Origin of the sequence: Mycobacterium sp. 1081908.1, assembly GCF_001673535.1 — a bacterium.
In the GTDB taxonomy this organism is placed as follows: domain Bacteria; phylum Actinomycetota; class Actinomycetes; order Mycobacteriales; family Mycobacteriaceae; genus Mycobacterium.
Genome location: NZ_LZLY01000143.1, coordinates 55,729 through 100,924, shown reverse-complemented (window position 1 = coordinate 100,924; position 45,196 = coordinate 55,729). Strand labels below are relative to the sequence as shown.

Below are 45,196 nucleotides of genomic sequence, written 5' to 3'. Positions count from 1 at the left end.
GCCGGACCGCCAACATGTACCGGCGCAACGACCCCACCGCATATCGGTCGGTCGGCCCGCTGTCCCCCGTCGACGTGCTCGCCGGGGAATTGAAACCCAGCGATGCGACCGACGCCGGTGGCGGGCCCCTGCTGATGTTCAGCAACGACGACTGCCGAATCCTGTTGAGCCGCCGCCACGAGGAGATGCCGTTCTACACCCGTCACGTCGACGGGGGACAGCGGGCCGACCGACCGATATGCGGTGGGGTCGTTGCGCCGGTACATGTTGGCGGTCCGGCCGGTGAACCCGCCCCGGCCCAGCTCGTCGTCCTTGAGCCCGCCGAGATCGGCATGAAGCCGGCGCGGCGTCCTGCCTTTTCGCAAGTGAACGAAGGATTCCATGGGCGACTCCCGGGCTCCGGCGAACGGCAGAAACTGAAAGTGACATTACTTTTTGTTTTGGCACCGCACAAGGGTGGGCTTCGCGAGACTTAATCCGCTGCGCACCGCTCCGGCGCGTCTTCGCCGACGTTTATGTGTCGCGCGAGAACGGGGCGACGTTAGTCGCGGACGCGCACCACAACTTTGCCTTTGGCGGTGCGGTTTTCGAGCGACGCGACCGCCGCGGCCGCCTGCTCCAGCGGGTAGACCTCGGGCGTCGGGGCGGCCAGCCGGCCCGAGCTGAGCAGCGCCTCCAGCCCGGCCCACTGCTCGGCCAGCGCGTCGGGGTGCGTCGCGGTCCACGCTCCCCAGCCCACGCCGACGACGTCAATGTTGTTGAGCAGCAGCCGGTTCACCTTGACCGTCGGGATGTCCCCGCCGGTGAACCCGATCACCAGCAGCCGCCCGCCGGGGGCGAGCGAGCGCAGCGAATCGGTGAACCGGTCGCCGCCGACCGGGTCCACCACCACATCGACGCCGCGGCCGCCGGTGAGTTCCTTGACCGCGTCCTTGAAGCCCTCGGCCAGCACCACATCGGTGGCGCCGGCGGCCGTCGCGACGTCGGCCTTGTCTTCGGTGCTGACGACCGCGATGGTGCGGGTTGCCCCGAGCAGCGATGCCAGCCGCAGCGTCGACGTCCCGATCCCGCCGGCGGCGCCGTGCACCAGCACGGTCTCGCCGTGGGCCAGGCGCCCGCGCACGGTCAGCGCGAAGTACACCGTCAGGTCGTTGAAGAGCAGGCCGGCGCCCGCCTCGAAGCTCACGTTGTCCGGCAGCTTGAACACCCGGTCGGGCTGCACGACGGCCACCTCGGCCATGCCGCCGGACAGCATCGTCAATGCGACGACCCGGTCGCCGGCTTTCACATGGGTGCCGTCCGGCGCCGACCGCACCACGCCGGCGATCTCGGCTCCGAGCACGAACGGCGGCTCGGGCCGGTACTGATACAGACCGCGGGTCAGCAGCGCGTCGGGGAACGCGGCGCCGGCGGCGTGCACCTCCACGACCACCCCGTCGCCGGAGGGTTCGTCGACCTCCGCCACCTCGATCGCGTCCGGACCATCCAGCCGAGTCACCCGTGCCGCCCGCATGGTCGGACAGCCTAACGCCGACTCAGAATCCGCCGGCGACCCGCACCACCGCCCGGCCGGTGAAGGCGCCGGCGCGCAGCTGGTCGAGGACGCCGACCACGTCCTTGACGTCCACGTCGCTGGTGAGCGAATCGAGGTGACGCGGCCGCAACGAATCGCCCAGCAGCGCCCACAGCTTCCGGCGCGGGCCGATCGGCAGCAGCACCGAATCCATCCCGAGCAGCGCGATGCCGCGCAGGATGAACGGCATCACCGTGGTGTGCAGCGCCGGGCCACCCGTGAGGCCGCTGCAGGCGACCGCCCCGCCGTAGTCCACCGCGCTGAGCACATCGGCCAGCGTCGCGCCGCCCACACAATCCACCCCCGCCGCCCAGCGCGCCTTGGCCAGCGGCCGCGGCTTGGCATCGGGATCTTCCGGCAGCCGTCCGATAACCTCCGCGGCGCCAAGCTCTTTCAGCAAATCGGCCGCGCTTTCCTTGCCGCTCGACGCCACCACCCGGTACCCGGCGGCCGCCAGCAGGTCCACGCTGACCGAGCCGACGCCGCCGGAGGCGCCGGTGACGACGACCGACCCGGCGCCGGGTTGGACACCCCAGTCGATCAACGCCTGCACGCTCATGGCGGCGGTAAAGCCGGCGGTGCCGATCGCCGCGCCCTCATACGGGCTCAAGCCGCCCAGGGCCACCACCTGGTCGGCCGGCAACCGGGCGTATTCGGCGTAGCCGCCGTGGTGGCCGGTGCCGATCGCATAGCCGTGGGCCAGCACCTTGTCGCCGACGGCGAAGTCGGGGGAGTGCGACTCGACGACCTCGCCGGTCAGGTCGATGCCCGGCACGACGGGATAGTTGCGCACCACGCCGCCTCCGGGCGTGACCGCCAGCGCGTCCTTGAAGTTGACGCTCGAATACTCCACGCGGATCGTCACCTCGCCGGGAGGCAGGTCGGAGGCGCTCAGCGTCTCGACCGACGCGGTTATCCGGTCACCGTCCTGACGCGCCACCAGCGCTTGAAACGTTTCCATACCGACGACGCTAACCTCACCCCATGGAATCCTTTCCACTCGGTGGCTTTTCCGTCGCCCGCATCGGCTTCGGCGCAATGCAACTGCCCGGTCCGAATGTGTTCGGGCCGCCGCGGGACCGCGACGAAGCGCTGGCGGTGCTGCGGCGGGCGGTCGAACTCGGGGTCGATCACATCGACACCGCGCAGTTCTACGGCCCCGACGTGGCCAACGAGCTCATCCGCGAGGCGCTGCATCCGTATCCGCAGAACCTGGCGTTGGTGAGCAAGGTCGGCGGGCGCCGCGACGAAACCGGCGCCTGGCTGCCGGTCGAGGAGCCGGCCGACCTGCGCCGCGACATCGAGACCAACCTGAGCGCCCTCGGCGTCGATCGGCTGGCCGCGGTCAACCTGAGGCTCTTCGAGAGCGACGGGCCGGACGAACTGTTCGACGAGCAGCTTTCGGTCATGATCGCCGCGCGCGACGAGGGGCTGATCGGTGGCATCGGGCTGAGCAGCATCAACCGTGAGCACCTGCTGCACGCCCTCGAACGGACCGAGATCGCCTGCGTGCAAAACGCTTTCAATCTCGTTGCGCGAGAGTCGGCCTCGGTGCTGGAGGAGTGCACCAGGCGCGGGATTGCATTCGTTCCGTTCTTCCCGCTCGGCGCGGCCTTCGCGCGGCCCAACCCGGTGCTGACCCACCCGCTGGTCGTCGACGCCGCGCAGCGGCTCGGCCGCACGCCGGCGCAGGTCGCGCTGGCCTGGACGCTGAGCGTGGCGCCCAACGTGCTGCTGATCCCGGGCACCTCGTCGGTGCGGCACCTGGAGGAGAACATGGACGTCGCGTCCGTCGAGCTGGACGAGGACACCCGCGAGCAGCTGGACGCCGTCGCTACTTGATGCCGTCCCGTGTCCGACCCGCCACCGCCGCCGATGCCGCGGCGTGTGTCGAGGTTTACCGTCCTTACGTGCTCGATACCGCAATCACGTTCGAGACGGAAGAGCCGACGATCGAGAAAATGGCGGAGCGCATCGTTGGTGCCCACGAATGGCTGGTGCTCGAGGTCGACGGAGCGGTCGCAGGTTATGCGTATGCGCACCAGTTCAATTCGCGCGCCGCGTACCAGTGGTCGGTCGAAACGAGCGTCTACGTCGCGCAGGACCACCGAGGTACCGGCTGCGGCCGGATGCTCTATGCGGAACTACTGCAGCGCCTCGCCCAACGCGGCTTCCGGCGCGCGTTCGCGGGGATCGCGCAACCCAACGATGCCAGCAATGCGCTCCATCGAGCGAATGGCTTTCGGCCGGTGGGCCGTTACCGCCGTGTCGGGTGGAAAAGCGGCGCCTGGCACGACGTCGAGTGGTGGCAGCTGGACCTGCTCGGGCCGGACGACGAGGTGGACCCTCCGCTCCCGGTCGCTACTTGAGCTGCGCCGACGACAGGCCGAGCAGGCGGCGGGCGACCACCAGCTGCTGAATCTGCTGGGTGCCCTCGAAGATGTCCAGGATCTTGGAATCGCGCGCCCACTTCTCCAGCAGTGACTGCTCGGAATACCCTGCGGTGCCAGCCAATTCGACGGACTTGAGGGTGACGTCGCTGGCCATCCGCCCGGCCTTGGCCTTGCTCATCGACGCTTCTTTGGAGTTGGGGATCTTGTTGTCGGCCTGCCACGCCGCGCGCAGCGACAGCAGGTAGCTGGCCTCCCAGTCGGCCTCCATCCGCAGGAACTCGGCGGCGGCCGCGCTTTGGGCGTGCGACGGCCGGTCGTAGCAGATCTCGACCCCCGCCTCGGTGAGGATCTTGCGGATTTCCTCCAGCGCGGCACGGCCGACGCCGATGGCCATGGCGGCGACGATCGGGCGCGTGTTGTCGAAGGTCTCCATCACCCCCGAAAAGCCCTTGCCGACCTCGATTTCGGGATTGCCCAGCAGGTTGTCCTTGGGAATGCGGACGTTGTCGAACCGGATCGCGGCGGTGTCCGAACCCTTGATGCCCAGCTTGTGCTCGAGGCGTTCGACGGTGACGCCGGGATGTTCGCGCGGCACGATGAAGGACTTGATCGCGGCGCGGCCCGCTGACTTGTCCAGCGTCGCCCACACCACGATGTGGGTGGCGCGCGAGCCCGCGGTGACGAAGATCTTCTCGCCGTTGATGACGTACTCGTCGCCGTCGAGCTTGGCGGTGGTCGACACCGCCGCCGAGTCGGATCCAAAGCCGGGTTCGGTGATGGCCATCGCCGCCCATACCTTGCCCAGGCGTTCCAGCTGTTCGTCGGTGGCGACCGCGGAGATGGCGGCGTTACCCAGCCCCTGATAGGGGACCGACAGCATCATCGCGACGTCGCCCCAGCAGGCCTCCATGGTCTGCAGCAGCGCGGCCATGTTGGCGCCGTTGTGGTTTCGGTCCCGGTCCTCGTCCTCGTCCCGCAGCGCGTCGGCCCCGGCGAATTGGATTGACTCGGAAGCCCCCTCGAAAAGGCTGATCAGGGTGTCCAGCTCGACGGGGTAGGCGTGCTCCTTGAGGTCGTACTTGCGCGCGATCGGCCGCATCATCTCGGCGGCGCCCTGATGGGTCTTGACGATCACCGACTGCAGCTTGCGGGGCAGTTCCAAATTGATTGCCATGATTGGTCTTTCGGCTCGAGTTAGATGACGACCTAGATGACGACGACGCCCTCGGCGACGCCGATGGCCCGCAGGTCGCGGTACCAGCGCTCGACCGGGTGCTCCTTGGTGAAGCCGTGGCCGCCGAGCAGTTGCACGCCGTCCAGGCCGATCTGCATGCCCTTGTCGGCGCCGAGCCGCTTGGCCAGCGCCGCCTCCCGGGTGAACGGCAGGCCCTGCTCGGCGCGGGCGGCGCCGCGCCAGGTGATCAGCCGCAGCCCGTCCAACTCGATGGCGATATTGGCGCACATGAAGGCGACAGCCTGGCGATGCGCGATCGGCTCGCCAAAGGCCTCGCGATCCTTGACGTAGGGGACGACGTAATCGAGCACCGCGTGCGAGGTGCCGACCGCGAGCGCCGCCCAACCGAGCCGGGACAGCGCGATCGCCTCGGAGTAGTCCTCGTCCGAGGCCTCGTCCTCGCCGAGCCGGGCGCTCAGCGGCACCGACACCCCCGACAGTTCGACCTGGCCCAGGGCCGCGGCGCGGATCCCCATGCTCGGATCCGCTTTGACGGCAAGGCCTTTGGCGGACGACTCGACGATGAACAGTGCGGGCTTGCCATCCAGCTGGGCGCCGACGACGAACAGCTCGACGTCGGCCGCGGCCGGAACCAGCGACTTCACGCCGTCGAGCCGGTAGCCGCTCGGGGTGCGCACGGCGGTGGTCTTCAACCGGGTGGGATCGAACAGCGGTTGCGGCTCGGCGATCGCCACGCAGGCCTGCGGGACCTTCTCGCCGGCGAACTCGTGAAGGTAGGTGGCCTGCTGGTCGGCGCTGCCCCAATGGGTCAGCGCCGCGGCGACGCCGCCGGGCGCCAGGATCGGCAGCGCCAGGCCCATGTCGCCGTAGGCGAGCGCCTCGGCCGCCAACACGTTGGTCACGCTGGAGCGGTGCGCGGCGATGCCGTCGAAATCCTCGGGGATGTTGATCGCGGTGATGCCCAGCTCGGCGGCCTTCGCGATCAGGTCGGGCGGGTAGGTCGCGGCCTCGTCGGCGTCGTGCGCCGCCGGACGCAGCACCTCCGCGGCGAACTCGTCGAGGGTCTCGACGATCATCTTCTGCTCGTCGTCGGGCGTCAGGTCGAAGTAGTCCTTGCCGCTGGACTTCAACCGGGTCGGTCCGCCGCGCAGGTTCTGGACCCGCTTGAACTGGCGGGATGTGGCGGCGGCGGTGGAGAAGATCGTCTTCGTGCCGTAGCGCAGACCCCGGTTGAGCGGGTCACGCAGGTGGTATTTGTCCAGAAATTCCTGGCCGACCAGCGGGGTGAGCAGCGCCAGGGTGATGTCGATGCCGGTCCGCTTGTGCGGTTGCAGCCCGACGCCGGTCTTGCGGCCGCGCCGCTTGAAGCGTGAGCGGGTGTTCTCTGAAGTCTGTCGTGAACCGGAACGGGTGTCGGTCATTTCGGCCTCTGTCGATGGGCGTCGCGGATAAAACCTATCTTACTCCGGAGTAAGATAGATGCGAAAGCGTGTTAACTAATTCACAAAGACTAGGCCCGCAGGCGCGAAAGCACCTGCTCATGGAGCAGGCCGTTGGTCGCGACGGCGCTGCCGGCGTGCGGGCCGGCGGTCCCGTCCAGGCCGGTGAACGTCCCGCCCGCCTCGCGCACCAGGATGTCGAGCGCCGCCAGATCCCACACCGACACCTCCGGCTCGGCGGCGATGTCGACGGCGCCCTCGGCGACCAGGCAGTAGGACAGGAAGTCGCCGTAGGCGCGCACCCGCCACACCGCATCCGTCAGTTCGACGAAGCGATCGCGCAGGCCGCGTTGCGCCCATCCGGACAGGCTGGAGAACGACAGGCTGGCCGAATCCAGTTGTCCCACTGAGGAAACCGATAGCGGTCGCGGGGCGCCGCCGTCGATCGCCGCGAACGCGCCGCGGCCGCGCGCCGCCCACCAGCGACGGTGCAGCGCCGGCGCGCTCACGACGCCGACCGACGAAACGCCGTCCGCGAGCAGCGCGATCAAGCTGGCCCACACCGGCACCCCGCGCACAAAGTTCTTGGTGCCGTCGATCGGATCGATGATCCATTGGCGCCCGCTGAAGGTGGCGGTGCCGCCGAACTCCTCGCCGACGATGCTGTCCTGGGGCCGCTCACGCCCCAGCACGTCGCGCAGCTCGGTCTCGACGGCTTGATCGGCGTCCGTGACCGGCGTCAGATCCGGTTTGGTGTCGATGCGCAGGTCAAGCGCGCCGAACCGCGCGGAGGTCAGCACATCGGCGCGGTCGGCCAGCGCGAGCGCCAGCGCCAGATCGTCGCGACTCATGGGAGCAGTCCTACCATGGCCGGGTGTGGGAATACGGTGTGCTGATTCTGCTCGTGGCGGTGCTGGGGGTGGCCCTTGCCCAGCGGTTCGTCCCGCGCGGCCCCCGCGGTGAGCTCGCGAGCGGCACCCTGCTGGTGACCGGTGTCAGCCCGCGGCCGGACGCGGCCGGCGAGCAGTACGTCACCGTCGCCGGCGTCATCAACGGCCCAACGGTCAGCGAGTACGAGGTGTATCAGCGGATGGCGGTCGACGTGGACCACTGGCCGACCGTGGGTCAGCTGCTCCCGGTGGTGTATTCGCCGAAGAACCCGGACAACTGGAGGTTCGCGCCGGCTGCCTAGCCTCCCGCGGGCGGGCGAGTCATCACCGTCAGCCGGGTCCCGTAGCGCGGCAGGACGCCCGAGGCCCGGGCCAGCGTCCCCGCCGGCATGCCGGGAACGCCCGGATAGCCCGAACCGGCCAACTCGTCGGTGCCCGGAAGGGTGGTCAGGCCGGCGGGTTGCAGCGCCGAGACGCGGCTGGCGGACGGCGCCGACCAGCTGGCCGGCACCGACATCGGGCCGATCGCATTCGCCCGGGCCATGCTCACCGTGACCGCGTTGGGCAGACCGCCGACACCCGTCGCCCCGGCGGCGCCCTGCAATTGCCCGAGCCCTATCGGCCCGAGCGCGGGCGCGGGCCCGGCCGCGCCGGCCAGATAGGTCAGGTTGCTTTGGGCGCCGATCAGCGAAACCGGAATGCCCTCGATGTTGGCCAGCGAGCTCGTTGCCGTGTTCGTGGCGAGGATGCCGTCGAGCACGTTGAGGCTGTCCAGCCCGTTGGCGGTAATGGGAATGGGGCTGAGCTTCAGCAAGGCGTCCAGGTTGTCGTAGATCTGATCGCTCCACCCCTTGAGCGTTGAGTACAGGTCGCCGAGCGGGTTGTTGGCCGCCTGGTTGGCCGCGGCGGACTGCTCGTTAACGCCATCCGGGTTGGTGGTCTGTTGCGGCGACGCAAAGGACGCCAGCCGGGAAGCGGCCGCCGAGCTGACCGCGTAGCCGTTCATCGCGGTGGCGTCCTGGGCCCACATCTCGGCGTACTGGGCCTCGGTCGCCGCGATCGCCGCGGTGTTCTGGCCGAAGAAGTTCGTCGCGATCAGCGCCTGCAGCTGCGCGCGGTTGATCGCTATCACCGGCGGGGGAACCGTCATGGCGAAGGCCTGGTCGAACGCCGCCGCCGCGGCCCTGGCTTGCATGGCCGTCTGTCTCGTCTGCTGGGCGGTTGTGCTCAGCCACTCCACATAGGGGGTCGCCGCGGCGGTCATCGCCGCCGACGCCGGGCCGTGCCAGTGCAGGGTGGTCAGGGCCGAGAGCACAGAACCATAGGTCTCGGCCGTGGTGCCCAGTTCGGCGGATAGCGAGTCCCAGCTTCCCGCCGCGGCCATGAGCGACCCGGAACCGGGGCCGCTGTACATCCTGGCGGAATTGATTTCGGGCGGAAAAAGGGCGTAATCCATTGTCAGTTCTCCCTTAGGGGTGTGACTGGTGAACCGTGCCGAGCCCGAATCGGCACCTTTCCTCCGCCGACCCGTTGGCGGTGGTCATCAAAATGTAGGCGCCGATGCGCGTTTGTACTGGAGTTTTAGGGCCAAAAGGCAAGTGGGTCAGACGATGCCGGCCGCCTCGATTGACGCGATGGCTGAAAACGGCCAAATTCGTTCCTGGGTCCCGGGGCCGCGAAAGCGGAATCCGGACAGCCGACGGCCATCGCCAAGCGACACGGCCAAGCGACGAAGGCGACGGTCGGATAGGGACCAATGGCCCCCATTTGTGGACCGAATGCCCTGGGCCGTCTCGGCTGCCCGTCAATAACGTGGCGGGATGGCCGATTCAGCCCCGACGGTCGTCGTCGGTGTCGACGGGTCGAAAGCGGCCACCGACGCGGCGCGCTGGGCGGTCGACGAAGCGGTCAGTCGGGACATCCCGCTGCGACTGGTGTACGTCGTCGCGCCGCCGGATTCTCAGCCGCGCTGGGTCCACGACGGCCGATTGGCCGCCGCCCGCGCCGTGTTGCACGACGCCCGTCGGGCGGTCGAGGCGACCGGGGAACAGGTGAAGATCGAAGGCGAAATCCTTTGGGGCAGCCCACTTGTCAAGCTGATGGAAGAGTCGAGGTCGGCGGCGATGATCTGCGTCGGCTCCATCGGGCTCAACCATGCCGCGCGCGGTGTCGGCTCCCTTTCGGCGAACCTGGCCGCGTCGGCGCTGTGTCCGGTGGCCGTCATCCGCCGCCCGGCGGGCAGGCCGGCGACCGCCGAGCTCGGTCGCGTCATCGTGCCGGCGGACAACGCGATCCTGGCCGGCGCCGGCGGCTATGTCGTCAAAGACGTCAAGGGGATGGAATTGTCCTGCGCCATCAAGGATGTGGCCGCCGGACGGTCGCTGCTCGACACCCAGGCCGCGGCGGCAACGATGGCCCGGTTGTGGTGGATCATCGAGAACAGCGACGAGCTGTCGGCCTTCGACGACCGGGAACGAACGTTGTTGGGATTGCTCGGCGACGGCCTGACCAACCGGCAAATCGCCGACCGGACGTTGCTTGGCGAGGACGTCGTGTAGAACCACGTGTCGCGCCTGCTAGTCAAATTGGGCGTGTCCCGCCAGCCCAATCGCACCTACCGCCAATGGTTTTGATGCGCCCGGTCAGCCGTGGCTGATTCGTAGCATCTCGGCCACGCTCGGCAGCTTGACGCGGGGCCGCCCGTGCGGCTCGCCGGCCGCTCGCTCGTGGCGATCGATGACCTCCCAGTGCGCCGACGTCACCACTTTCGGCTGCCGGGACACCAGCCAATCGGCCAGCGAGTCGGCGTGGTCCGCCGGGAACTCCGCGAGCGCCTCGGCGCCGGCCAGGTCGTTCAGCAGCGTGTCGACGGTGTCCTGGGAGTCCTTCTTGTTGGTGCCGATCACACCCGTCGGCCCGCGCTTGATCCATCCGACGACGTACTCGTTGCGGCTGCCGTGCACGCGGCCGTCGGTGTTGGGGATCGTTGCGCTCTTGTCGTCGAAAGGCAGTCCCGCCGTGGGCATGCCGCGGTATCCGACGGACCGCACGACCAGCTGGGCAGGCAGCTCCTCCCGCTCGCCGGTGTCCTTGGCCGCGACCCGCCCGCTCTCGTCGCTGACCAGTTCGTTGCGGCCCAGCACGATGCTCTCGACCTTGCCGTCGCCCTTGATCTCTATCGGCGAAGTCAGGAAGCGGAAGACTATGCGACGGTGACCGGGTCGCGGCTCGCGCGCGGCGTAGTCGCGCATCACCTTGATGTTCTGCTTGGTCGTCTTGCCCGCCGCCGCCGCGTCCTCGTCGGTGATGCCCTCCAGATCCGCCGGGTCGATGATCACGTCGACACCTTCGAGGTCCGCCAGCTCGCGCAACTCCAGCGTGGTGAACGCCGTCTGCAGCGGCCCCCGCCGGCCGATCACCACCACCTCGGCGACGCCGCAGGGGCGCAGCGACTCCAGGGCGTGGTCGGCGATGTCGGTGCGGGCGAGCTCGTCGGGGTCGGTGACCAGGATGCGGGCGACGTCCAGCGCCACGTTGCCGTTGCCGATGACCACGGCCCGGGCGCCCGACAGGTCCGGGGTCGCCTGCTCGAAGTGCGGGTGCGCGTTGTACCAACCCACGAATTCGACGGCGGCCATGCTGCCCGGCAGGTCCTCGCCGGGGATCTTCAACGACCGATCCGATTGCGCCCCGATGGCGTAGATCACCGCGTGGTAGCGCTCGGCGAGTTCGGCGGCGCTCACGTGCTCACCGACCACGACGTTGCCGAAGAAGCGCAGCCTGGGGTCTTCGGCGGTCTTCTCGAATTGTTTGCTGATCGACTTGATCTTCGGGTGGTCGGGCGCGACGCCGGAGCGGACCAGCCCCCAGGGCGTCGGCAGCATCTCGATTATGTCGACGGCCACGTCGATGTCCTCCGACGCGTCGGCCGCCTTGAGCAAGGACGCCGCTGCGAAGAAACCCGACGGCCCGGAGCCGACGATCGCGACGTGATATGGGCGCATACTCCAGCCTTCTGGTCGTGCCTGGCCGCGCGCGATGGGGGCTGAGCGTCGCGGTCCGGGCTGCACGTACTGGTCACCTGATGCTAAACGCTGCGGCCCGGTCGGCGACCTGTGCGTTCGTCGCCGGTAACGTGGGCGCCTGTGGAACCCGACCGTCAAGCCGATATCGCCGCCCTGGACTCCACCCTGACCACGGTGGAGCGGGTGCTCGATGTGGAGGGTCTGCGCAGCCGCATCGAAAAGCTGGAGCACGAGGCGTCCGATCCCAAACTGTGGGATGACCAGGGCAACGCGCAGCGGGTGACCAGCCAGTTGTCGCACGCCCAGGGGGAGCTGCGCCGCGTCGAGGAGCTGCGGCAGCGCCTCGAGGATCTTCCGGTCATGTACGAGCTGGCGGCCGAGGAGGATGCGGCGGACGCCCTGGCCGAGGCCGACGCCGAACTCAAGGCGCTGCGCGCCGATATAGAGGCCGCCGAGGTGCGCACGCTGCTGTCGGGCGAGTACGACGAGCGCGAGGCCCTGGTCACCATCCGCTCCGGCGCCGGCGGGGTGGACGCCGCCGACTGGGCCGAGATGCTGATGCGGATGTACATCCGCTGGGCCGAGCAACACAAGTACGGCGTCGAGGTGTTCGACACCTCCTACGCCGAAGAAGCCGGGATCAAGAGCGCGACGTTCGCGGTGCACGCGCCGTACGCCTACGGCACGCTGTCCGTCGAGCAGGGCACGCACCGGCTGGTCCGGATCAGCCCGTTCGACAACCAGAGCCGGCGGCAGACTTCCTTCGCCGAAGTCGAGGTGCTGCCGGTGGTGGAGACCACCGACCACATCGACATTCCCGACGGCGACGTGCGCGTGGACGTCTACCGTTCCAGCGGCCCGGGCGGTCAGTCGGTGAACACCACCGACTCGGCGGTTCGTTTAACCCACATCCCAACGGGTATCGTCGTGACTTGCCAGAACGAAAAATCGCAACTGCAGAACAAGATCTCGGCAATGCGAGTGCTTCAGGCAAAGTTGTTGGAGCGCAAGCGATCAGAAGAACGCGCTGAGCTGGACGCGTTGAAGGGTGAGGGCGGCAGCTCCTGGGGTAACCAGATGCGCTCCTACGTACTGCACCCGTATCAGATGGTCAAGGATTTGCGAACCGACTACGAGGTGGGCAATCCGGCCGCCGTCCTGGACGGAGACATCGACGGGTTCCTGGAAGCGGGAATCCGGTGGCGCAACCGAAAAGATGACGACTAACACGACTGTTCTTGCATCGACCGCTTCGATAAAGGCGCTGGGCTGGCACGACTTCTGGCGCGGCGAAGCCGGGCAATGGATCATCACCCGCGGCCTGCGCATCGTCATGGTGCTGATCGCGGCGGTCCTGATGGCCCGGTTCGTCAACTGGGTGGCGCAACAGGTGACCCGTCAGCTCACCGAGGGCTTCGCCGAAAGCGACGCGCTGGTGCGCTCGGAGACGTCCAAGCACCGTCAGGCGCTGGCGTCGGTGATCTCCTGGGTGTCCATCGTCATCATCGGCATCTGGGTGATGATGCAGATCGCCGGCATCCTGCAGTTTTCGGTGGGCGGACTGGTCGCGCCCGCCACCGTGGTCGGCGCCGCGCTGGGTTTCGGCGCCCAGCAGTTGGTGCGGGATCTGCTGTCCGGGTTCTTCATCCTGGTGGAGAAGCAGTATGGGTTCGGTGACCTGGTCACCCTGACCGTCGTTTCCGCGACGGAAGCCACCGGCACCGTCGAGAACGTGACATTGAGGGTGACCCGACTGCGTTCGCCGGATGGCGAGGTGCTGACCATTCCCAACGGGCAGATCGTCAAGGTGGTCAACCTGTCCAAGGATTGGGCGCGCGCGGTGGTGGATATCCCGGTGTCGACCAACGCCGACCTGAACCGGGTCAACGACGTCTTGCACCAGGAGTGCGACCGCGCGATGGAAAACCCGGTGCTCGGGGAATTGCTGTTGGACCCGCCGACCGTGATGGGCGTGGAAAGCATCGAGGTCGACACCGTCACCCTGCGTGTGGTGGCCCGCACCCTGCCCGGCAAACAGTTCGAGGTCGGGCGGCAGTTGCGTGTCCTGGTCATTCGGGCGCTGGCCCGGGTGGGCATCGTGACCGCGGCGGACGCGACGATAGGCCTGGTTGAGGACGATCCTTCCGTGCCGGCCGCCCAGGCCGCCGAGAAGTCGGCTGACGGCAAAGCCGAAGACGCGGTGCAGCGGCGGTGAAGTTCACCGTGAGCATCCTCGAGAGGCGGAGCGAGGACAAGCAACGACGACGCTGGAGCCACCTCTTCGGCGGCCGCATGCGCACGTCCACGCTGGTCCTGATCGTCGCCTTCCTGGCGGTGTGGTGGACCTACGACACCTACCGTCCGGAAACGGCGCCCAAGCCGCCGGCCCCGCAGGTGGTGCCGCCGGGATTCGTGCCCGATCCGAACTACACCTGGGTGCCCCGCACCCGCGTGCAGCAGCCGCCCGCCACCGTCACCTTCACGCCGACGCCGACGACGACGGCGCCGCCGAGCACCACCACGCCGCCGCCCGTCACCACGACCACCACGCCGCCGCCGTTCCAGCTGCCTACGCCGCCGTGCCTGCTGCCGCCGCCCTTCTGCCCGCCCAGCACCAGCCCGACGCCGTCGCCGCCGCAGCTACCCCAGCCGGGGCCGGGTCCGGTGCCGAGTTCCCCGCCACCGGCCAGCTGACTTGGCTTACCAGCGAAATCCACGGCTACACTGGCGTGCCGTGATGATCACCCTTGACAACGTCAGCAAGAAGTACAAAGCGTCGGCTCGCCCGGCGCTGGACGACATCAACGTCAAAATCGACAAGGGTGAATTCGTCTTCCTGATCGGCCCGTCGGGCTCCGGAAAGTCGACGTTCATGCGGCTGCTGCTGGCCGAGGAGAGCCCGAACACCGGCGACATTCGGGTCTCGAAGTTTCACGTCAACAAGCTCCCCGGACGCCACGTCCCGAAGCTGCGCCAGGTCATCGGCTGCGTGTTCCAGGATTTCCGGCTGCTGCAGCAGAAGACCGTGTATGAAAACGTCGCTTTCGCGCTGGAGGTCATCGGCAAGCGCCGGGACGCGATCAACCGGACCGTGCCCGAGGTGCTGGAAACGGTCGGCCTGTCCGGAAAGGCCAACCGACTGCCCGGCGAGTTGTCCGGTGGCGAGCAGCAACGGGTCGCCATCGCCCGCGCGTTCGTCAACCGCCCGCTGGTGCTGTTGGCCGACGAGCCGACCGGCAACCTCGACCCGGACACCAGTAAGGACATCATGGATTTGTTGGAGCGGATCAACCGCACGGGCACCACGGTGCTGATGGCGACGCACGACCACCACATCGTCGACTCCATGCGGCAGCGGGTCGTCGAGCTGTCGCTCGGCCGGCTGGTTCGCGACGAGCAGCGCGGCATCTACGGGATGGATCGCTAAGTGCGCTTCGGCTTCCTTCTCAACGAGGTCCTGACCGGCCTTCGTCGCAACGTCACCATGACGGCCGCGATGATCCTGACGACCGCGATCTCGATCGGCCTGTTCGGCGGCGGCCTGCTGGTGGTCCTGCTGGCCGACCATTCCCGCGCCATCTACCTCGACCGTGTCGAGACGCAGGTCTTCCTCACCGAGGACGTCTCCGCGAACGACCCGTCGTGCGGCACCAACCCGTGCAAGGCGCTGCGGGAAAAGATCGAAGCCCGACAAGACGTCAAATCGGTGCGGTTCCTCAACCGTCAGGACGCCTACGACGACGCCATCCGGAAGTTCCCGCAGTACAAGGACGTTGCCGGAAAGGATTCTTTCCCAGCATCGTTCATCGTCAAGCTGGAGAATCCCGAGCAGCACAAGGACTTTGACTCCGCGATGCAGGGACAGCCCGGGGTGCTTTCCGTGCTCAACCAGAAGGACCTGATCGACCGCCTCTTCGCGGTCCTGGACGGCCTGAGCAAGGCCGCGTTCGCCGTCGCCCTGGTGCAGGCCGTCGGCGCGATCCTGTTGATTGCCAACATGGTCCAGGTGGCGGCGTATACGCGCCGCACGGAGATCGGGATCATGCGCCTGGTCGGCGCCAGCCGCTGGTATACCCAGTTGCCGTTCCTGGTCGAGGCAATGGTCGCCGCGGCCGTCGGCGTGTCCATCGCGGTCGCCGGCTTAATCCTGGTGCGGGCAACCTTTTTGGATAACGCGCTGAACCAGTTCTACCAAGCCAACCTGATCGCCCGGGTCGACTACGCCGACATCATCTACATCTCGCCATGGCTGTTCCTGCTCGGCGTGTCGATGGCCGCGTTGACCGCCTACGTGACGTTGCGCCTGTACGTACGGCGGTAGCTGTGGCCAACGACTCCAGCCGGGCCAAGTCGGCGGGCGGCAAGCGCGGCAGCAAACAGATCGTGGCCACCAATCGCAAAGCGCGGCACAATTATTCGATCCTCGAGCTTTTCGAGGCGGGGGTGGCTTTGCAGGGCACCGAAGTGAAGAGCTTGCGCGAAGGCCATGCGTCACTGGCCGATGCGTTCGCAACCGTCGACGACGGCGAAGTCTGGTTGCGTAACCTGCACATTCCGGAGTACGAGCACGGTAGCTGGACCAACCATGACCCACGTCGCAATCGAAAGTTGTTGTTACATAGGCAACAAATCGACAGACTGGTCGGCAAGATACGGGATGGTAACCTCGCCCTCGTGCCATTGTCTCTGTATTTCTCCGAAGGAAAGGTCAAGGTCGAGCTCGCGCTGGCGCGCGGCAAGCGAGCCTATGACAAACGCCAGGACGTGGCCCGCCGAGACGCCCAACGCGAAGTGACCCGTGAACTGGGGCGCCGAGCCAAGGGCATGAACTGATTGGGGCGGCTTACGCCCAGCTGTCTGCCGTTACGTACGGCGTCAGCGATTTCGTGGGCGGTGTGGCCGCTCGACGGGTAGCAGCGCTGCGGGTGATGCTCGTGGCCTACCCGATCGAGGCGGTATTGCTGGGTCTGCTGGCCGTCGCGGCGGGCGGACCGATTCGGTCCGGCGCGGTCATTTGGGGCGGCCTGTACGGCGTCGGGATGGCGTTCGGCATGTGGGCGTTCTTCGCCGCGCTGGGTGCCGGGCCGATATCGGTGGTCTCACCCTTGGCCGCCGTGCTCAACGCCGCGGTGCCGGTGGCGGTCGGTGTGGCCCTGGGGGAGCGCCCCGGCCAGGCGGCCTCGTTAGGCGTCGTGCTGGCCCTGGTCGCGGTGATGCTGGTCAGCCGCGAGGCCAACGTCGAGGGCACCACGCCGTACCGATTCACCCCGAAGGTCGCCTGGCTCACGGTGGTGGCGGGCTCGGCGATGGGACTGAACATGGTGTTCCTTCATCAGGCGCCACACGAGACCAAACTCTGGCCACTGGTGTTCGCCCGGCTGTCCGCTACGGCCGTGGTCTTCGCCATGTCCGCGATGAGCAAGAACCTGAAGATGCCGCGCGGGAAGCCGCTGAAGCTGGCCCTGGGCGTGGCCGTGCTGGACATCTGCGCCAACGTGACCATGCTGCTGGCGCTGCACACCTGGCTGCTGTCGCTGGCCAGCATCCTGATCTCGCTGTATCCGGCGGCAACGGTCGTGCTGGCGATGGTGGTGCTGCGCGAGCGGGTGAGCCGATGCCAGGGCGTCGGCATGGTGATGGCCATGGGTTCCGTGGCGATGATCGCCGCAAGCTGACCCTTCCGCCGCGCCTTACCATGGTGCCGATAGCAGCGGAAGTCGCGTCGGGAGGGTGCGTTGGGCGCGTTTGATACCGAGGACCCGGTGATCCGGGAGTTGTCCGGCGCGGTGGAACGCAGCCCCGAAGTGATCGAGTTGCGTTTACACCTCGCCGGCCTGCTGGCGGACAAGGGGCGCTACGCCGAGGCGCTGAACCACTGCAGCGCGGCGTTGAGCCGGGACGCCGCCAACGCGGACGCGCTCAGCCTGTTGCAGCGGTGCAGCGCCGCGCTGGCCGGCGCGTCCGGCGAGCCGGCGCCGGGGGAGGCGCCCTCCATGGGCAATGAGGGTTTCGATTGGTCCAGCGCCGAACGCGAAGTCGAGGGCATCATCGCTCCCGCATTCGTCGAGCCGACCCCCGACGCGGTCGACGAGACGGACTTCGAAGTGGTCGAACGAAGCCAGGTGCGGCTGGCGGACGTCGCCGGCATGGCCGAGGTCAAACAACAGATCGAGCTCTCGCTGCTCGGCCCGATCCGCAACCCCGAGCTGATGAAGGCCTACAAGATCTCGGCGCGCGGCGGCCTGCTGCTCTACGGGCCGCCCGGCTGTGGCAAGACCTACATCGCGAAGGCGATTTCGGGCGAGATGGGCGCGAACTTCTATCAGGTGGGGATCGCCGACGTCTTGCATAGTTGGCTCGGTGAGTCCGAGCGCAGCGTCCACTCGATATTCGAGACCGCCCGCCGAAACGCCCCCTGTGTGCTGTTCTTCGACGAGGTGGACGCGTTAGGGCACCGTCGGTCCGGGCTGGTTGGCGGTTCCGGCCTGCGCACGGTCGTCAACACCCTCCTAGAGGAAATGGACTCGGCCACGTCCACCAACGACGGTGTCTACGTGCTCGGTGCGACCAACGCCCCATGGGACGTCGATCCGGCCCTGCGACGGCCGGGCCGATTCGACCGGATGATCTTCGTGGCCCTGCCCGACCTCGAAGCCAGGACCGGCATCGTCCGCTTTCACCTGAGGGATCGACCGGTAGCGGGCATCGACCTTCGATCGATCGCCGGCCGCACCGAGGGGTTCTCGGGTGCCGACCTCGCGCACATCTGCGACACCGCAACGCAATTGGCGATGGCGGACTCGCTGCGCAGCGGTCAAGTTCGCCCGGTGACCATGGCCGACGTCGACGCCGCCGCCGCGCAAATACGGCCCAGCACCGGGCCGTGGTTCGAGACGGCCCGCAACGTCGTCGAATTCGCCAATAACGACGGCACCTACGACGAGCTGGCGAAGTACCTGCGGCGCAGGAAAATGCGGTAATGCCGGAGTCCGGCCTCGATCAGCCGGATCAGGCCGTGCGCCTCGCCGAGGCCTACTTCGACAGCAAGAACTACGAGCGCGCCCGCGACGTGCTGCGGCAATCGTTGGCGCGACACCCGAACGATCCGAGCCTGCTGGCACACCACGCCCGCGCCGAATACATGCTCGACAACTATCCGGGCGCAGCCTGGAGCGCGTACGCCGCGTTGTCCGCGGCTCCGCAGGACGAGATGTCCATGCGGATATACGCGCTGGCGCTCGACGGCCTGGGTCGCGGTTACGAAGCCTTATGGATGGCCTGGCGAACGGTGGTCGCCCACCCCAATGACCATCTGCCGCATCGCCTTTACGCGCGGATGCTGCACAAGGCGCTCCACCACTCGGCAGCGCTGCTCGAAGTGGACGAGGCGCTAAGGCTTGATCCGGCGAGCGTCGACGCGCTGATCCTGCGCGGCTCCATCCTGCACGACCTGCGCAGGATGGGGGAGTCGGACGCGGCATATCAGCAGGCGCTGACGCTGGATCCCGGCAACGCCGAGGCGCTCAACAACTTGGCCGTCAACCGGCTGCGGCGCGGCGGGTTCCAGCACGCGTTGCGGGGCTTTCTCGGGGCGGCGGGTATCGACCCGACCTTGGGAGACCTCGCCCGCAGGAATATCGGCGTGGTTCTGCGCAAGGTGCTCAGGCTCGTGACGATCGCGGCGACGATTCTCGGCTTTCTCGTCGCTCTCGCCGCGGGACTGTACAGCGAAGGCCACCCGACGACGGTAATTCGAGTGCTGGCCGGCTTGGTCGCCGCGGCGCTGGTCGCGGTCCTCGTGCGGTTGGGGCGCGCCATCCCCCGCCCCGTCCTGGTATCGGTCCTGCGGCAGCAGTTCTTTGTCGCGCTGCGCATTGCCCATTCGCTGCTCGCGGTCGCAGCCGGGACCTGGATCGCAGTCTGGCCTGGGCCCGTCGGCATGGTCGGCGTCGGCGGCATGCTTACGATCAGCGGACTGATCCTTTTTCGGGTTGGCTCCTTTATAGGAACATGACCGGCCTACTATCCGACCATGGCCGACCGCCCCGTCACCCAGCTGGATAAATCCGACGTCCTCTCGGGGCTCTTCGCCGTGTGGGACTCCATCGACGCGCTGCTCGACGGGCTGCCCGAGGACGATTGGCTGGCCGCGACGCCACTGCCCGGGTGGGACGTCAAGGCCGTGGTGTCGCACATGATCGGCACCGAGTCGTTCCTGGTCGGCATCGCCGCGCCGCAGCCCGACATCGACGTCAAGGCGCTCGACCACGTCCGCAACGACATCGGCGCGATGAACGAGTGCTGGGTGCGTCACCTCAGCGGGGAGTCGGGCGCTGAAGTGCTGGCACGGTTCAGGGACATCACCAGCGATCGGCGCAAGGTGCTGACAAGCATGTCGGACGAGGAGTGGAACGCGGTGACGGTGACGCCGGTGGGCCCGGAAAGCTACGGCCGGTTCATGCGGGTGCGCGCGTTTGACTGCTGGATGCACGAGCAGGACATTCGGCAGGCGTTATCGCGGCCGTCGTCCGACTCCGAGCTGGACTCGATGGCGGCGGAACTTTCCCTCGACGAGATCGCGTCCACGATGGGCTACGTGGTGGGCAAGCGCGGCAAGGCGCCCGACGGCTCGCGCATCCTGTTCGAACTGACCGGCCCCGTGGCCCGCGACATCCGCGTCAACGTCGACGGACGCGCGCAGGTGGTCGACGACTTCGGCGGCCAGGAACCGACGGCGACGATCCGGCTGGACGGGCTGCAGTTCACCCGGCTGTCCGGCGGGCGGCCGATGTGCCCCGCCCGCGCCCAGGACGTCGAGGTCGGCGGCGACAACGACGTGGCCAACCGGGTGGTCGAGAACCTGAATTTTGTGATCTGACCGCGTCCCGGCCGGGAAGTTTATTCCGTTGCCGCTCGTTATCAGGCGGGTACCATGGATTGTCCTGCCGAAAGTCGGCGGGGATGCTCGAAGAAAACAGACAAGGGGCTGAACGGTTTCGACTTCGCGCATCGAATCAAGGGAAGCGTGCCGGTGCAGGCAAGAGACCACCGTAAGCGTCGTTGCAACCATATAAGCGCCGATTCACATCAGCGCGACTACGCTCTCGCTGCCTAAGCGACAGCTAGTCCGTCAGACCGGGAACGCCCTCGACCCGGAGCCTGGCGTCAGCTAGAGGGATCCACCGGTGAGTCCGGTCGCGGGACTCATCGGGACATACACAGCGACTGGGATCGTCATCCTGGCTGGTTCGCGTGACCGGGAGATCCGAGTAGAGGCATAGCGAACTGCGCACGGAGAAGCCTTGAGGGAATGCCGTAGGACCCGGGTTCGATTCCCGGCAGCTCCACCTAAGACCGCAGGTCAAACTGGGTAAACTAACCGAATAGAGGCTTCCGCAGAGAGAGCTTTTAGGCCGGGTGAGGGCGGGACGGCAAAGCTAGAGCTATATAACGATCGTCACGGAGGCGTCCGGAAGCAGTTGCCTGGCAGTCATACTCGTCCAGTAATTGGCTCATTCACGCTGGCTGAGGATTGCGGTCAGCTCGCTTACAGCTTTAGGCATGCTCTGACGGTTGCGTGGATAGGCAAGCCGAAATCGACCGTCGGCAATTAGCTGGACGACGTTGCAAGCTCGGCGCGCTTTGGGAGGACGGGTGCGACGTCAACTCCGTTCGTGCTGTTAAGGCCGCGCTCGGATGCGGTCAAAAGCGCGCAGATGCAGCGCTTTACGCCTTTCGGGCAGCGCAGGGACGCGTAGGGGAATCGGCTGCCTAAGGTACCGAGGGGGGTGGCCGTCTCTCGGAGAGAGAGACGAAGCTGGCCGTTCGATCGGGCGGCGAGCGCATTCAAGGGGCACCCCCCCCGTCCCGCCTCCGGGACAACGCGGCTTCGATCTTGATGCTGGGGACGCTTAGGCGGTCAACCACTCGGGATGACTCGAACCCTTAGGGATCAAGATTGGGTCCATCCAGCGGGCTTGCGTGTGACTGAAAGTTACTGGCGGGGCGAGCATATGCAGATCGCCGAGGGGTGTTTCTGCATCGTATGCGGCAGGTTCGCGGATGGTGCGCTCGTCGTCGCTTCCGGCCTTCTTCGGGTCAACCAGTCCCAGCGTCTGATACCACATGGCCGTGCGGGTGAGGTTGACCGTGACGTGCCAACTACCGCCCTCTGTGGCTTGCTTGATCAACCCGGCGGCGGCACCGAGCGCGCCCATGTAGCCGGTGATGAAATCGTTGATCATGCCTGTCGGGGGCAGTTTCGGATGGTCGCCGCCGCCTTCAATGCTCATCAGCCCCGATGCGGCAGAGCCGTTCATGTCGAAGCCGCCGCGTTGGGCCCACGGTCCCTCTGAGCCGTAACAGGTGACCGACACGTTCACCAGGCCGGGGTGGGTCTGTGCGAGGTGGCCTGGGTCGATACCGAGCTTCTCTAGTTTTGATCCGCGATGGTTGTTGACGACGACGTGCGCGTTGGCCAGGAGCCGTTCAGCGTCGGCTTGCCCTTTGTCCTTCGTCAGGTCGATGTTGGCGCTACGCGATCCGATGTTGGCTTCGGCATAGATGAAGTCGTGCTCGTAGTCCATCGGCCGGGTTGCGCACAGTACGTCTGCGCCATGCTCGGCCAGCGTCCTTCCGACCGTCGGTCCCGCGATGGCGTGTGTGAAGGAGAGCACCCGCACTCCGTCGAAGGCCCGCTTCGCGGGGCCGAGAGCGCGTGGCGGAGCGTCGCCGATACGGCGCAGGCCGATGACGGGTTGTGTCGCGAGAAGGGCACCGTGCGGGTGAGCCAGCCACTCGTCGGGAGTGCGTGCCACGCAGAGCGGCAACCCGGCGGCGTTGGCCTTCTCTTCGAGTTCGAAGCTGTCCCACTTCGAAAAGGCATCAGCGACTTTGGCGTAGTCCGGCGGCACGTCGAGGAAGCGGCACCACTTGGCGGCCAGGTGCGGATAGACGCCGGAGGCCATGACGGTGCGCCCGTCGCGAGTTCGGTAGGGCAACAGGAGGAATGGGTTATCGGGCACCAGAGCGAAGGACGGCAGATCGCCGGCTAGGGAGGGATGCCAGAACGCATGGGGGGTGATGTGGTGGACAGCTTGGCGCAGGTCTAAGTGCAGGTCTTGATCGGGTCCGCCACGATGGCGCAGCAGTGCTGCCGCCGCGACCGCGTTGCCCATCATCGGGATGCCGATGCACGCACCAAGGCGGTGACGAGCGGCCACGATGGGGTCTTGTCCGTCGAAGGTGACGTTGCCGCCTGCGTCGGCTGTGGACAGTCCGACCTCGCCCAGCAGTCCGTTGAGCGCCGTGACGGGGTTGAAACCGTTCTGCTCGGCAGGCTGATTGTTGGTCATGCTGTATCTCCTTGCTGCTCAGTATCTTTAGTTGATAGTCGGAAGAAGTCGGCAACTGCGTCGGCGGCGCAGAGGTCGCGGGTGGAAGCTCCCCAGAACCACTTCGCGGATGTGTGGCGCGGGTTGGGAAGTACATGCCCGCCGCCGTGTACCGCGTAAAAGCGCACTGGCGCATGGCCGGGGTGTTCATAGTCGTAGCGCACGACGGAGGTGGAGTCGCCGTCTGCTCCGTAATGTGGCAGAGGGGTGATGGTCGGTTCGCTCGTTATTCCGTTGCGTGTAGCGAAGTACCTGGCGCTGTGTTCGGCAGATAGGTGCTCCCCCTTAGGGAAGTGACCGTGGAAGCCAACGATGCCGCCTTCATACGGGGCCAGTGGGTCGGCAGTGCCGTGAATCGTGATCACTGGCAACGCTTGTCTGGCGTCGTGGCTGATGTTCAAGTTCGTGGCAGCGGGCACGTTGGCACTGAGTACGGCGGCTCCGGCCAGCAGTTCGGGGATTTCGTGAATGAGTCGAATAGTCATCTGTCCGCCGAGGGAGAAGCCAACGACGTAGGTCTTGCTGGGATCGACACCTTCGGTCATGACGGCGTGGTCAATGAGGGCGCGGATAAATGCAACGTCATCAACTTGTTTGGTGCTTTGACGCAACATGATCGCTTTGCGAGCGCCGTTCCAGTCGCGATGTATGGCGTCTGGGTAAATGACGACGGCGCTACCGTCGGCGGCGCAGGAGTCGAAGCTGTAGCCCGCGAAGGGGCGAATGCCGCCAGCCGTTTGCAGCGTGCCGTGCAGCATCAGCACCAGGGCGGGACGCGGCTGGCGCTTTCGTCCAGTCGCCACTAGGAACGTGCGTTCATGCCGACCAATCGTCATGTACTCGCGTCGGACGCTTACATCGGGCCGTGTGGCTGCCGTGGTGGCCATGCCCCCACTGTGAGGGCTTGCCGACTCACCTCTTCGAAAATGATGGAAATCGTGAAAACTACGAGGGATCTTGAAGTTTATAGTCAGAAGGGGGGTCGGCCCAGGGATCGACAGGCACTATGCCAGCTGCGAATCCGTCCGTGGTGAGAAGCCGTCCGTAGGACTTGACGGGGCGTTGCACCACCCTGCTGGTGAGCACGACGAGGCCCGGGCAGGCCTCCCGCAATCGCGAGAAGATTCCCTCCATGGCGCTGAGGTGGTGGACTTGCACTGTCACAAAGAGTTGTGCATCGCCGCCGAGCACGGCAGCGCACACCCGGATTTCCGGCCACGCGGCGAGTTCTCGCCCGACATCGGCTACGGCTACGTCGGCGTCTACACGCAACAGGAGCACGACGCTAATAGGCCAACCTGCTGCCGCTCGGGCGAAGTCCGTGCGAAACGTGAGAGTCTGCGACCGCACCAGGAGTTGAGTTCGGCGGCGGGCGACTAGCTCCGTTGTACCAACATTCGCGGCCAGGTCGCGGTAGCTCATCCGCCCGTCTGACTGCAATGCGAGATAAATCTGTCGGTCGAAGTCGTCGAACTGGCGAGGCACGCTGGGGCCGGCGGGCTTGGCCACCTCTTTAGTTTGTGCAGCCGAGATGGCACCGAGACGCCAATCGACACCACTGAATAGATGAACGACGCTTGCCGTCTCGACCGCCCGAATGCCCACCGTCCGAGGGAGGGCATCGACTAGCAGATGCGCCAGTCGCATGTCGTCGGCAGCAAGCACTAGCGCGTAGACGTTGTAGCGACCAGTAGTGATGTGAACGCTGAAAACCTGTGGCACCGAAGCTAACTGTTTGGCGACGCTGGGAGCAGCGCCCGGTTCGCATTCGGCTAGCAATAGTCCACCGACTAACGACATAGCAGGACCGAAGGCCGAGGACACCCACGCAAGGCCCGCTGTGGCCAGCTTGCGCCACCGCCGTGCGACCGTTGGCCCGGAGATTCCCAGAACCCGGCCCAGGTCGTCGAAGGTTGCGCGGGGATTGGTATGCAATGCGTCAAGCAGCGCTAGGTCGAGTTCGTCTGGCCCATTCATACGCGCCATTGCGCCGACTCAGTCCGAGATCGCTCGGTAGAGCGTCGCACGACTCACGCCGAGAGTGGAGGCAATCGTGCTGGCCGGTTCGCCGCTCGCGTGCATCCTGCGAGCAAGCGCCACCTTCTCGTCGCTCAAAGCCTTCGGGCGGCCTATCGACTGGCCGCGAGCACGACGTGCCGCTCGCGAAGCAGCCCGCCGCTCGCGACCGAGTTCCAGTTCAAGCTCGGCAAGGCTTGCCAGCACACCCGCCACCATGCGGCCCGCTGCGTTGGACGTGTCGATACCCTCCCGCAGAGACCTCAGCACGATGCCGCGTTCGCCAAGTTCCCTAATGGTCGTCATGACCTCAGCCGCGTTGCGGCCCAGACGATCAATCCCAACCACAACGATGGCGTCACCCTCGCGGGCGTAATCCAGCAGGGCCGCCAGGCCGGGACGCTGCTCCCGCGTGGAGGTGCCCGACAGCTTGTCGCTGTACACGCGAGCCGAATCGACGCCCGCAGCCGTAAGCGCATCGACTTGTTGGTCGAGACTCTGATGCCCGGTGCTGACGCGGGCATAGCCGAGTTGGGTCCCCGTCGCGACGAGTGCGGTACTAATTGCCATAGCGAAAGTGTCTCAAAAGTCTCAGAATATGTCAATATGAGACGTATGTTTTGAGTCAACTTCTGAGACACGTCGAGCTGGGGCTTTCTGACGCCCAATCGTTCCCGCTAGTGTTGTTTCAATTCTTTAGTTTTGAGGCAATGGCCGCGATAGACCCGACTGGTGGTCGGATGCTCGAATAGCTCCGTGGCAGATGACGGCGGAGCCGACGCAGGCAATGGACAACCGGTAGAGGGCACCAAACCGGCAGACGGCGACGAGGGAGATGCCGAGCCGGACGTTGAAGTGGACTTCCCGGACCCTGACCCCTCTGACCTGATCGGCTCGGTCAGCTTCGAAGACTTGTCGCCCACCGACTTTGAAGCGTTTTGCTTCGACCTTGTCGCCGCCGCTGGATTTACTAACGTCGATTGGCGAAAAGGGACGCCGCTGGCAAGTTCACCGGCAGACCAAGGTCGTGACATCGTCGCGGAGCGAGTGCAGGCAGATGTCGATGGACATGCGTACAGCGACGTCTGGTTCATCGACTGCAAGCACTACGAGCGCGGGGTGCCGCCAGATGCACTCGCCAACGCGGTTGCCTGGGCAGAAGCCGAGCGGCCTGCGGTTCTGCTCTTCATGGTTTCGGGATACCTAACTAATGGCTCAAAGACGTGGATCGACAACTACATTCGGAATAACAGCCCGCGATTTCGTATCCGGGTGTGGGAACTTCCTCAGTTGCGCGATCTCATCGCGAAGCGTCAAGACGTTGCGTTCCAGCATGACGTTCGCGTCTCCACCTTTCGTCGTATCTCCGACATTCTGGCGAAGGAGGATGAGTTGTACGACCGCCTCTGGTACGGGAGAAAGCCGCCGTTTGGAGACGCTCTCTGGGAAGGTACGGAACCGGAAGTCTTAGAGCAGGTCGAGAAGGCTATGCGGGCAGTCGAGGAACGAATCGGCGAAGACGTTCTAGCCTTGGACGTGTCGAGCGACTTCACTTGGGGCGCACTGACCGGATCAATCGTCGCCATTCGATTGGTGCTGGGCGACGAATGGGGCAACGGAGATAGCTGACCAGACCCTTGCTTTGTGTGCTGACGGCGGTCAGCACAACTGCCTGTTCAGGCATCTTTGCCCATGTCGAGTCATGTAGTCCCGTGTAGCATCTACGCAGCTCAGGCGCTTTATATGCGTCTTCGATTCCCGGCAGCTCCACCAAGAATGTGCTGTTCAAAGTGCACGAATTAGGTACCCGCCCAACTGCGTCAAGAGACCGATGGGTTGGATTGTGCCTGGGGTGAGCGGCTTTAATCGTCGTACGACCGTGATGTCAGCCGTGCACGAAACTTTCGCAGCAAGCAAGAGGAGCTCTCATGACCTATCGCCGCCTTGCTCTGGCGCTCGGCGCGGTGGTGGCGGCGGCCATTATTCCCGTCCAGGCCCATGGCGAGCCGCCGACGAAATGTCTGACCAACACCCCCAAGGGCAAGCAGGTCTACGTGCCCTGCGACCTGCTCAACGCCGGCGCCAATTTCCCGCCCGGGCAGCGCTGTCCTCCGCCGCTCGAGCAGTACCCGAAAGATGTGGCGGACTGGTGCGGCGAAGGCCCCGGCCTGGCGAGCACCACGCCCACGACCCCTACCAGCCCGACAGGCTCTACGAGCCCCATCAGCCCGACGAGTTCTGCGCCTCCAAAGAATTCTGCGACCCCGACGAGTTCCGCACCTCCAAAGAGTTCTGCGACTCCGACGAGTTCCGCACCTCCGACGAGTCCTGCGACTCCGACGAGTCCTGCGACTCCAACGAGTCCTACGACCCCGGCGCCTCCGGGCGATGCGGGGTGACGACGTCTCGGCGGCGTCGAATCCCGCGGTTGAGTCGCCGTCGTCGTGAAGACGGACGACGTCGGCCTGCACCTCACGGAGACGACATTCGGTTTCGGGCAACGGGCCGGCCGGTCTCTCGTCGCGGGGATGCCCCGAGTGCTTTCAGCGCTCTCAGCGGTCGGGACGCTGGCGATGCTCTGGGTCGGCGGCCACATTCTGTTGGCGGGCGGCGACCGCCTCGGTTGGCACGCGCCGAGTGGCCTGCTCCACCATGCCGACGATCAGGTTCGGTACAGCGTCAAGTCTTTTGGTGCGGTGCTTGGCTGGCTGGTCGACACCGGAGTATCCGCGGTGGTTGGGTTGGTCGCCGGATTCGTGGTCTTTGCGCTCGTCCGGCTGCTGTCGTTCGGTCGGCGACGGGTTCGTGACGCGGTCACCCGACGGGGATAGTCCCGCAAACGCCCACGTGAGTCCGCGGGGCGGGCATAGGCTCTGGCTATTCGGCGATCGGTAATGGGAGCTGCGCGGTGTCGTATGTTGTTGCGTTGCCAGAGGTGATGTCCGCCGCGGCCACGGACGTGGCTTCGATCGGCTCGCTGGTGGCGACGGCGGACCAGGGCATTGCGGGTGCCACCACGGGGGTCTTGGCGGCGGCGGAGGACGAGGTCTCCGCGGCGATCGCGGCCGTGTTCTCCGCCCACGGCCAGGGCTATCAGGCGCTCAGCTCGCAGGCGGCGGCTTATCACAAGTGGTTCGTGCAGGCACTGAGCGGCGCGTCCGGCGCGTACGCCGCCGCCGAGGCGGCCAACGTGTCGCCGTTGGCGACCCTTGAGCAGGCGCTGCTCGGTGCGCAGCAGGAAATCCAGCAGCTCCCGACGACGCTGCCGGCCGGATTCACCCAGGAATTCAACGTTCTGTTCGCGGACCCGAATTCACCGCTGTTGGCGCTGCTTACCGGCGACAATCCGCTAACTGGTGTCATCGGGACCAACAACCCCCCGCCGTTGTTGCCGGCGTTGCTCGGGGAAACGGTGCAGCACACCACCTATAACGGGATGCCGGTCGTGCAGATCACCCCGGCGCATCCCAACGGCGACTATGTGGTGGCGATTCACGGCGGGGCGTTCATCTTGCCGCCGTCGATCTTCCACTGGATCGATTACACGGTGATGGCCTACCAGACCGGCGCGACTATCGAGGTGCCGATCTACCCGCTGCTGCAGCAGGGCGGCACCGCGGGCACGGTGGTGCCCAACATGGCCAACTTCATCTCCTCGCAGATCGCCGCGCACGGCGCCTCGCACGTCAGCGTGATTGGCGACTCCGCGGGCGGAAACCTCGCCCTGGCGTCCGCCGAATACCTGGTGGCCCACACTCAACCCGTCCCTGGGTCGATCGTGTTGTTGTCCCCCTGGCTGGACCTGGCGCACGACGGGGGTCAGATCGGCAGGGTGTGGGCGAACAACCTTCCGGTGACCGACTACCGGGTGAGTCCGCTGTATGGGTCACTTACCGGGCTTCCGCCGACGTATGTCTACTCGGGCTCGCTGGATTCGCTCTATAACGAGACGCTTGCCCTCCAGCAAGCGGCCCTGGCCGGCGGGAACCCGATGGGCTTCGTGCTGGCGCAGGGGCAGGTTCACGACTGGATCCTGCTCACCCCGACGGGCCCCCGATACTGGGCGCAGATCGACCAGGAACTTGGCCTCGTGCACTGACGCGAGCGATCCGATGATCCTCGCCATCGATTTGGGCAAGACGTCGTGTCGGGCGTCGGTCGGCGGCCGGAGGGCCGAGGGGCCGGGCGCGCCGGGCCTCGCGGCGCCCGGCGGAGTGCGGGCCGCGCAGGCGGCGATCTTGGCCGTCGCGCGAGATTTCGGCCCGGTCGACGAGGTGATCGTGGGCGCGGCCGGGGCGGAGGCGGCGCCGGACGCGGCCCGCGCGCTGGCCGAGGCGCTGCTAGCGTCGCTGCGGGCGGAGCGCGTCGCGGTGACCAGCGACGCCGTGATCGCCCACGCCGGCGCGTTCGACGGGAAGCCGGGCGTCGTGCTGATCGCGGGTACGGGAGCCGTGGCGCTCGCGATTGACGCGGACGGGGCGTCGCGCACGGCGGACGGCTGGGGCCCGTGGCTGGGCGACGAGGGTGGGGGCGCGTGGATCGGCGCCGCCGGGCTGCGTGCGGCGCTGCGCGCCCACGACGGCCGCGGACCGTCCACCGCGCTGCTGGACGCGGCCCGCGCCCGATTCGGCGCGCCGAAAACTTGGCCGGCGCAGCTCGCCGACGCCGCGGCGCTAGCGTCGTTCGCGCCCAATGTCGTTGCCGCGGAAGACGACCCGGTGGCGTCGGCGATCGTCAGCGCCGCCGCCGACGCGCTCGCCGCGACCGCCCGCGCGGCCGGGGATGGGCCGGTCGCGATGGTCGGTGGCCTGGCGGGGGTGGCGGCGCTGCGCAAACGGCTCGACCTCATCCCGCCCGCGGGTGACGCGCTCGACGGCGCGCTGCGGCTCGGCGCGATTCACGAGCCGCATGTGATCCGAGTGCACGCGGCCGGTGCGTGGCAGGGCCTCGACGCACTCGCCACCGAAGCCGTGCGGCCCGGCCTCGACGACCTCGACCGGAGGCCCATCGGCGAGGTCGTGGCGCTGCTCGTCGCCGCCGAGGGCGAGGCGCATGGCGCGGTCGCGGCGGCGGTGCCACGAATCGCGGCGGCGGCCGAGGCCATCGTCGCGCGGCTGGAGCGCGGAGGCCGCCTGGTCTATGCCGGTGCCGGGACGCCGGGGCGGCTGGGAGTGCTCGACGCGGCCGAGTGCGGGCCGACGTTCGGCACCGACCTGGTGCGCGGCGTAATCGCCGGTGGGAGTGCGGCATTGACCGAGGCGATCGAGGGCGCGGAGGACGCGTTCGACGCCGCGGATCTCGCCGATCTGACCGCGGCCGACGCGCTCGTCGGGATCACGGCGTCAGGCCGGACGCCGTACGTGCTTGGCGCGCTCGAGCACGCGCGCGCGGTGGGGGCGCTGACCGTCGCGATCGTCAACAATCCGGGCAGCGAGGCGTCCGCCGACGTGCTGATCGAGCTGCCGACCGGACCGGAGGTGCTCGCCGGTTCCACCCGGCTGACCGCCGGGACCGCGCAGAAGGTGGCGCTCAACGCGCTGTCGACCAGCGTCATGATCGGGCTCGGCAAGGCCTACGGACCGCGGATGGTCGACGTCCGCGCCACCAACGCCAAGCTGCGCCGCCGCGCCGTGCGGATCGTCCGCGACGCGGCCGGCGTCGACGAAGAGTCCGCGGCCTCAGCGCTCGCCGCCGCGGGCGGTCACGCCAAGACCGCGATCGTCGCGCTGCTCGCCGGCGTCGACGCGGCCGAGGCCGCGGCCCGGCTCGACCGGGCGCGGGGACGCGTGCGTGACGCAGTTATCGGGAGGGCACGATAATGGGCACCGGCCGACACAGGGGAATGACGTGAACGTCGACAGCTCGCTCAGCGGCGTCGCCTTCGGTAAGCGGAAGGCCATCGCCGTTGGAGTCGCCGTGCTTGCGCTCGTGGCGGGTTGCTCGCGCGGCGAGGCGTCGCACACAGCGGTAACCGAGAGTTTGCAGCCGACGCCGGTGCCGGTCGCCGCCCCCGCTCCTGTGCCCGCGCCCGCGCCCGCGCCCAGCGTTCCACCGGCGTCCAAGCCCCCCGATGCGGCTCCCGCAGCCGATTTCGGAACGGTTTCCAAGCTGATCAACGATGCGATCGCGGCTAACAGGCTGCCGGGCGCCGTCGTCGTGATCGGGCATGCCGGCAAGGTCGCCTTCCACCAGGCCTACGGCTCGCGCAAGCTCGCGGGCGAACCCGGGCTGGACGGGTCGCCCGTGCCGGCCGAGCCGATGACCGAGGACACGATCTTCGACATGGCGTCGTTGACGAAGATCCTCGCCACGGCGCCGGCCGTCATGCAGCTCTACGAACAAGGCAAGGTTCAGTTCGACGATCCCGTGCAGCAGTATTTGCCGGACTTCAACGAGGCGAACGACCCGCGGCGCGCGAAGGTGACCGTTCGCATGCTGCTGACGCACACCTCGGGCGAGACGGGTGACGTCGAACTCAAAGACCCATGGGGACTGGACGGCGCGGACAAAGCCGAAGGCGTGCATCGTGCGCTCACGACGCCCTTGGAGTCGGATCCCGGCGGGGCCTTCCGCTACTCCGACATCAACTTCATCCTGCTTGGCGCGCTCATCGAGAAACTCACCGGCGAGCCGGAAGACGAATACGTCGCCGATCACGTATTCGCGCCGCTTGGATTGGAAGACACCCGCTATCTCCCCGCGGCCAAGGCCTGTGGTGCGCACACGCTGAGGGGAGCGGCGATCGGGTGGGCTCCCGATTCAACGGGGGACGCGTGCCCCGCGGGCGCCTGGAGCACCGGCCTGCTGCCGCGCATCGCGCCCACGTCGCGCGATGAAGAGGGCAGGGGCGACCCGCCGAAGAATCCCGATCTTGACTACCTGCTGCGTGGCACGGTGCAGGACACGACGGCGCGACGCATGGGGGGAGTGGCCGGGCACGCTGGTGTGTTCTCGACGGCACACGACATCGGCATCTATGCGCAGGCATTGCTCGATCGGCTTGCGGGCCGCCCGAGCGAATTCCCGCTGACCCGAACGACTTTGGAGGCGATGACGGCTCCCCAGCAACCGGGCCACACGCCTGGGCAATTGCAGGCGGCCAACGATGCCACCAGACAGGCCGTCGCGATGAGGCCGAATGCGACACATTCGCTTCTCGCCCCGCACTATCCGGCGATCGCGGGGCAAAACCTGCGCGGCTTCGGTTGGGACATCGATACGCCACTCTCCATGGCCCGCGGCGCGAGCTTTCCCATCGGTAGCTTCGGCCACACCGGCTTCACCGGCACGTCGGTCTGGATCGACCCGCGCTCAGATACCTACGTGGTCCTGCTTGCGAACTCGATCCATACGCGGGGCAGTGAGCCGATCTCGGATTTGCGTGGTGAAGTGGCGACGGCGGCGGCCCGGGCGTTGGGCCTCTAGAGGGTTTCAGGGTCGCTCGAAGTGTTGGTAGTCGAGGGGGGCCGTCCATTCGCCACCCCAGCGCCAGCCGCGATCGGTGAAGGCGCGCACCGCCGGGTCGCCGACGTGTAGGAGCCCGGGGTCGGTGCGGGTGCGGTCCAGGTAAGCCGCGGCGTTGCGCGGTTCGAAATACCCGCTGGCGTAGAGGCACGGGTTGAGCAGCGTGTTGATATCGATCGCCCGTCCGTACGCGTGTGGCGACCATTCGTCGGTTCCGGGGATGAGCCGGCAGTTGAACGCCGACGTGTTGTTGTCCTCCATCGACAACTCGTCGTCCGCGTCCGCGTAATGGTCGACCGTTTGCATCTTTTCGACGGGATAGCCCAGACGGTAAAGCTTCTCGAAGATCGCGATGACGTCCTGCACCAGCTCCGCATTCACGACCAGCTGGCCGCGGTGGGTGTGGCCGTCGAAACCGACGAAGTCCACGTCGACGCGGCGCAGCTGCTCCGGTTCGACGGGGCAACCCGGCCGCCAGGTCGTGCCGAGTTCGGCGGTGCTGACCGGCTCCACGGTCGCACCGGCCGTCGCCGGCGGTGCGCTCGGCGACGAGGACGCGGCGGCCGACCATGACGACGTTGCGGACGGCGAGGGCGGGGCCGCGTGCTGCGGCGCGGCGGTGCATTGCACCAGCACGACGCCGGCCGCGAGCACTTCCGCCAGCACTGCACCCGGCCCCTGGAAGCGCATCGTCCCAACGCTACCGTGCCCGAGCCAGCCGCAAGGCGAAGCCGTTGATCGCCAAAAGGTGAAGGGCGCGGGACCCTGGAACGGGCTAGTATTTCGAGCGCGATGCAGAAGGGGGACCATCGTGGGCGATGAATTGAAGGTTGATCCTGCCGCCCTGCACGTCGGCAGCAACGACATGTTCAACGCGGTCGGTCAGGCCGCTCTGGAATTCGTGCTCCACGAAGACGTCCTGGCCGAGGCCGCGCCCGGATGGATCGGATCCTCGCAGTTTGCATTGGGCGAGCTGGCGGCGCGGTGGGAAATCCGGCACGACCATCATCAACTGCAGGTAGACGGGTTGGGGTCGCACGTGGCCGAGGCGATGTTCCGCTACGTCACGAACGAGGACGAGTCGGCGCAAGCTTTCAGGTCGTTGCGGGAGTAGAGGTAGCTCGTGGGGGCGTTGACCCCATATGACGTCAAGCGTTGGGACCTCGGCGCGATCCAGCAGGTGTTCGAGACGGCCAACGGGCGTGCCAATACCTTGCAGCGGTTGGGGGACAACCTGCAGCAGGTCAATAACGTCCTCAGCGGCTGGCAAGGCGAAGCTGGGGAGGCGTTTCGCGCCGACTTGGGCAAGGCTCGCCGCGACATCGAGGCTGACGGTCAGGAGTCCAGGCAGGTAGCCGCGGCGGTGTCACGGGCCGAGGCGGATGTGCGGGCGTGCAAGAACGAGCTGGCCGACATCGAGCGGGCAGCCGATGCCAACGGCTGGACGATTACCCCGGACTGGCGAATAGACGTGGGCGACACCTGGATTGGGCGCGATCCCATCGAATTCGCCGCAAAGCAGCAGCTGTTACAGGATCGGCTGATCCTGTTGAAGGTCCATGCTCAAAGCGCTGACCAGGAGCTCGCCGCCGCGATCCGAAGCGCTGTAGGCGAGGTCCCGTCGGGCGCCGGCGGTCATCCGCCTACCGACGGTTCGCCATCGCCAGGGCGGCCGAAGTCTGCTCCTGGGAAGCCGCGGTCGCTCCAAGACATGCTGGTTCCCGCCGGCCCCGCAGATCCCGGAAGCGGTAACGGGTCGCCGTCTGATGCGCCCGGTGCGGCCGGCGGCACTACGGGCAAGCCACCGTCGCTGCAAGACCTGTTGATGCCCACGGACAAGCAGCCGACGGGCGGTCAGGGCGACCAGCCGACACCGGGCAGCCTGCCCGACCTCTTGAATCGGCTCAATCAACCCGTTGTTCCCGGCCCGCCGCCACAGCTCAAACCCGCGGACGTGGAGAGCTTCAAGACGATGGCCCGCCAATCGATGATCCGCGACGGTGTGCCGCCGGAGCAGATCGAGGCCCGCCTGAACGACATCGTGGGCCGGACCCAGCAGTGGATCGACAACGGGATGCCGAACTACGTTCCCCCCGAGCCGAAGCCCGTGCCACCACCGGGATTCGGCGAAGGGTTCGCCGACCGCTGGTTTGCCACCGAACAAGGCATCCATAACCTCCTCGGGGTCGGAGGCCCCGGAGCGCCCGGCGTGCTCGAGTCATGGCAGCAGATGCTCAAGGGCACCGTCGAGAGTGCCGCAAACCCGATCGGCACGGGGATCGGCGAAGTCAAGAACTTCTTTGACGCACCGAGCCCCGCCTACTACTTGGGCGGCAAAGCGTCCGACGGCGCCTACGCCTTGCCCGGGCTGCTTTTCGGCGGCGAAGGGGCCGGCATCGGCCGACTGGCCGACTTTGATGCCGCCGCCGCAATCGATTACGGCCCAACGCATTTGCCGCATGTGCCGGTCGGCTTCGATCAGCCCATCAAATACCAGCCGTTCGCAGACCAGGCCGGGCAGGATCTCTACTACGCGTTCGCGCATGGAGAACCGACCACGGGCCTCAGCGGGCAATTCGCTGACATGGCGACTCATTACATTGGTGACAACCCAGATCGAGTAGTTCTAGGCAAGTGGGACGGCCAGGAGCGTGGATACATCGGCGAAGCTAGAGAAAATGGCGGCATCTATTACGACACCGGTCGACCAGCGTGGGCTGCGCTTACCGACGGGCTTAGTGAGGCAGACACGCAGAGTCTCGCTTGGGGGCCGAATGAGGCGTTCCTCCGCAACCAGATGGAGAACCATGTATCCAGGATCGAGTACATCTTGCCGGACGGCTTCAACAGTGTCGATGACGTCGCACGCATACGTAGGGAATCTTTCTCGGCTTTCGAAATCAATTTCTTGAACCAGAATGCAGCAAAGTTCGGCTACAGACGGAGCGGGAATGCCTGGGTTTACGAGGGCGGATAACTGCGAATGAGCTCCAGCGATGTGGAACGGTACATGGGTCCGACATTGGCTGCCCTCGGGTTCCAGCTTGATGAGGTCGACGCTGACGCCGTGTATGGCGAGCGTCCGGCGTGGGCGGTCTTCTACCGCGGCCCTGACTGCAAACTTCAGGTGTGCTGGTCAGCTCGGGAGGGCGGAGTCGACTTCATGCTCGCCCCGCTAGATGCTCCGAACGAGTACGGCCTCGTTAACAACTCGGAGAAGTGGCACTTCATGCTGGCGCTCAGCGATGTGAACGATGACTTAGGGGCGCCGCCATTGGGAGCGGCAAACGATGAAGTGTGGGCTTGGCGGAAGGCACTGTTTGATGCCCATTTCGACGCCGCACGAAGCGCACTCACTCGCCACGAGTGAAGCAGCCGCGACAACTCTGCTTAAACCTCTGTCTCCTGCGCCCATCTCGGCCGGCGCGGTTGCCGGGCATGCGGCGAGCGCGCCGCGGCCAGTGTGGTCGCGCCGCCACCATTGATTGCGGTCAGCGGTGGGGGCTGGCCCTTGCGCAGCGTCGCGATCAGTTCCCGGTACGGGCCGATGAGATAGACGGTGTCGCCGGCCTGCAATCGCGCGTCGCGGCGGGGGCGCAGCCTGACCGGCCCCTCCGGCCGGATGATCGCGATCACGCGCGTTTGGGTGGACATGTCCACCATTCGCAGCCCGTCCAGCTCGCTGCCCTCCGCCACTAGCATCCCGCCCACCATGAACGAGCGCTGCCCCACCCAAAACGTCCCCAGCACCTGCAGGCCCATCGCGGCGCCGATGAACCACGGCGCGGCCAGGTCGACGATCGACCGCACGTTTTCGAAACCGAACCGCTGATTTACAGCGGTGCCCAGCGCGCGGCCTTGCACGCGCATGACGATCGGCGTCTTGGTATCGGATCCCAAAATCTCGAGCAGTACGATCCCGGTCTCGATGTTCTCCATGTCGTCGCTGGTCACCACCGCCACGCCGCGGGCGCGATCGACGCGCGCCGACTCCAGCGTCTGGCGCATCGCCGGATCCCCGAAGATCACGGGGACGTCGAGTTCCGCGGCGGTCGGCAGGAAGCGGTTGTTCTCGTCGCTCTCGATGACCAGGACGTCGTACCCGGCAGCCGCCAGCTCGCTCACCACGCGGATGCCGACAGAACCCAGACCGATAACCACGACGTGGTCGCGCATTTGGCGTGCCCGCCGGAGTCCGGCCAACTGGACGAAGCGGCGCGACAGCAGCAGGTCGGCCAGGAACGCGACGAGGATGGCGGTGACGATCGCGCCGCTGAACATCAGCCCGACAGCGAATAGTCGCAGGAAAACGGGTTGTTGGGTGAAGTTGAATTCACCATAGCCCACGGTGGTAATCGTCTCGGAGGTGAAGTACAGGGCGTCGATCCACGACATCCGCGGGTTCCGGTACGTGAAGTGCACGACGGCTGTCGAACCGAGCGTGAGGAACAGCGCGAATGCCAGCGAGGGATAAAGCATCGGGTTGATGTCGTCCCGCATGGCGCGCGTGGCGTCGATTATGCGCCGCACCCGGGAGTGGCGAGAGCGCGTGGCGGTCGCGGGAGGCACCTTGAGCCCGCGGGCTTCCAACTCGTCTTTGACGCCGATCATCGAGGTCCAGTCGCCGGTGTAGACCCGCTGATCCCGTCCCGGGCATGCCACCACCTCGCCGGGGGACGGTGACTGCTTGCCGTGGACCACCGCCACCGGCGCGAGGTCGCCGTAGATCTCGCGCAGCGTCCCGTCGTGCGGCGCCTCGGCGCCCCAGACGACGAATTCGATGCCGGCCGTCTGGAACTGGTGCGCGTTGCGCGACAGAACCGCCTCGACGAGCGACGGCGTGGCGAGCTCGGCGACGTCCAGGATCGCGCCGGGGCCGTTGACGGTGGACACCGCTTCGCGCAGCACATCGTTGGCCAGCCGGGCCACCACGCGGACATCCGGACTGTATTGCCTTGCCAGCAACGCGATTTCGAGGTTTATCGCGTCATTGGGCCCGGCGCAGACGACCGCGCGGGCGCGATGCACCCCGGCGCCAAGCAGGTCGGCGGCGGTAGTGATCTTGATGATCCGCGCCCCGGCGCCCCGCAGCTCCTCGGCGATCGTCCTCGACAGCGCGTCGTCACCGGCGACGATGATTTCGCGGTGCATGATCTCGCGCGTCGGGCGAGAATCGGGTTGCCCCATGCGCTCGTCGATCAGGTCGATCTGTGCCCTGAGCCGGGGAACCGATGACACCGTTTTCATGGTTCGGCCTTCCGCTTTTCGTTCATACGACTATCGGCCACCGTGCCGGGTAGTGCCACCGGAGCGGCGTGGATGCAGAAAGTCCTGGCGTGCAACAGGTTCGACTCGAGCTCGTCACGCCGACGAAATAGTCGAGGTGTACAAAACGCTGGCGAGGTCCGCCGGGCGCCCCGTCAAAACTGAAGGAGCATTCCGTGTCCGAACACACGCCCGACGACATCTTCAAACTCGTCAGGGACGAGAACATCGAGTACGTCGACGTCCGCTTCTGCGACCTGCCGGGCACCATGCAGCACTTCACGATTCCGATTTACGTGTTCGACGAGAACGTGTTCGAGGAAGGCCTGGCCTTCGACGGCTCCTCGATCCGCGGGTTCCAGTCGATCCACGAGTCCGACATGCTGCTGCTTCCCGACCCGGAAACCGCGACCGTCGATCCGTTCCGTGAAGCCAAGACGCTGAACGTGAACTTCTTCGTGCACGACCCCTTCACGCTCGAGCTGTACTCGCGCGACCCGCGCAACGTCGCCCGCAAGGCGGAGAACTACCTGATCAGCTCCGGCATTGCCGACACCGCCTATTTCGGTCCGGAGGCCGAGTTCTACATCTTCGACTCGGTGAAATTCGACACGAGCATCAACGGCTCCTTCTACAAGGTGGACGCGACGTCCGGGTGGTGGAACACCGGCGAAGAGACGGAGTCCGACGGCAGCCCCAACCGCGGGTACAAGGTCCGCCCCAAGGGCGGCTACTTCCCGGTCGCCCCCACCGACCACTACGTCGACCTACGCGACAGGATTCTCACGAACCTGACCAACGCCGGTTTTTCGCTGGAGAAGGGCCACCACGAGGTCGGCGGCGGCGGACAGGCCGAGATCAACTACAAGTTCAACACGCTGCTGCACGCGGCCGACGACCTCCAGATGTACAAGTACATCGTCAAGCAAACCGCATGGCAGGTGGGCAAGACCGTGACGTTCATGCCCAAGCCGCTGTTCGGCGACAACGGCTCCGGGATGCACTGCCACCAGTCGCTGTGGAAGGACGGGGTCCCGCTGATGTACGACGAGGAGGGCTACGCCGGCCTGTCGGACACCGCGCGCCACTACATCGGCGGGCTGCTGTACCACGCGCCGTCGTTGCTGGCGTTCACCAACCCCACGGTCAATTCCTACAAGCGGCTGGTTCCCGGCTATGAGGCCCCGATCAACCTGGTGTACAGCCAGCGCAATCGCTCGGCGTGCGTGCGCATCCCGATCACCGGCAACAACCCGAAGGCCAAGCGGCTGGAGTTCCGTTGCCCCGACTCGTCGGGCAACCCGTACCTGGCGTTCTCGGCCATGCTGATGGCCGGCCTGGACGGCATCAAGAACAAGATCGAGCCACCACCGCCGGTCGACAAGGACCTCTACGAGCTGCCGCCCGAGGAGGCCGCGGAAATCGTTCAGGCGCCCACTCAGCTGTCGGCGGTGATCGACCGGCTGGAGGAGGACAGCGAATACCTCACGGAGGGAGGCGTTTTCACGCCGGACCTGATCGAGACGTGGATCAACTACAAACGCGACTATGAGATAGCGCCGTTCAATCTCCGGGTGACCCCGTACGAGTTCGCCCTGTACTACGACGTGTGAACCCCGGTCAGTTCCCCGCCTCGATCGCCGCCACCCTCGCGGCAGCGTCGGGCCCGCAAAAGCGTTGCAGGTCCACGGGGCCCGCGGCCAGCAGATCGTCGATGCGGCGCTTGAGGTCACCCGACGAGAGATGGGCATAGAGGTTCGCGCCCGGGCAAGAAGTCGCGGCCAGGTCGCGATGGCCCGCCAACGTGTTGCTCGCGATCCGAAAGTTCTGGGCCGCCCAGGCGAACGCGAGCGCGGCCGATCGAAGCTGGGCCTCCGACACGGCCTCTTGATCGAAGTCTCCCTCACACAGGACCAGGAAATGGCCCGTCGTGTTGTAGTCCGTCGCCGTGTCGCCCGCGAATTCGGTGCTTCGCAGTTCGTAGATGTTGCCGTTCCGGTCGACGCCGACATGATAGGCGATGTCGATCCAGCCCTTGTCGTCTTGGTGGTACCGCTGGTCCTGACGTAAATGGCTTGGGGCATTACGGTTTTCGCCGAGGACCACCGCCTCGTGGTGCAACGTCATGCGGGTGATGGTGTGGGGCTTCCCGCCGGAGCGGGCGGGCCGCGCGCCCCAGGCGTCGCGGCAGAGCAACTGGGCCGAAGCGGCGCTCGAAGTTATGGGCCCCGGCGATTGCGGCTTCGCGCCGACCACGGACGCCAGGCCGACACCGCCCGCCAGCCGGAGCAGCCGACGGCGGTCCATGGCCGACGCCCCTACTTCGCCGCGCCCGGGCAGTACGCAACGACGGCGGCCTGGGCCAAATGCAGGGCGTCGTCATGACTGAACCCCTTCGGCCACGGGTTACCCGCGGCCTTGTCCTGGTTCTGTGCGGCCAGGATGTTGTTCACCGTGGACTCGAGGGGCTCGGGCCGCGGCGGCAACATCAGGAAGCAGGTGTGGTGGCCGAGCTCCATGAACCGCTGGCGGATGGCCGCCTTGCCGCTGTCCGTGATGCCGTAACTGTCCAGCGTGGACAGGAATTGAGCGTCCGCCCCGTCGGCCGGGGCGTTGGCCGCGCTCGAGGCGCTGACCGTCACCGTTGCCGGCCCGGGCGACATCGCCGTTTTGTCTCGTGACAGGTACACGCCGACTGAGATGAGACCGGCCAGGGCGGCCACCGCGAGCGCCGCCCCTCCGATGAGGACCCCAACCGGCGTCTGCCTGGTTTGGCTGCCCGTCATGCACGGCCTCCTCTGACTCCCGGATGGTCGCCAAGGGCGCGCGCGCTTCGTGGATCACGCCGACCCCTCGCCCGGGCTCCCCAGGCAACCCCAAGTCCAATCAATATCGCACCGTTTGCGGCTCCGGAGTTCAACGACACGTCAATGGCCGATGTCGCAGTCTGTCATGGCGGCGGCGGTCCGTACAGAATCCTAGGACGCCGGGCCAACCAGGTTGGCGTTTTGCGGACAGTACGCGTGGACGGAGATCGTCACGTAGGTATCGGCGTCGAGCCCCGGATTGCTCGTCCGGAACGCCCCGACTATCTGTGGCACCGTCATCCCCTGGCGGATGTCGTCGCACACCACCTTGCCGTTGTGAATGGCGGCCTCGGGATTGGCAAACGAGATGCCGTGATCGTTCAGGTTTTGCACGTATTTGTTGTCCTGATCCGCCGTGGACACGATGGACGACGGCCCGGCCGCTGACGCCGACGGCGCCGCGGGTGCGGTCGAGCCGGGCTTGGGCGCGGCCGGCTGCGGTGCCTTCGCCGGCGGGGTGAACAGCCAGAAGCCCAGCACGATCACCACGGCCAACCCGAGGCCGCCCATCAGTAGCACGCCGGCCTTACGCCATGTGGCGCTCCATGATTCGCGATCGGCCGGCGGTTCGCCCCCGACGGCGTCGTCGTAGTCGCGCGCCGACGTGCGGTCGGCTTCATCCGACGCCGCGTGATTGGGTACGGCAACGGTCTCGGCGCGGTTGAGCCCGAACGTTTCGTCGGCAGCCGGGGACGGCTCGGCCATGACGGCCATCGTAGCCATCGCCGAGCGATTGTGAGAACCTCACGTATGTCAGTCGAGCCGGACGGCGGCCGAATCGAGCGCGCGATGGATTTGCTTCGGCGCGCGCTGCAGTACGAGGTCAGCGTCGGGGCGCTGCTCGAGGTCGCGCTGTGGCTCGCGATCCCGTACCTGTCCATCGGCTTCGTCTGGGCGCTCGCGCACACCGAGGCGACGCAGCGGATTCAGGCGCGACTGGAAAACGTGTTCCCGACGGCCTCCGACGTGGCGGCCTTCGGCCTGACGGCGGCGCTGTGGCCGGCTTCAATCCAAATCGCCGATGCCTGCCCGGCCAGGTAACTAACCCGCGGGCGCTTCGCCGGCGGTGATCCGTTCGATCGTCTGGGGCGCAACGCCCAGGCCGCGCAGGCAGAACCGCAGCGCGCGTTCGCGAACCACGGCGCGGTCCCACCGATGCGTTGCCCACTGCCGCTGGGTGCCCGCCCACACGACGCCGTGGATCGATTTCGCGGCGGTCGACGGAACGATGTCCTCGAACATTCCGAGTTCGAGGCCGCGCTCGAGCTGCTCGATAAGCGGCTCGAGTATCGCGCCGTATGCGGGCGCGGCCATCTCCGGGGAGGAGAACGCTTTCGAATGAGCCTCCAGAGAGAGGCGTCGCGCATCGGACTCGCCGTTCTCGCCGAATGCGAGCTCGAGGCGCCCGTCGACCCAGGCGACCACCGCTTCGACCGGGTTGGCCGTGTGCGCCATCTTGCTCCTCAACCGCTGGGTCTCGATGCGGGCCAGCTCGACAAAGACCGCCGCGACCAGCTGATCCTTGGAGTCGAAGTGGCGGTAGAAGGCGCGGGTGCTGAGCTGCGCGCGTTCCAGCACGGCAGCGACACTGAGTCCCCGAACCCCGTGGTCGTGCATGGACTTGGAGGCGGCGTCCAAGATGGCGCACCGCACGTCGGGATCGGGGGCGAGCTTGTTACGTCGTTGCGCTAATGAGCTGGTCATCGGGTCAGACCAGGGAGGTCCGGTTATACAGACGTTTCATAGGTGCCTAGGTACCCCGCCGAACCGCTGCCGGAAACCTTCAATTTCAGGCACGGTGAAAACTATCGATTTCACTTCGCGCTACCTAACTCGCGGCCGTAACTTGTTCGATCGTGTGTGGCGCCACGCCCAGCCCACGCAGGCAGAACCGCACCGCGCGGTCGCGGACGTCGTCGCGGTCCCAATGGTGCGTCGCCCACTGCCGCTGGGTACCGGCCCACACGACGCCATGTATCGACTTGGCCGCGACCGCGGGGACGATGTCCTTGAACACGCCGAGTTCCAGGCCCCGCTGGAGCTGCTCGACGAGCGGCTCGAGGATGGCGCCATACGCGGGCGTGACCATCTCGGGAGTGGAGAACGCTTTCGATTGGGCCTCCAGCGACACCTGCCGCAGCTCCGCCCGGATGTCCTCGTCGAACGCGAGGTCGAGCCGGCCGTCGATCCACGCGGCGACCGCCTCGATCGGGTCGGTGGCTTCCGACATCTTGTCCCGCAGCCGCGTCACCTCACTGCGTGTCATCTCCAGAAAGACCGCGGCAACCAATTGGTCCTTGGACTCAAAATGCCGGTAGAAGGCGCGGGTGCTCAGCTGCGCGCGCTCCAGCACGGTGGCGACGCTGAGCCCCCGAACCCCCTGCTCCCGAACCGATTTCGAGGCGGCGTCCACAATCGCGCGGCGCACGTCGGGGTCGGGCGCAAGCTTCTTGCGTCGTGGCGTGACCGTGTGGCTGGCGTACGGCTGCGGACGCGCTCGCGGATCCCCCTGTCCCGTCATAGGTAGTAAAAATAATCTGCTGATCGTCCGCCCACACTGCTTTCGGGGTCCCTGTTTCCGGTGAGTTTGCATAACGTGAGCGCGATCGCCAGGGAAATGTTGGCCACGACCACTATTAGACGAATGCACAATTGTTTCGCTTGAAATCGTGTTAGTGGACTTGTGGCTGGTCTCGGCGGTTTTGGCGGGGCCACTCGCGTGTTGTTAACAGGGATAAGGCAATTGCGTTTCGTGCGAACGGGTTTGCTGACATCTGCCCCCGTACCGCAACTTTTTCGCGCGTCGCTCAGGCCAAAAAATCTACTTGAAAACGACGATTTCAGTGAACCCTAGTTCACTGGCCGCCAAACCCTCATACTCGTGAACCCACGCGATTGGCTCTAGGCTGCGGGCCATGGCAATCGACCGGGCCGCGCTTGTCGCGGGCAGCATTCGACTGGCGTCGGGCATCTCCTTCCTCGTCGACCCGCTCCGGGCGAACCGGTTGTGGGGCGATCCGGAGGAGCCGACGCCGACGGCGCGACTGCTGCTGCGTTCCATGGGCTATCGCGATGCGTTGATCGGCGGGCTGCTCGCCGCGGCGGCGCTGCGCGGCAAGGGCACCCGCGGCTGGTTTCTTGCCTCCGGCGGCGCCGATGCGGCTGACCTGCTCGGCGGGATGAGTGTGCATGATGAACTGAAGCCGTCGCAGCGGCTTATCGGGCTCGGGGGCGCCGCCGTCGGTATCGGCGTTGGGCTTTGGGGCGCGACTCGACGGGCCCCGGGTGGGGAGAAAACGGAGTGACCATGCGCATCGGCGTCCTGACATTCGTTACCGACGAAGGAATCGGCCCGGTCGAGCTGGGCCAGGCGCTCGAGGAGCGCGGGTTTGCCGCCCTGTTCCTGGCCGAGCACTCGCACATCCCGGTCGACGCCAAGACGCCATACCCGATGGGTGGCCCGATTCCGCGGAAGTACTACCGGACGCTGGATCCGTTCGTGGCGTTGACGGCGGCGGCGGTCGCGACCCAGGAACTTGTCGTGGGCACGGGAATCGCGTTGGTTCCGCAGCGCGATCCGATCCTGACGGCCAAGGAGGTCGTCTCGCTTGATCTGGTGTCGCGTGGGCGATTCCGCTTCGGTGTGGGTGTGGGTTGGCTGCGCGAAGAGATCGCCAACCACGGCGTCGATCCGGCGGTACGGGGCCGGACGGTGGACGAGCGGCTGGACGCGATGATTGAGATCTGGACGCAGGAAAAGGCCGAATTCCACGGCGAATTCGTGAACTTCGATCCGATCTACAGTTGGCCCAAGCCGGTGACGAAGCCGCATCCGCCGCTGTACGTGGGCGGCGGGCCGGGGGCTTTCAACCGCATCGCCCGGCTGAATGCCGGTTGGCTCGCGATGAGCCCATCGCCGGATGCCCTGTCGGGTCAGCTCGGCAAACTGCGCGACACCGCCGGCCCCGACGTGCCGGTGATCAACATCCACATGGGCGAGCACACGGCGGAGGCGCTGGAGGGCTACCCGCCGCTGGGCGTGGAGCACGTTTTGATCGAGCTACCGACGGAGCCTCGCGACGAGACGCTGCGTCGTTTGGACGAGCTGCGTGCCGAGTTCGCGCGACTGGCGTAAACGTTGATCTAGCCGGCCGTTTGCAGCAGTGACAAATGCTTGCGCTCCCGCTCGGTCAGCGAACGTGTAGCGACGCAATAGTGGAAATTGTCGCGGTTGGACGGGTAGACGAGGTCGGTCTCGTGCTCGAGGTCGCTGAAGGCCGTCAGGACGCGGCTGCTGTTCGTACGCATGCTTGGCCACACGCCGCTTCGGCCGTCCAGCCCCGCCCACTGCCCGCCGGGCATGGACGACCGCTCGAAGATGGTCGGCTCGAAACCCTGCGATGCCAGCCAGCGCGCGGCGACGAGCCCGCCCGGTCCCGCCCCGATCACCGCCACGTTTCCGGCCATCCTCGAACTCTAAACGCTTCAGCCCATTCCGATTCGAATGTTCTTGGGTTGCAGGAATTCGTAGAGGCCGTCCACGCCGCCGGTGCGGCCGAAGCCGCTTTGTTTGAAACCGCCGTACGGTCCCTGCGGCGAGATATCGCTGAACGTGTTGATCCACACCGAGCCCGCCTCGAGCCGGCGGGCCATCCGATGCGCGCGGGTGAGGTCGC

The 45,196-nt window shown here is 66.6% G+C and carries 46 protein-coding genes, 1 other RNA gene and 2 pseudogenes (1 of these 49 cut by a window edge); 29 read left to right on the top strand and 20 right to left on the bottom strand.

Annotated features, from left to right (window positions below; translation table 11 throughout):
• Positions 1-215: pseudogene (locus A5655_RS27490) on the top strand (homogentisate 1,2-dioxygenase); the annotation flags it as partial.
• 326 nt (positions 216-541) lie between these two features.
• On the opposite strand, the gene A5655_RS23865 reads toward A5655_RS27490, so the two are convergent.
• Both A5655_RS23865 and A5655_RS23860 read right to left on the bottom strand, forming a co-directional pair.
• Positions 542-1,513: an NADPH:quinone oxidoreductase family protein gene (locus A5655_RS23865; RefSeq protein ID WP_067014479.1), complete on the bottom strand. Its 972-nt coding sequence runs from the start codon at positions 1,511-1,513 to the stop codon at positions 542-544.
• Positions 1,514-1,535: 22 nt separating this feature from the next.
• Entirely contained in the window at positions 1,536-2,534 is a 999-nt protein-coding gene (locus tag A5655_RS23860; protein WP_067014475.1) for an acryloyl-CoA reductase, read from the bottom strand.
• A 23-nt stretch (positions 2,535-2,557) separates the two neighbouring features.
• On the opposite strand from A5655_RS23860, the gene A5655_RS23855 reads away from it, so the two are divergent.
• Together A5655_RS23855 and A5655_RS23850 are read left to right on the top strand one after the other, a co-directional pair.
• On the top strand, positions 2,558-3,415 hold the full coding sequence (locus A5655_RS23855) for an oxidoreductase (protein WP_067014473.1): 858 nt from the start codon (positions 2,558-2,560) through the stop codon (positions 3,413-3,415).
• Positions 3,415-3,942 carry a GNAT family N-acetyltransferase gene (locus A5655_RS23850; RefSeq protein ID WP_067014470.1) on the top strand — a complete coding sequence of 176 codons (528 nt, stop codon included), beginning with the start codon at positions 3,415-3,417 and terminating at the stop codon, positions 3,940-3,942. The genes A5655_RS23855 and A5655_RS23850 overlap by 1 nt, the downstream gene beginning before the upstream one ends.
• On the opposite strand, the gene A5655_RS23845 is transcribed toward A5655_RS23850, so the two are convergent.
• The 3 genes from A5655_RS23845 to hisN all read right to left on the bottom strand — a co-directional run bounded on the left by A5655_RS23845 (position 3,935) and on the right by hisN (position 7,451).
• Positions 3,935-5,140 (bottom strand): acyl-CoA dehydrogenase family protein, encoded by a 1,206-nt coding sequence (locus tag A5655_RS23845; RefSeq protein ID WP_067014465.1) that lies wholly within the window; start codon positions 5,138-5,140, stop codon positions 3,935-3,937. The two genes, A5655_RS23850 and A5655_RS23845, sit on opposite strands and share 8 nt — an antisense overlap.
• A 32-nt stretch (positions 5,141-5,172) precedes the next feature.
• Positions 5,173-6,582 carry an acyl-CoA dehydrogenase family protein gene (locus A5655_RS23840; RefSeq protein WP_067014461.1) on the bottom strand — a complete coding sequence of 470 codons (1,410 nt, stop codon included), beginning with the start codon at positions 6,580-6,582 and terminating at the stop codon, positions 5,173-5,175.
• 89 nt (positions 6,583-6,671) lie between these two features.
• On the bottom strand, positions 6,672-7,451 hold the full coding sequence (gene hisN / locus A5655_RS23835) for a histidinol-phosphatase (RefSeq protein WP_067014458.1): 780 nt from the start codon (positions 7,449-7,451) through the stop codon (positions 6,672-6,674).
• Positions 7,452-7,474: 23 nt separating this feature from the next.
• Between hisN and A5655_RS23830 the strand changes: the two genes are divergently transcribed.
• Positions 7,475-7,792, top strand: a complete 318-nt coding sequence (locus A5655_RS23830; RefSeq protein WP_067014455.1) for a hypothetical protein — start codon at positions 7,475-7,477, stop codon at positions 7,790-7,792.
• Here the strand turns inward: A5655_RS23830 and A5655_RS23825 are convergent.
• Positions 7,789-8,946 (bottom strand): PPE family protein, encoded by a 1,158-nt coding sequence (locus tag A5655_RS23825; RefSeq protein WP_067014452.1) that lies wholly within the window; start codon positions 8,944-8,946, stop codon positions 7,789-7,791. The genes A5655_RS23830 and A5655_RS23825 overlap by 4 nt on opposite strands.
• Positions 8,947-9,310: 364 nt before the next feature.
• Between A5655_RS23825 and A5655_RS23820 the strand changes: the two genes are divergently transcribed.
• Positions 9,311-10,048 carry a universal stress protein gene (locus A5655_RS23820; RefSeq protein ID WP_067014449.1) on the top strand — a complete coding sequence of 246 codons (738 nt, stop codon included), beginning with the start codon at positions 9,311-9,313 and terminating at the stop codon, positions 10,046-10,048.
• Between the two features lie 84 nt (positions 10,049-10,132).
• On the opposite strand, the gene A5655_RS23815 is transcribed toward A5655_RS23820, so the two are convergent.
• Positions 10,133-11,494: an FAD-dependent oxidoreductase gene (locus tag A5655_RS23815; RefSeq protein ID WP_067014446.1), complete on the bottom strand. Its 1,362-nt coding sequence runs from the start codon at positions 11,492-11,494 to the stop codon at positions 10,133-10,135.
• A 141-nt stretch (positions 11,495-11,635) separates the two neighbouring features.
• Between A5655_RS23815 and prfB the strand changes: the two genes are divergently transcribed.
• From prfB to ssrA, 11 genes are all read left to right on the top strand, one after another.
• Positions 11,636-12,742, top strand: a complete 1,107-nt coding sequence (gene prfB / locus A5655_RS23810) for a peptide chain release factor 2 (protein ID WP_067014443.1) — start codon at positions 11,636-11,638, stop codon at positions 12,740-12,742.
• Positions 12,732-13,730: a mechanosensitive ion channel family protein gene (locus tag A5655_RS23805; protein ID WP_067014440.1), complete on the top strand. Its 999-nt coding sequence runs from the start codon at positions 12,732-12,734 to the stop codon at positions 13,728-13,730. The genes prfB and A5655_RS23805 overlap by 11 nt, the downstream gene beginning before the upstream one ends.
• Entirely contained in the window at positions 13,727-14,209 is a 483-nt protein-coding gene (locus tag A5655_RS23800; RefSeq protein WP_067014437.1) for a hypothetical protein, read from the top strand. The genes A5655_RS23805 and A5655_RS23800 overlap by 4 nt, the downstream gene beginning before the upstream one ends.
• Before the next feature lie 43 nt (positions 14,210-14,252).
• The gene (gene ftsE, locus A5655_RS23795) at positions 14,253-14,942 is read left to right on the top strand and encodes a cell division ATP-binding protein FtsE (protein ID WP_067014435.1); all 690 of its coding nucleotides are present in this window, start codon (positions 14,253-14,255) and stop codon (positions 14,940-14,942) included.
• Positions 14,943-15,836 (top strand): permease-like cell division protein FtsX, encoded by an 894-nt coding sequence (gene ftsX / locus A5655_RS23790; RefSeq protein WP_067014432.1) that lies wholly within the window; start codon positions 14,943-14,945, stop codon positions 15,834-15,836.
• Positions 15,837-15,838: 2 nt separating this feature from the next.
• Positions 15,839-16,348 (top strand): SsrA-binding protein SmpB, encoded by a 510-nt coding sequence (gene smpB / locus A5655_RS23785; protein WP_067014429.1) that lies wholly within the window; start codon positions 15,839-15,841, stop codon positions 16,346-16,348.
• Positions 16,345-17,190 (top strand): EamA family transporter, encoded by an 846-nt coding sequence (locus A5655_RS23780; protein WP_369807244.1) that lies wholly within the window; start codon positions 16,345-16,347, stop codon positions 17,188-17,190. The genes smpB and A5655_RS23780 overlap by 4 nt, the downstream gene beginning before the upstream one ends.
• Before the next feature lie 60 nt (positions 17,191-17,250).
• Complete coding sequence (locus A5655_RS23775) at positions 17,251-18,495, top strand: 26S protease regulatory subunit (RefSeq protein WP_067014424.1); 1,245 nt, start codon at positions 17,251-17,253, stop codon at positions 18,493-18,495.
• The gene (locus tag A5655_RS23770) at positions 18,495-19,529 is read left to right on the top strand and encodes a tetratricopeptide repeat protein (RefSeq protein ID WP_067014421.1); all 1,035 of its coding nucleotides are present in this window, start codon (positions 18,495-18,497) and stop codon (positions 19,527-19,529) included. The genes A5655_RS23775 and A5655_RS23770 overlap by 1 nt, the downstream gene beginning before the upstream one ends.
• An 18-nt stretch (positions 19,530-19,547) precedes the next feature.
• Positions 19,548-20,393, top strand: coding sequence for a maleylpyruvate isomerase family mycothiol-dependent enzyme (locus tag A5655_RS23765; protein ID WP_067014418.1), 846 nt, complete (start codon positions 19,548-19,550; stop codon positions 20,391-20,393).
• Between the two features lie 104 nt (positions 20,394-20,497).
• Positions 20,498-20,865, top strand: a transfer-messenger RNA (tmRNA) gene (gene ssrA, locus A5655_RS23760).
• Positions 20,866-21,426: 561 nt separating this feature from the next.
• On the opposite strand, the gene A5655_RS23755 is transcribed toward ssrA, so the two are convergent.
• The 4 genes from A5655_RS23755 to A5655_RS23740 are packed head-to-tail and all read right to left on the bottom strand — an operon-like array spanning position 21,427 to position 25,494.
• Positions 21,427-22,869, bottom strand: a complete 1,443-nt coding sequence (locus A5655_RS23755) for a CoA transferase (RefSeq protein ID WP_067014415.1) — start codon at positions 22,867-22,869, stop codon at positions 21,427-21,429.
• Positions 22,866-23,795, bottom strand: a complete 930-nt coding sequence (locus A5655_RS23750; protein WP_082978846.1) for a PHB depolymerase family esterase — start codon at positions 23,793-23,795, stop codon at positions 22,866-22,868. Before A5655_RS23750 ends, A5655_RS23755 begins: the two co-directional genes overlap by 4 nt.
• A 58-nt stretch (positions 23,796-23,853) precedes the next feature.
• Entirely contained in the window at positions 23,854-24,885 is a 1,032-nt protein-coding gene (locus A5655_RS23745; protein ID WP_197508788.1) for an Lrp/AsnC family transcriptional regulator, read from the bottom strand.
• Positions 24,886-24,903: 18 nt separating this feature from the next.
• On the bottom strand, positions 24,904-25,494 hold the full coding sequence (locus A5655_RS23740; protein ID WP_067014408.1) for a recombinase family protein: 591 nt from the start codon (positions 25,492-25,494) through the stop codon (positions 24,904-24,906).
• A 186-nt stretch (positions 25,495-25,680) separates the two neighbouring features.
• Here A5655_RS23740 and A5655_RS23735 point away from each other — a divergent pair, with 186 nt between their 5' ends.
• The 6 genes and pseudogenes from A5655_RS23735 to A5655_RS23715 all read left to right on the top strand — a co-directional run bounded on the left by A5655_RS23735 (position 25,681) and on the right by A5655_RS23715 (position 32,349).
• A complete protein-coding gene (locus A5655_RS23735) occupies positions 25,681-26,553 on the top strand; it encodes a restriction endonuclease (protein ID WP_197508787.1) in 873 nt (290 codons plus the stop codon).
• Positions 26,554-27,368: 815 nt separating this feature from the next.
• Positions 27,369-27,755 (top strand): DUF808 family protein, encoded by a 387-nt coding sequence (locus A5655_RS23730; protein ID WP_067014405.1) that lies wholly within the window; start codon positions 27,369-27,371, stop codon positions 27,753-27,755.
• 77 nt (positions 27,756-27,832) lie between these two features.
• Positions 27,833-29,023 carry a PE domain-containing protein gene (locus A5655_RS23725; protein ID WP_082978844.1) on the top strand — a complete coding sequence of 397 codons (1,191 nt, stop codon included), beginning with the start codon at positions 27,833-27,835 and terminating at the stop codon, positions 29,021-29,023.
• Positions 29,024-29,036: 13 nt separating this feature from the next.
• Positions 29,037-29,759, top strand: a pseudogene (locus tag A5655_RS29480) (BadF/BadG/BcrA/BcrD ATPase family protein); the annotation flags it as partial.
• Between the two features lie 84 nt (positions 29,760-29,843).
• The gene (gene murQ / locus A5655_RS29475; RefSeq protein WP_369807243.1) at positions 29,844-30,743 is read left to right on the top strand and encodes an N-acetylmuramic acid 6-phosphate etherase; all 900 of its coding nucleotides are present in this window, start codon (positions 29,844-29,846) and stop codon (positions 30,741-30,743) included.
• A gap of 97 nt (positions 30,744-30,840) precedes the next feature.
• A complete protein-coding gene (locus A5655_RS23715; RefSeq protein WP_082978852.1) occupies positions 30,841-32,349 on the top strand; it encodes a serine hydrolase domain-containing protein in 1,509 nt (502 codons plus the stop codon).
• 6 nt (positions 32,350-32,355) lie between these two features.
• On the opposite strand, the gene A5655_RS23710 is transcribed toward A5655_RS23715, so the two are convergent.
• A complete protein-coding gene (locus A5655_RS23710) occupies positions 32,356-33,078 on the bottom strand; it encodes a M15 family metallopeptidase (protein ID WP_067014400.1) in 723 nt (240 codons plus the stop codon).
• A gap of 121 nt (positions 33,079-33,199) precedes the next feature.
• Here A5655_RS23710 and A5655_RS23705 point away from each other — a divergent pair, with 121 nt between their 5' ends.
• The 3 genes from A5655_RS23705 to A5655_RS23695 are packed head-to-tail and all read left to right on the top strand — an operon-like array spanning position 33,200 to position 35,758.
• Positions 33,200-33,502, top strand: coding sequence for an RNA 2'-phosphotransferase (locus A5655_RS23705; protein ID WP_231999258.1), 303 nt, complete (start codon positions 33,200-33,202; stop codon positions 33,500-33,502).
• A gap of 9 nt (positions 33,503-33,511) precedes the next feature.
• Positions 33,512-35,365 carry a WXG100 family type VII secretion target gene (locus A5655_RS23700; RefSeq protein WP_067014397.1) on the top strand — a complete coding sequence of 618 codons (1,854 nt, stop codon included), beginning with the start codon at positions 33,512-33,514 and terminating at the stop codon, positions 35,363-35,365.
• 6 nt (positions 35,366-35,371) lie between these two features.
• Positions 35,372-35,758, top strand: a complete 387-nt coding sequence (locus A5655_RS23695; protein ID WP_067014394.1) for a hypothetical protein — start codon at positions 35,372-35,374, stop codon at positions 35,756-35,758.
• 20 nt (positions 35,759-35,778) lie between these two features.
• On the opposite strand, the gene A5655_RS23690 is transcribed toward A5655_RS23695, so the two are convergent.
• Positions 35,779-37,539: an NAD-binding protein gene (locus A5655_RS23690; protein ID WP_082978849.1), complete on the bottom strand. Its 1,761-nt coding sequence runs from the start codon at positions 37,537-37,539 to the stop codon at positions 35,779-35,781.
• Between the two features lie 290 nt (positions 37,540-37,829).
• Between A5655_RS23690 and glnA the strand changes: the two genes are divergently transcribed.
• On the top strand, positions 37,830-39,266 hold the full coding sequence (gene glnA, locus A5655_RS23685) for a type I glutamate--ammonia ligase (RefSeq protein ID WP_067014388.1): 1,437 nt from the start codon (positions 37,830-37,832) through the stop codon (positions 39,264-39,266).
• A gap of 7 nt (positions 39,267-39,273) precedes the next feature.
• Here the strand turns inward: glnA and A5655_RS23680 are convergent, their stop codons facing one another.
• From A5655_RS23680 to A5655_RS23670, 3 genes are all read right to left on the bottom strand, one after another.
• A complete protein-coding gene (locus A5655_RS23680) occupies positions 39,274-39,960 on the bottom strand; it encodes a peptidoglycan recognition family protein (protein ID WP_082978843.1) in 687 nt (228 codons plus the stop codon).
• 11 nt (positions 39,961-39,971) lie between these two features.
• The gene (locus A5655_RS23675; protein WP_082978842.1) at positions 39,972-40,439 is read right to left on the bottom strand and encodes a DUF732 domain-containing protein; all 468 of its coding nucleotides are present in this window, start codon (positions 40,437-40,439) and stop codon (positions 39,972-39,974) included.
• Positions 40,440-40,631: 192 nt separating this feature from the next.
• Complete coding sequence (locus A5655_RS23670) at positions 40,632-41,225, bottom strand: DUF732 domain-containing protein (protein ID WP_197508786.1); 594 nt, start codon at positions 41,223-41,225, stop codon at positions 40,632-40,634.
• Between the two features lie 45 nt (positions 41,226-41,270).
• Between A5655_RS23670 and A5655_RS23665 the strand changes: the two genes are divergently transcribed.
• The gene (locus tag A5655_RS23665; protein WP_067014380.1) at positions 41,271-41,561 is read left to right on the top strand and encodes a hypothetical protein; all 291 of its coding nucleotides are present in this window, start codon (positions 41,271-41,273) and stop codon (positions 41,559-41,561) included.
• On the opposite strand, the gene A5655_RS23660 is transcribed toward A5655_RS23665, so the two are convergent.
• The gene (locus A5655_RS23660) at positions 41,562-42,224 is read right to left on the bottom strand and encodes a TetR/AcrR family transcriptional regulator (protein WP_067014377.1); all 663 of its coding nucleotides are present in this window, start codon (positions 42,222-42,224) and stop codon (positions 41,562-41,564) included.
• A 124-nt stretch (positions 42,225-42,348) separates the two neighbouring features.
• Positions 42,349-43,041, bottom strand: a complete 693-nt coding sequence (locus A5655_RS23655; protein WP_197508785.1) for a TetR/AcrR family transcriptional regulator — start codon at positions 43,039-43,041, stop codon at positions 42,349-42,351.
• A gap of 394 nt (positions 43,042-43,435) precedes the next feature.
• Here A5655_RS23655 and A5655_RS23650 point away from each other — a divergent pair, with 394 nt between their 5' ends.
• Complete coding sequence (locus A5655_RS23650; RefSeq protein WP_067014371.1) at positions 43,436-43,825, top strand: DUF4267 domain-containing protein; 390 nt, start codon at positions 43,436-43,438, stop codon at positions 43,823-43,825.
• Positions 43,826-43,827: 2 nt separating this feature from the next.
• A complete protein-coding gene (locus A5655_RS23645) occupies positions 43,828-44,655 on the top strand; it encodes an LLM class F420-dependent oxidoreductase (protein ID WP_067014368.1) in 828 nt (275 codons plus the stop codon).
• Between the two features lie 8 nt (positions 44,656-44,663).
• On the opposite strand, the gene A5655_RS23640 is transcribed toward A5655_RS23645, so the two are convergent.
• Positions 44,664-44,987, bottom strand: coding sequence for an NAD(P)-binding protein (locus A5655_RS23640; protein WP_067014365.1), 324 nt, complete (start codon positions 44,985-44,987; stop codon positions 44,664-44,666).
• A gap of 18 nt (positions 44,988-45,005) precedes the next feature.
• Positions 45,006-45,196 carry the end of an aldehyde dehydrogenase gene (locus tag A5655_RS23635; RefSeq protein ID WP_067014362.1) on the bottom strand. It continues 1,282 nt past the right edge of the window, so the window shows 191 of its 1,473 coding nt (coding positions 1,283-1,473); the start codon falls outside the window, past its right edge; the stop codon is at positions 45,006-45,008.

Excerpts from the sequence above, each read along its gene's own strand:
- A5655_RS23690 (WP_082978849.1), bottom strand. The coding sequence starts at position 37,539 with ATGCACCGCGAAATCATCGTCGCCGGTGACGACGCGCTGTCGAGGACG.
- A5655_RS23815 (WP_067014446.1), bottom strand. The coding sequence starts at position 11,494 with ATGCGCCCATATCACGTCGCGATCGTCGGCTCCGGGCCGTCGGGTTTC.
- A5655_RS23740 (WP_067014408.1), bottom strand. The coding sequence starts at position 25,494 with ATGGCAATTAGTACCGCACTCGTCGCGACGGGGACCCAACTCGGCTAT.
- A5655_RS23695 (WP_067014394.1), top strand. The coding sequence starts at position 35,372 with ATGAGCTCCAGCGATGTGGAACGGTACATGGGTCCGACATTGGCTGCC.
- A5655_RS23855 (WP_067014473.1), top strand. The coding sequence starts at position 2,558 with ATGGAATCCTTTCCACTCGGTGGCTTTTCCGTCGCCCGCATCGGCTTC.
- A5655_RS23805 (WP_067014440.1), top strand. The coding sequence starts at position 12,732 with ATGACGACTAACACGACTGTTCTTGCATCGACCGCTTCGATAAAGGCG.
- A5655_RS23680 (WP_082978843.1), bottom strand. The coding sequence starts at position 39,960 with ATGGACCGCCGTCGGCTGCTCCGGCTGGCGGGCGGTGTCGGCCTGGCG.
- A5655_RS23770 (WP_067014421.1), top strand. The coding sequence starts at position 18,495 with ATGCCGGAGTCCGGCCTCGATCAGCCGGATCAGGCCGTGCGCCTCGCC.
- A5655_RS23745 (WP_197508788.1), bottom strand. The coding sequence starts at position 24,885 with ATGAATGGGCCAGACGAACTCGACCTAGCGCTGCTTGACGCATTGCAT.
- A5655_RS23660 (WP_067014377.1), bottom strand. The coding sequence starts at position 42,224 with ATGACCAGCTCATTAGCGCAACGACGTAACAAGCTCGCCCCCGATCCC.
- A5655_RS23665 (WP_067014380.1), top strand. The coding sequence starts at position 41,271 with ATGTCAGTCGAGCCGGACGGCGGCCGAATCGAGCGCGCGATGGATTTG.
- A5655_RS23825 (WP_067014452.1), bottom strand. The coding sequence starts at position 8,946 with ATGGATTACGCCCTTTTTCCGCCCGAAATCAATTCCGCCAGGATGTAC.
- A5655_RS23750 (WP_082978846.1), bottom strand. The coding sequence starts at position 23,795 with ATGGCCACCACGGCAGCCACACGGCCCGATGTAAGCGTCCGACGCGAG.
- ftsE (WP_067014435.1), top strand. The coding sequence starts at position 14,253 with ATGATCACCCTTGACAACGTCAGCAAGAAGTACAAAGCGTCGGCTCGC.
- A5655_RS23670 (WP_197508786.1), bottom strand. The coding sequence starts at position 41,225 with ATGGCCGAGCCGTCCCCGGCTGCCGACGAAACGTTCGGGCTCAACCGC.
- A5655_RS23840 (WP_067014461.1), bottom strand. The coding sequence starts at position 6,582 with ATGACCGACACCCGTTCCGGTTCACGACAGACTTCAGAGAACACCCGC.
- A5655_RS23765 (WP_067014418.1), top strand. The coding sequence starts at position 19,548 with ATGGCCGACCGCCCCGTCACCCAGCTGGATAAATCCGACGTCCTCTCG.
- A5655_RS23865 (WP_067014479.1), bottom strand. The coding sequence starts at position 1,513 with ATGCGGGCGGCACGGGTGACTCGGCTGGATGGTCCGGACGCGATCGAG.
- hisN (WP_067014458.1), bottom strand. The coding sequence starts at position 7,451 with ATGAGTCGCGACGATCTGGCGCTGGCGCTCGCGCTGGCCGACCGCGCC.
- A5655_RS23845 (WP_067014465.1), bottom strand. The coding sequence starts at position 5,140 with ATGGCAATCAATTTGGAACTGCCCCGCAAGCTGCAGTCGGTGATCGTC.
- A5655_RS23645 (WP_067014368.1), top strand. The coding sequence starts at position 43,828 with ATGCGCATCGGCGTCCTGACATTCGTTACCGACGAAGGAATCGGCCCG.
- A5655_RS23675 (WP_082978842.1), bottom strand. The coding sequence starts at position 40,439 with ATGACGGGCAGCCAAACCAGGCAGACGCCGGTTGGGGTCCTCATCGGA.
- A5655_RS23650 (WP_067014371.1), top strand. The coding sequence starts at position 43,436 with ATGGCAATCGACCGGGCCGCGCTTGTCGCGGGCAGCATTCGACTGGCG.
- A5655_RS23755 (WP_067014415.1), bottom strand. The coding sequence starts at position 22,869 with ATGACCAACAATCAGCCTGCCGAGCAGAACGGTTTCAACCCCGTCACG.
- A5655_RS23820 (WP_067014449.1), top strand. The coding sequence starts at position 9,311 with ATGGCCGATTCAGCCCCGACGGTCGTCGTCGGTGTCGACGGGTCGAAA.
- A5655_RS23640 (WP_067014365.1), bottom strand. The coding sequence starts at position 44,987 with ATGGCCGGAAACGTGGCGGTGATCGGGGCGGGACCGGGCGGGCTCGTC.
- A5655_RS23710 (WP_067014400.1), bottom strand. The coding sequence starts at position 33,078 with ATGCGCTTCCAGGGGCCGGGTGCAGTGCTGGCGGAAGTGCTCGCGGCC.
- A5655_RS23860 (WP_067014475.1), bottom strand. The coding sequence starts at position 2,534 with ATGGAAACGTTTCAAGCGCTGGTGGCGCGTCAGGACGGTGACCGGATA.
- A5655_RS23655 (WP_197508785.1), bottom strand. The coding sequence starts at position 43,041 with ATGACGGGACAGGGGGATCCGCGAGCGCGTCCGCAGCCGTACGCCAGC.
- A5655_RS23850 (WP_067014470.1), top strand. The coding sequence starts at position 3,415 with ATGCCGTCCCGTGTCCGACCCGCCACCGCCGCCGATGCCGCGGCGTGT.